The 56,841-nt window shown below is 54.6% G+C and carries 55 protein-coding genes (2 of these 55 cut by a window edge); 20 read left to right on the top strand and 35 right to left on the bottom strand.

Annotation, left to right across the window (positions count from 1 at the left end; genetic code table 11):
* Positions 1–202, top strand: the 3' portion of a protein-coding gene (locus OLTU_RS01275) for a hypothetical protein (protein ID WP_141730950.1). Its footprint begins 86 nt before the window's first position; the window shows 202 of its 288 coding nt (coding positions 87–288); the start codon falls outside the window, past its left edge; its stop codon occupies positions 200–202.
* A gap of 53 nt (positions 203–255) precedes the next feature.
* Here the strand turns inward: OLTU_RS01275 and OLTU_RS01270 are convergent, their stop codons facing one another.
* Positions 256–2,460: a response regulator gene (locus OLTU_RS01270; RefSeq protein ID WP_141730949.1), complete on the bottom strand. Its 2,205-nt coding sequence runs from the start codon at positions 2,458–2,460 to the stop codon at positions 256–258.
* A 173-nt stretch (positions 2,461–2,633) separates the two neighbouring features.
* Between OLTU_RS01270 and OLTU_RS01265 the strand changes: the two genes are divergently transcribed.
* The 3 genes from OLTU_RS01265 to OLTU_RS01255 all read left to right on the top strand — a co-directional run bounded on the left by OLTU_RS01265 (position 2,634) and on the right by OLTU_RS01255 (position 5,806).
* On the top strand, positions 2,634–3,644 hold the full coding sequence (locus tag OLTU_RS01265; protein ID WP_218109773.1) for a lysylphosphatidylglycerol synthase transmembrane domain-containing protein: 1,011 nt from the start codon (positions 2,634–2,636) through the stop codon (positions 3,642–3,644).
* A gap of 72 nt (positions 3,645–3,716) precedes the next feature.
* Positions 3,717–4,952 carry a tetratricopeptide repeat protein gene (locus tag OLTU_RS01260; protein ID WP_141730947.1) on the top strand — a complete coding sequence of 412 codons (1,236 nt, stop codon included), beginning with the start codon at positions 3,717–3,719 and terminating at the stop codon, positions 4,950–4,952.
* A 59-nt stretch (positions 4,953–5,011) separates the two neighbouring features.
* Positions 5,012–5,806, top strand: coding sequence for an alpha/beta fold hydrolase (locus OLTU_RS01255; RefSeq protein WP_141730946.1), 795 nt, complete (start codon positions 5,012–5,014; stop codon positions 5,804–5,806).
* Here OLTU_RS01255 and OLTU_RS01250 read toward each other — a convergent pair.
* From OLTU_RS01250 to OLTU_RS01180, 15 genes are read right to left on the bottom strand one after another with little or no spacing between them, the layout of a single operon-like run.
* Positions 5,803–6,399 carry a hypothetical protein gene (locus OLTU_RS01250; RefSeq protein ID WP_141730945.1) on the bottom strand — a complete coding sequence of 199 codons (597 nt, stop codon included), beginning with the start codon at positions 6,397–6,399 and terminating at the stop codon, positions 5,803–5,805. The two genes, OLTU_RS01255 and OLTU_RS01250, sit on opposite strands and share 4 nt — an antisense overlap.
* A gap of 23 nt (positions 6,400–6,422) precedes the next feature.
* Complete coding sequence (locus OLTU_RS01245) at positions 6,423–6,845, bottom strand: PilZ domain-containing protein (protein WP_141730944.1); 423 nt, start codon at positions 6,843–6,845, stop codon at positions 6,423–6,425.
* Between the two features lie 33 nt (positions 6,846–6,878).
* Positions 6,879–7,289 carry a chemotaxis response regulator CheY gene (locus OLTU_RS01240; protein WP_141730943.1) on the bottom strand — a complete coding sequence of 137 codons (411 nt, stop codon included), beginning with the start codon at positions 7,287–7,289 and terminating at the stop codon, positions 6,879–6,881.
* 12 nt (positions 7,290–7,301) lie between these two features.
* Complete coding sequence (locus OLTU_RS01235; RefSeq protein WP_218109772.1) at positions 7,302–8,060, bottom strand: FliA/WhiG family RNA polymerase sigma factor; 759 nt, start codon at positions 8,058–8,060, stop codon at positions 7,302–7,304.
* 28 nt (positions 8,061–8,088) lie between these two features.
* A complete protein-coding gene (locus tag OLTU_RS01230) occupies positions 8,089–8,958 on the bottom strand; it encodes a MinD/ParA family protein (protein ID WP_141730942.1) in 870 nt (289 codons plus the stop codon).
* Positions 8,955–10,130 carry a flagellar biosynthesis protein FlhF gene (locus OLTU_RS01225; protein WP_141730941.1) on the bottom strand — a complete coding sequence of 392 codons (1,176 nt, stop codon included), beginning with the start codon at positions 10,128–10,130 and terminating at the stop codon, positions 8,955–8,957. Before OLTU_RS01225 ends, OLTU_RS01230 begins: the two co-directional genes overlap by 4 nt.
* A gap of 21 nt (positions 10,131–10,151) precedes the next feature.
* A complete protein-coding gene (flhA, locus tag OLTU_RS01220; protein WP_141730940.1) occupies positions 10,152–12,251 on the bottom strand; it encodes a flagellar biosynthesis protein FlhA in 2,100 nt (699 codons plus the stop codon).
* Between the two features lie 10 nt (positions 12,252–12,261).
* Positions 12,262–13,341 carry an EscU/YscU/HrcU family type III secretion system export apparatus switch protein gene (locus OLTU_RS01215; RefSeq protein WP_141730939.1) on the bottom strand — a complete coding sequence of 360 codons (1,080 nt, stop codon included), beginning with the start codon at positions 13,339–13,341 and terminating at the stop codon, positions 12,262–12,264.
* 8 nt (positions 13,342–13,349) lie between these two features.
* A complete protein-coding gene (gene fliR / locus OLTU_RS01210; RefSeq protein WP_141730938.1) occupies positions 13,350–14,132 on the bottom strand; it encodes a flagellar biosynthetic protein FliR in 783 nt (260 codons plus the stop codon).
* Positions 14,133–14,140: 8 nt separating this feature from the next.
* Entirely contained in the window at positions 14,141–14,410 is a 270-nt protein-coding gene (gene fliQ / locus OLTU_RS01205) for a flagellar biosynthesis protein FliQ (RefSeq protein ID WP_141730937.1), read from the bottom strand.
* Positions 14,411–14,422: 12 nt separating this feature from the next.
* Positions 14,423–15,187 carry a flagellar type III secretion system pore protein FliP gene (gene fliP / locus OLTU_RS01200; RefSeq protein WP_176736233.1) on the bottom strand — a complete coding sequence of 255 codons (765 nt, stop codon included), beginning with the start codon at positions 15,185–15,187 and terminating at the stop codon, positions 14,423–14,425.
* A 12-nt stretch (positions 15,188–15,199) separates the two neighbouring features.
* On the bottom strand, positions 15,200–16,357 hold the full coding sequence (locus OLTU_RS01195; RefSeq protein WP_176736232.1) for a FliO/MopB family protein: 1,158 nt from the start codon (positions 16,355–16,357) through the stop codon (positions 15,200–15,202).
* A 17-nt stretch (positions 16,358–16,374) separates the two neighbouring features.
* Complete coding sequence (gene fliN, locus OLTU_RS01190; protein ID WP_141730935.1) at positions 16,375–16,803, bottom strand: flagellar motor switch protein FliN; 429 nt, start codon at positions 16,801–16,803, stop codon at positions 16,375–16,377.
* An 11-nt stretch (positions 16,804–16,814) separates the two neighbouring features.
* Positions 16,815–17,798 (bottom strand): flagellar motor switch protein FliM, encoded by a 984-nt coding sequence (gene fliM, locus OLTU_RS01185; RefSeq protein WP_141730934.1) that lies wholly within the window; start codon positions 17,796–17,798, stop codon positions 16,815–16,817.
* Positions 17,799–17,811: 13 nt separating this feature from the next.
* Complete coding sequence (locus tag OLTU_RS01180; protein WP_141730933.1) at positions 17,812–18,561, bottom strand: flagellar basal body-associated FliL family protein; 750 nt, start codon at positions 18,559–18,561, stop codon at positions 17,812–17,814.
* Positions 18,562–18,788: 227 nt separating this feature from the next.
* On the opposite strand from OLTU_RS01180, the gene OLTU_RS01175 reads away from it, so the two are divergent.
* Both OLTU_RS01175 and OLTU_RS01170 read left to right on the top strand, forming a co-directional pair.
* Positions 18,789–20,030 carry a hypothetical protein gene (locus OLTU_RS01175; protein ID WP_218109771.1) on the top strand — a complete coding sequence of 414 codons (1,242 nt, stop codon included), beginning with the start codon at positions 18,789–18,791 and terminating at the stop codon, positions 20,028–20,030.
* A 132-nt stretch (positions 20,031–20,162) separates the two neighbouring features.
* Entirely contained in the window at positions 20,163–20,657 is a 495-nt protein-coding gene (locus tag OLTU_RS01170; protein ID WP_176736231.1) for a c-type cytochrome, read from the top strand.
* 66 nt (positions 20,658–20,723) lie between these two features.
* Here the strand turns inward: OLTU_RS01170 and OLTU_RS01165 are convergent, their stop codons facing one another.
* A complete protein-coding gene (locus OLTU_RS01165) occupies positions 20,724–21,983 on the bottom strand; it encodes an aspartate kinase (protein ID WP_176736230.1) in 1,260 nt (419 codons plus the stop codon).
* Between the two features lie 120 nt (positions 21,984–22,103).
* On the opposite strand from OLTU_RS01165, the gene rfaD reads away from it, so the two are divergent.
* The 3 genes from rfaD to OLTU_RS01150 are packed head-to-tail and all read left to right on the top strand — an operon-like array spanning position 22,104 to position 24,748.
* On the top strand, positions 22,104–23,084 hold the full coding sequence (gene rfaD / locus OLTU_RS01160) for an ADP-glyceromanno-heptose 6-epimerase (protein WP_141730929.1): 981 nt from the start codon (positions 22,104–22,106) through the stop codon (positions 23,082–23,084).
* Entirely contained in the window at positions 23,068–24,384 is a 1,317-nt protein-coding gene (locus OLTU_RS01155; protein ID WP_141730928.1) for a BamA/TamA family outer membrane protein, read from the top strand. Before rfaD ends, OLTU_RS01155 begins: the two co-directional genes overlap by 17 nt.
* Before the next feature lie 13 nt (positions 24,385–24,397).
* Positions 24,398–24,748: a hypothetical protein gene (locus OLTU_RS01150; RefSeq protein ID WP_141730927.1), complete on the top strand. Its 351-nt coding sequence runs from the start codon at positions 24,398–24,400 to the stop codon at positions 24,746–24,748.
* A gap of 176 nt (positions 24,749–24,924) precedes the next feature.
* Here OLTU_RS01150 and OLTU_RS01145 read toward each other — a convergent pair whose 3' ends face one another.
* The 3 genes from OLTU_RS01145 to OLTU_RS01135 all read right to left on the bottom strand — a co-directional run bounded on the left by OLTU_RS01145 (position 24,925) and on the right by OLTU_RS01135 (position 30,974).
* Positions 24,925–25,758, bottom strand: a complete 834-nt coding sequence (locus OLTU_RS01145) for an SDR family oxidoreductase (protein WP_176736229.1) — start codon at positions 25,756–25,758, stop codon at positions 24,925–24,927.
* An 11-nt stretch (positions 25,759–25,769) separates the two neighbouring features.
* A complete protein-coding gene (smc, locus tag OLTU_RS01140) occupies positions 25,770–29,393 on the bottom strand; it encodes a chromosome segregation protein SMC (protein WP_141730925.1) in 3,624 nt (1,207 codons plus the stop codon).
* A 69-nt stretch (positions 29,394–29,462) separates the two neighbouring features.
* The gene (locus tag OLTU_RS01135; RefSeq protein WP_141730924.1) at positions 29,463–30,974 is read right to left on the bottom strand and encodes a hypothetical protein; all 1,512 of its coding nucleotides are present in this window, start codon (positions 30,972–30,974) and stop codon (positions 29,463–29,465) included.
* Positions 30,975–31,174: 200 nt separating this feature from the next.
* On the opposite strand from OLTU_RS01135, the gene OLTU_RS01130 reads away from it, so the two are divergent.
* Entirely contained in the window at positions 31,175–31,633 is a 459-nt protein-coding gene (locus OLTU_RS01130) for a single-stranded DNA-binding protein (RefSeq protein WP_141730923.1), read from the top strand.
* Between the two features lie 132 nt (positions 31,634–31,765).
* On the opposite strand, the gene OLTU_RS01125 is transcribed toward OLTU_RS01130, so the two are convergent.
* Positions 31,766–33,301, bottom strand: a complete 1,536-nt coding sequence (locus OLTU_RS01125) for a vWA domain-containing protein (RefSeq protein WP_141730922.1) — start codon at positions 33,299–33,301, stop codon at positions 31,766–31,768.
* Between the two features lie 252 nt (positions 33,302–33,553).
* Between OLTU_RS01125 and OLTU_RS01120 the strand changes: the two genes are divergently transcribed.
* Together OLTU_RS01120 and OLTU_RS01115 are read left to right on the top strand one after the other, a co-directional pair.
* Positions 33,554–34,141: a nucleotidyltransferase domain-containing protein gene (locus OLTU_RS01120; RefSeq protein ID WP_218109770.1), complete on the top strand. Its 588-nt coding sequence runs from the start codon at positions 33,554–33,556 to the stop codon at positions 34,139–34,141.
* A complete protein-coding gene (locus OLTU_RS01115) occupies positions 34,128–34,514 on the top strand; it encodes a HepT-like ribonuclease domain-containing protein (protein ID WP_141730920.1) in 387 nt (128 codons plus the stop codon). Before OLTU_RS01120 ends, OLTU_RS01115 begins: the two co-directional genes overlap by 14 nt.
* A gap of 146 nt (positions 34,515–34,660) precedes the next feature.
* Here the strand turns inward: OLTU_RS01115 and OLTU_RS32215 are convergent, their stop codons facing one another.
* The 10 genes from OLTU_RS32215 to rpmH all read right to left on the bottom strand — a co-directional run bounded on the left by OLTU_RS32215 (position 34,661) and on the right by rpmH (position 44,495).
* Positions 34,661–34,921 (bottom strand): hypothetical protein, encoded by a 261-nt coding sequence (locus OLTU_RS32215; protein WP_218109769.1) that lies wholly within the window; start codon positions 34,919–34,921, stop codon positions 34,661–34,663.
* A gap of 173 nt (positions 34,922–35,094) precedes the next feature.
* Positions 35,095–35,967: a hypothetical protein gene (locus tag OLTU_RS01110; RefSeq protein ID WP_141730919.1), complete on the bottom strand. Its 873-nt coding sequence runs from the start codon at positions 35,965–35,967 to the stop codon at positions 35,095–35,097.
* A gap of 234 nt (positions 35,968–36,201) precedes the next feature.
* Positions 36,202–37,980, bottom strand: a complete 1,779-nt coding sequence (locus tag OLTU_RS01105) for a phospho-sugar mutase (RefSeq protein ID WP_176736228.1) — start codon at positions 37,978–37,980, stop codon at positions 36,202–36,204.
* An 81-nt stretch (positions 37,981–38,061) separates the two neighbouring features.
* Complete coding sequence (locus tag OLTU_RS01100) at positions 38,062–39,651, bottom strand: aldehyde dehydrogenase family protein (RefSeq protein ID WP_218109768.1); 1,590 nt, start codon at positions 39,649–39,651, stop codon at positions 38,062–38,064.
* Positions 39,652–39,770: 119 nt separating this feature from the next.
* Positions 39,771–41,198 carry a tRNA uridine-5-carboxymethylaminomethyl(34) synthesis GTPase MnmE gene (gene mnmE, locus OLTU_RS01095; protein WP_176736227.1) on the bottom strand — a complete coding sequence of 476 codons (1,428 nt, stop codon included), beginning with the start codon at positions 41,196–41,198 and terminating at the stop codon, positions 39,771–39,773.
* A complete protein-coding gene (locus tag OLTU_RS01090; RefSeq protein WP_141730915.1) occupies positions 41,188–41,937 on the bottom strand; it encodes a R3H domain-containing nucleic acid-binding protein in 750 nt (249 codons plus the stop codon). Before OLTU_RS01090 ends, mnmE begins: the two co-directional genes overlap by 11 nt.
* 70 nt (positions 41,938–42,007) lie before the next feature.
* The gene (gene yidC / locus OLTU_RS01085; protein WP_141730914.1) at positions 42,008–43,675 is read right to left on the bottom strand and encodes a membrane protein insertase YidC; all 1,668 of its coding nucleotides are present in this window, start codon (positions 43,673–43,675) and stop codon (positions 42,008–42,010) included.
* Complete coding sequence (gene yidD / locus OLTU_RS33060) at positions 43,672–43,881, bottom strand: membrane protein insertion efficiency factor YidD (protein WP_141730913.1); 210 nt, start codon at positions 43,879–43,881, stop codon at positions 43,672–43,674. Before yidD ends, yidC begins: the two co-directional genes overlap by 4 nt.
* A gap of 50 nt (positions 43,882–43,931) precedes the next feature.
* Positions 43,932–44,324 (bottom strand): ribonuclease P protein component, encoded by a 393-nt coding sequence (rnpA, locus tag OLTU_RS01075; protein WP_141730912.1) that lies wholly within the window; start codon positions 44,322–44,324, stop codon positions 43,932–43,934.
* 21 nt (positions 44,325–44,345) lie between these two features.
* A complete protein-coding gene (gene rpmH, locus OLTU_RS01070; protein ID WP_141730911.1) occupies positions 44,346–44,495 on the bottom strand; it encodes a 50S ribosomal protein L34 in 150 nt (49 codons plus the stop codon).
* 218 nt (positions 44,496–44,713) lie between these two features.
* Here rpmH and OLTU_RS01065 point away from each other — a divergent pair, with 218 nt between their 5' ends.
* From OLTU_RS01065 to OLTU_RS01055, 3 genes are read left to right on the top strand one after another with little or no spacing between them, the layout of a single operon-like run.
* Entirely contained in the window at positions 44,714–45,901 is a 1,188-nt protein-coding gene (locus OLTU_RS01065; RefSeq protein WP_141730910.1) for a hypothetical protein, read from the top strand.
* A 15-nt stretch (positions 45,902–45,916) separates the two neighbouring features.
* Positions 45,917–47,041, top strand: a complete 1,125-nt coding sequence (alr, locus tag OLTU_RS01060; RefSeq protein ID WP_141730909.1) for an alanine racemase — start codon at positions 45,917–45,919, stop codon at positions 47,039–47,041.
* Positions 47,038–47,430 (top strand): VOC family protein, encoded by a 393-nt coding sequence (locus OLTU_RS01055; RefSeq protein ID WP_141730908.1) that lies wholly within the window; start codon positions 47,038–47,040, stop codon positions 47,428–47,430. Before alr ends, OLTU_RS01055 begins: the two co-directional genes overlap by 4 nt.
* On the opposite strand, the gene OLTU_RS01050 is transcribed toward OLTU_RS01055, so the two are convergent.
* On the bottom strand, positions 47,431–48,177 hold the full coding sequence (locus tag OLTU_RS01050) for a HEAT repeat domain-containing protein (RefSeq protein ID WP_141730907.1): 747 nt from the start codon (positions 48,175–48,177) through the stop codon (positions 47,431–47,433).
* Between the two features lie 30 nt (positions 48,178–48,207).
* A complete protein-coding gene (locus tag OLTU_RS01045; RefSeq protein WP_141730906.1) occupies positions 48,208–48,633 on the bottom strand; it encodes a NifU family protein in 426 nt (141 codons plus the stop codon).
* A 165-nt stretch (positions 48,634–48,798) separates the two neighbouring features.
* Here OLTU_RS01045 and OLTU_RS01040 point away from each other — a divergent pair, with 165 nt between their 5' ends.
* The 5 genes from OLTU_RS01040 to OLTU_RS01020 all read left to right on the top strand — a co-directional run bounded on the left by OLTU_RS01040 (position 48,799) and on the right by OLTU_RS01020 (position 55,377).
* Positions 48,799–49,836: an NTP transferase domain-containing protein gene (locus OLTU_RS01040; RefSeq protein ID WP_141730905.1), complete on the top strand. Its 1,038-nt coding sequence runs from the start codon at positions 48,799–48,801 to the stop codon at positions 49,834–49,836.
* Positions 49,837–49,858: 22 nt separating this feature from the next.
* A complete protein-coding gene (gene glmS / locus OLTU_RS01035; RefSeq protein ID WP_141730904.1) occupies positions 49,859–51,691 on the top strand; it encodes a glutamine--fructose-6-phosphate transaminase (isomerizing) in 1,833 nt (610 codons plus the stop codon).
* Positions 51,692–51,695: 4 nt separating this feature from the next.
* On the top strand, positions 51,696–53,843 hold the full coding sequence (locus tag OLTU_RS01030) for an ATP-dependent helicase (protein ID WP_141730903.1): 2,148 nt from the start codon (positions 51,696–51,698) through the stop codon (positions 53,841–53,843).
* Positions 53,844–53,915: 72 nt separating this feature from the next.
* A complete protein-coding gene (locus OLTU_RS01025; RefSeq protein WP_141730902.1) occupies positions 53,916–54,182 on the top strand; it encodes an FtsB family cell division protein in 267 nt (88 codons plus the stop codon).
* A 13-nt stretch (positions 54,183–54,195) separates the two neighbouring features.
* Entirely contained in the window at positions 54,196–55,377 is a 1,182-nt protein-coding gene (locus tag OLTU_RS01020; protein ID WP_141730901.1) for an outer membrane protein assembly factor BamD, read from the top strand.
* A 105-nt stretch (positions 55,378–55,482) separates the two neighbouring features.
* Here the strand turns inward: OLTU_RS01020 and OLTU_RS01015 are convergent, their stop codons facing one another.
* Positions 55,483–55,908, bottom strand: a complete 426-nt coding sequence (locus OLTU_RS01015; RefSeq protein WP_141730900.1) for a TraR/DksA family transcriptional regulator — start codon at positions 55,906–55,908, stop codon at positions 55,483–55,485.
* A gap of 100 nt (positions 55,909–56,008) precedes the next feature.
* On the bottom strand, positions 56,009–56,841 hold the 3' portion of the coding sequence (gene mutS, locus OLTU_RS01010; RefSeq protein ID WP_141730899.1) for a DNA mismatch repair protein MutS. It continues 1,873 nt past the right edge of the window; the window shows 833 of its 2,706 coding nt (coding positions 1,874–2,706); its start codon lies off the right edge, out of view; its stop codon occupies positions 56,009–56,011.

The raw sequence follows: 56,841 nt of genomic DNA, 5'->3' as shown, positions 1-56,841 counted from the left end.
ATGTGCCGAGCATATCATTTTGAATTCGATGGAATTTCAGCGTCTGATCCACCAGGTCATGACCAAAGGTGAATTGATCATTCACGGTGAAAGCATGCGCGTGGAAATTTTGGATCTTGATGAGCAGGTGATTGAAATGTGGTCCCTTGAGAATGAGGAGCGCAGCGTGATCTGGTATGTTGAGATTCGGGATTGGGATTGAAAAGACCCCGCGCCGGACGCCGGGGTGTGATTATTTTTTGAACAGAAAGACCATCAGCCGCCGGTGGCAACCATCCGATCCGCACCCATGGATTCCGCTCGTTCGATCGCCTTCCGTGGGTTGAAGCGCAACTGACCTTCCAGCATTTTGCTGACTCTGGCATTCGGCGTCGAACTTTTGAAAACCATGTGACAGCCCATTTCGCCTGGCTTGGAATCCACCACCGCCAGCACGCGATTCTTCGCGGCTTCCTTGGCTTCCTCCTGGGTCTTATCCCGGGGAGCGGGAGACTGGGAAGCTCCGCCGGACGGCTGCGCCTGCAGATCCCCGACCGTGCGATTCAGAGCATGATCATTGCGGGCGATTGTAAGTTGCGAGCCCTTGTCGATGGCCTGGTTGACCCGCTTGAGCAGCGCTTCCGCACGCGACAGGACCTTGGTCGTTGGATATTGGACAGCCTGCTCCAATTCGGCTTTGGCCTCGGCAAGCTTGGTCGAACGGATATAGGCGAAGGCGATGTTATAGTGCACGATGCCTTTGATATCCGGCCGCTCATCAGGAATGGCTTCCAGCGTTTTTTTGTAGCCTTCAATGCCGTCATCGATCATGCCGCAGCGGGCCAGCGCCACAGAGCGGTTGTTCATATAGGCTACCACATTTTCCATGGCCTTGAGCTGGGCCATGATCTTCTTCGCGACACCTGTTTCCCCGCCGTTGATCGCAGCCTTGGCTTCCGCCTCCTTCACTCTTTGACTGTCGGGATCGATATCCTTGGCCTCTTCCAGAATTTCATTGGCCTTCTTCGTATCACCAAGTTCGGAATGGATTTCTGCGATCTGACACAGACGTTCGAGATTCAAAGGCGCCAGGGTTTGCGCCTTTTGAAAGCATTTCAAAGCGGTTTCAAATTCCCGAAGGTTGATCATAGCCTTGCCGAGCAGGTTCAAAATAAAGATCGACTCACCGGCATGCTTGATGGCTTCAATTCCAAAGTCTCGGGCCTTTTCGTTGTCACCAAATGCATAGGCGAATTCCGCCTCGATCAATTCCTTCGAGCCCACACTGATGGTGGCATCGGAGATATAGCGCTCCTTGATTTTGGCCGCCTCTTCGAACTGTCGCTCAGCCAGCAGCTGACGCATTTTGCGTTCCATGCTGCCCTGCTCGGTCGGCTGGCGATCCTGCTGAATGGTCCAGATAATGGACTGCACCAGTTCCTTGCGTTGAAATGGTTTTTGCAGTGTGTTAGCCACACCCATCTCGCGCACGAAAGGAATGTCCTCTTTCTGCACAAGGGAACTGACCAGGATCACCGGAGTGGTTTTGGCGCCTTCCTCCTGAGCCCTTTGGAGAAACAGAGGACCGGTCAGCTTCGGCACGCGCCATTCCTGAAGAATGATATCCGGATTGTTATGCTGCTTGATATGCTCATGCGCGCTGAGGCCATCCTCGAAGGCATGAATGCTTTCCACACCCATTTCGTGCAGAGTGGTCTGAATTTCCGAACGTATGGAGGTGTCGCTATCGAGAATGATGGCCGTCTTCAAGCCGAGCATGTTCATACCGCTGCCACTGGACTGGGAGATGTCCTCACCGGCCAGATAGGTTGTGCAGATCTGTTTGATGGCACCACCGAGCGATGCATCAATCTTTCTCACCTGGGAAAGAATGGCTTTTGCTTCATCCTCCTTGCCGGTTTTGGCCAGAGGAACGGCAAGATTCAGATACTGATGTAGATCACCGGGCGAATATTTCAATAGGTGACGTTCAAAGGTCAGCAGTTCTTCAAAGAGTCCCAGAGCCATCAGGTTCTGCCGCAGATAGGATCCCGCCATCTGACTGGATCGCCAGCCGGATTTTTCATAACGCTGCAGGAAATCCTTCAATTCATTGATCAGGGAATCCTTGGTAAAGGGCTTTTTATGATAGGACAGCAGACCGCGCTCAAAGCAGGCCGGGAGGATATCCATTTCGGTTTCTTCGACGAGAGCGGAGACACGCAGCTGGCGCAATTCGGGAACGGTGGTATAGAGATTGAGAACCTGCAGGAGGTTCTCATGCTGATCGACAAAGAGCGGTGTAATCAGCCAGCGAACCCTTTCCACCTCCATGATACTGAGAGCATCCTTGAGGCTGGGCACACCGTGCACATCGGCAAAACCGAGACCGCGAATCACTTCGGAGAGAAGGGTACGGGAGGCCCCTGATGGGTCCACCACCAGAACCTTCACATCCCTGTCTCTAAAAAAAACATCCATGGCCACCACCGCTTATCGTTGAAAGGAGGCGTCGCATATTTATCGACAATCCTGGCGAAGGAATGAGTCGGCCCAGGCTGGGGTGTTATTAACCCGCGACAAATCCAGGCGTTTTATTTACAATCAAAGCCCCATAGGGATGAACCAAACGGAGGAGCATTTTCGTGCTTCGAATGAAACCCTTACTCATCACGGTCTTAAAGCTGGCCCTGGCGGCGGCCCTCATCGCCTGGCTGGTGGGATCAGGCAAGGTCGACCTCTCTCAAATACGCCGATTTGCCACTGAGTATGACCTCCTGGCCGCTGCCATCGGCTATTGGATGATCGCTGCCTGCGGGATGGGAACCTGGCGCTGGAAAACCCTTCTTGAAGGTGCGGGCTATAAAATTACCTGGAAACGCGCGCTGCAGCTGCAGGTCACCGGTTTCTTTTTCAACACCGTGATGCCGGGCGCCGTGGGTGGCGACATCATTAAGCTGGCGTATGTGATTCGTGACAACAAGGATAAATCCAAAACCCAGGCGATGATGACGGTTTTGCTGGATCGCATTGTGGGTCTCAGCGGTCTTTTTCTGATCGGCTGGCTCTTCATGCTCGGCAGCCTGTCCACCCTCATGCAGGATCCCCGCCTTGTGCCGCTCGTCACCCTGATGGGCGGTGTGAGCGGTGGTTTTGTGGTGTTTTATACCGCAGCCCTTTACCACTATCGCGGGCGTGACCCCTTTCTGCGTTTCCTCTCCTTGCCGATTCCGGGCGTTGGCCTGTTTTACAAGCTCTATAATGCCCTGCGCACCTATCGCTATGCGCGTGGCGCCATCGCCCGTAGCCTCATCCTTTCGCTGATCATTCAGGGGCTCAGCCTCTGCTTTTTCTATCTCATCACGGTGAAAATTCTCGGTGACGCTCCCGACTTCAGCCGCATCGCTTCCATCTTTCCAGTCGGTGTCTTGACCACAGCGATTCCCATCACTCCGGGCGGGCTCGGTGTGGGTCACGTGGCCTTCGATCGGCTCTTCAACATGATCGGCCTGCAACATGGTGCGACCGTCTTCAATCTTTTCGTTATTTCCCAGCTTTTATTGAATATTCTGGGCGTGATCCCCTATCTCAGCCTGCGTCGCCATCAGCCGCTGCCCTCGGGGGGCGCGGATGTGGACAGTTCCGCTGTGATTTCAGCCTATTGATCGGCTGTCCATAAAGTCCCTGAGCCACCTGCCGATGGACCTTCGGGTTTATCTCGTGACAATGGTGTGCTCATGGCAATTGAACGTTTCCTGATTCTGGATGACAACACAGGCAACACGCTCTTTTTTGAGATGTTGCTGAAGGAACTCGGCTTTTCCAATATCACCATTTCCCCCACCGGTGATGACGCTCTGATTCAGGCTGACAAGAATCACATCCAGTTCTATATCGTGGCCTGGGAACTGCGCGGCATGCCCGGCACAATTTTTGTACAGAAAGCCCGTTCGAAAAAGAAACGCCGCTTTGTGCCCTGTATCATCTATTCCAAGCGCATGGCGCCTGATGATGTGAAGTTGACCAAGGATCTTGGCTTTACCAATATCCTGTCCCTGCCCTTTGATCGGCAGCAGGTCAAGGAGATGATCACCAGCATCGTCAACTTTGAATCCAATATCGATCCCCGCGAAAACCAGCTTCGCAAGATTGAAATGTATGTCTGGGATGGTTCGCCCGGGGAAGCCTATAAAATGTTCACCGATGACCTGTTCAAGCCTGGCCCTTACCAGACCCGCGCCCTGCTCGCGGCCACCGAAGTCTTTATGGGTCTCGCCAAGATCGAGAAGGCGGAAAAATGTGTCAATGACGCCTTGCGCAATGCCCCGGATAACAACCGTGCCGTGCAGCTGAAGGCCCGCATTCTCTCGCGCCGAGGCCATCATGATGAGGCGATCACGATCCTTGAAAAACTGGTGCAGGCTTCGCCGAAGAACATTTCCAACAAGATCAACCTCGGCAGTGCCTATATCGAGGCCGATCGCCATGATGAGGCCCGCCGCGTCTTTAGCGATGTGATGGGCGAGGATCCCAACAACCAGGATTGCAAGGATCAGCTGGCGACGCTCGCCTTCAAGGAAGGGGATTTTTCTCTTGCCGAGCAACTGATCGCGGAAACGGAAAACGGCAACGAGCTGGCGCGTGCCTTCAATAACCTGGCCATCTCCCAGGTGGCCAAGGGTGATTTTGATAAGGGTATCATCACCTATAACAATGCCATGCGAATGCTGGCGGACAAGGCGCGCCTTTACCTTCTTCAGTACAACCTCGGCCTCGCCTATCGCAAAAAAGGCGCGTTGGAAAAGAGCCTCCATGAGCTGGCCAGCAGCTACACCTCCGAGCCGACCTTTGAAAAGGCCTACGTCGCCATCGCCAGGGTGGTGCAGGAACTCAAGGCCAAGGGCGTGAAACCCGAGCCGAAATTGATACGCGACGTGAAACAGGCCCGTGAGCTCGCCAAAAAATCAGCTTAATTTCCCGGCCGGGTTCGCTTATCCTGCCCAACGGATTGACCGTATGGGAAGGAAACCTTATGCCCTTCATGGTGCGCGACAACGCTGAAATTTTTTATGAAATCCTTGGAACGGAAGGCCCTTGGCTGACACTGGTCAATGGTCACACGCGCAGCAGCCGCGATTTTCGCCTGCTGGCCGGCAACCTTTCCAGGCAGGGTGTCCGCTGTCTGCTCTTTGACAACCGTGGTTCCGGTGACACCAAAAACAGTCCCGACTTTACGCTTGATGATATAGCCGACGACATCATTCATCTTTGGGATCAACTCGGCATCGATCGCTCTCTGGTCATGGGTCTTTCGATGGGTGGACTCGTCAGTCAAATCCTGACCCACAAGGTGCCTGATCGGGTCCAGGGGCTGATTCTGGTGTCGACCGGCAGCTCCGAGGCCTCGCTGTCTTCGGCCGCGTTTGTGCCCTGGGGCACGACCGAGGAAAGCGTATTTCAGAAACTGCAGGCGTATTTTACCGAGGGCTTTTTACAGAGAAACCGGCTGCTGGTCCAGGCGATGGCCAAACAGATTCTGCAGGGCATCAACTCGGATCACTTCGAGGAACGCTCCAACCAGCAAAGAACGGCCATGAACGGGGTGGATACGCGGCCGTTCCTGGGTCGATTCCGCTGCCCGACGCTCATCATCCACGGGCAGGATGATCGCATCATTCCCTTTGCGGCTGGCGTGGAACTGGAGCGTTTGATTCCAGGCGCCCGTCTCAAGGCTCTGCCGGATGTGGGACATCTGGTTTTGGCGGAATACAGCAAGAATCTTGCTCAGGATGTGCTGGACTTTATCCGGGAGAACGGCTGGCTTTAGGCCATCGAGGCGATCAGATTCACATCCGATTCCGGCAGACCGAGTTCAGCGGCCACCTGAGCGGCGGAAAGACCTTTGGAAAGCAGAAAGCGGGCATCGACATACTTTTTATCTTCGATCTCGGCCAGCACTTCCTGATAGGGAATTTTCTTGTCGAAAAAGCGGGCCAGTTGCTCGGCACGGGAGATCGCCTTTTGCAGAATCTGCCGTTCCTCACGGCTTTTCTGAATGACGGCGCTCAAGGTGGTGCGTTGCTTCTCAGCCTTGGTCAGGGGTTCCTGAATCTGCCGCGTGACATCAGCCACCACGGAGGCCACTTCCTGAGCCAGGATACTGCCGCTGGACTTCAGACCAATTTCCGTTTCGGTGGCCATGGTCGCGACTTTTTCATAGAGATTTTTCATGTCGGCGTGCCGGGTGACGAGTTCGTCGCGTACCGAATCGCGCAGCTCCTTGAGCAGGCGCTGCTCTTCATGAATTTCCCGCAGGAGTTCAATGGGCTCCGACTGATTCCGGCGGCGGAAGGCCATCATCACGGCTCCGACCAGAATCAAATCCATCACAATCAGGATGACGAGCAGAATGGTGATCATGCGGAGGCTCCCAGCGCACCCGATCAGCCTTCCTGGAGGAAAGCCTTCAGGACCTGTTCATCGATCTCGTCCATATTCACTGTGCGGGCCAGGACGATTTTCTTCTTGCCGCGTTTGCCCACATCCTCGGTCGAGACCACCTTGGCGAGTATCTTGAAATTGGATGGGGTATCGATTCGGCTGTAGTCGACAAAACGCTGCTTGCGTTCCCAGTAGTCAGGCATGTTGATATGAATCTTGAGGAGCTGCCCTTCCTCATACTCTTCCGTCACACGGAACTGGATCCCGTAGGGACTGATATGCACCGTCAGAGCCTCTTCAGGCCCCATCTCAGCATTGATCCCATAGCGAGCCACATTCAGGCTCAGGCGCCGGTTGGAACGTGGATACTTTTTGACAAGATCTTCGTTGAAAGACAAAGGGTTTTCTTCATTGTCCTGGCTCATCCATCACCCTCCCTGGGATCAATTGACCGAGGATCACTTGGCTTTTTGCTTCTTCAGCATCTGGTCTATCTTTTCCAGCTTATCTTTCAAAGCCTGTCCTGTAAAGGGCTTCACAATATAATTGCTCACCCCGGCTTTGACGGCTTCGATAATATTTTCCTTTTCCGCTTCCGCTGTCACCATAAGGAAGGGCAGATGCTTGAATTTGGGATCAGCTCGCACGGTTTTCAGGAATTCCAGACCGGTCATGTTCGGCATGTTCCAGTCGGAGACGATCAATTCGAAGTCACCATGTTCATTGAGAGCGCGATAACCCTGCTCACCGTCCTCGGCTTCGGTGAAATTATTGAAGCCGTTTTGCTTCAAAAGGGTTTTGACGATCCGCCTCATCGTGGGAAAATCGTCCACCACCAAAATCTTCAGATCAGGTTTTAGAATCGTCATATCACAACTCCATTAGTCCGTTAACAAAGGCTTGAGCCGCGACCGCAGTTTTTCCACGGCCTGGGTATGCAGCTGGCTGACGCGGGATTCTGTCACTTCCAGGATCTTGCCGATCTCCTTCAGGTTCAGATCCTCATAGTAGTAAAGCGAAAGCACCAGCTTCTGCTTCTCAGGCAATTCCTCGATATGCTTGACCAGGAGTTCCCGAATGCCTTTGCTTTTCAGCTGCGTGAAGGGGTTTTTCGAACTGACGTTTTCCAGGCATTCCAAAAGACTCTTGCGATCCTGCTGGTTCGGGCCGGACAGTTCATCGATGGACAGGAGGGTGACCGCTTTCACCTTGGCAATCATATCGTAGTATTCGTCCAGCTCGATCCCGAGGGCCTTGGAAAGTTCCTTGTCCGAGACGGCCCGGCCGAATTTCTGCTCGAGCTCGGCATAGGTCTTTTCAATTTTCTTGGCCTTGTCGCGCACCGAACGCGGCACCCAGTCCTGCGAACGGAGCTCATCAAGGATGGCGCCGCGGATCCGGAATTCGGCATAGGTTTTGAATTTGTTGTCCCGCGAGGGATCATACTTCTCGATCGCATCCATCAGACCGATCACACCGGCGCTGATCAGATCGTCTATATCGATATTCGACGGCAGACGTGCTGCAATTCTCTGTGCCACAAAGCGAATCAGTGGCGCATAGTCCATGATCAGCTGGTCCCGGAGTTTGCCATCAACGCCCTTGGTATCCTGCTTGTAGCGTTTGACAAGTCCCTTCACTGGATTGCCCCCCTTCGTAATCTCAAGGCTAGATGGCGTTTACGCTGCGCAACGTAGGTTGCGGAAACATCAGATCCTGCCAGCCGCGCTTTCCGGATGGATCGCGATATTCCGTAAGTCTTTCAAGAATTTTGCGCGTGATTTCATTCCAAGCCTGTCCTGAACGCGTATGGGTTATATGCTCGTCCGCAGCCCTCTGCATCATGACTGAACGTTCAACCAAGGCGTCTTTGGGTACAGTTCCCGCCAGCAGTAAATCGATTTCCAGAAATCTTCTGGCTACATCGGCCACGCGTTGATAAATCTTGAGTCCTTGGGCCTCTGATATCGCCTGGTTCACGATTATATTAAAGTTCTTGCGGGCATAGTTTTCGTTCATGACTTTTAAAAATGCGTAGGCATCCGTCAAAGCATGGGGTTCAGGGGTGGTCACAACCATGATTTCGTCGGCTATGGAGTTCAAGTGCAGAACATTGCTGGAGATTCCGGCGCCGCTATCGATCAGGAGTAACTGGTAAGGCTGGGAAATTTCAGCGATTTTATCCAGAAGTTGCACGCGCTGGACCAGTTTCAGATCGGCCAGCTGAGCCAGACCGGAGCCGGAGGGAATGATGCGCACACCCAGGGGGCCTTCCAGAATGATGTCCTTCAGTTCACAGCGTGACTCGAGAACATCACCGAGGTTGTAGCGGGCACGCATGCCCATGACGACATCGACATTGGCCAGACCAAAGTCACCATCGAGAATCATGGTACTGAGTCCGAGACGACGAGCCGCGAGAGCCATGTTCACCGTCGTGAGCGTTTTGCCGACTCCACCTTTGCCACTGGCAATGCTAATGATCCAAGGTCGGTCGGCTGGCTTTCCTTCGAGGTTCAATTCCCTGTCCTTTCTCATAATCCGAATATTCTTTCCACAACGCGTTCCCGACTGGCGCGCTCCAAATCTTCGGGAACGGATCGCCCCACACCAAAGAAACTAATGGGAAGACTCCAGCGCAGGCTGAGATTGAAAATCTCACCATAGCTCCAGGACTCATCCAAACGATTGAAGATCAAACTCTGCAGACCCAGATGGGAAAAGCCGCGGATCATGCGATCCATCTGCACTTCCTTCTCCGTCATGGCCAGCGTCAGGTGAAAACTCACCGGCAGGTCCACATCCCGGAAGTCGAGCAGATCGCCCAGATCCTCCTTCGCGCGCGGGCATTCCGCAGCACTGTCGACCACCACGAGATCCCAGTCCTTTTTCCTGTCGAGGATTTCCAAAAGATCGCGAGGCCGCTCGATCGATTCATAGGCCATACCCAGAACCTTGGCCGTCACCCGCAGCTGCTCCCGGGCGGCGATGCGCTTATTGTCAAAGGCGACCAGAAGAACCCGTTGCTTGTGATCCGTCTTGTAATGATGGGCGATCTTCGCCGCAGCCGACGTCTTGCCGCTCCCCGCGGAGCCCACCAGAACATGCACCGCTCGTTCACCCATGACCGGATTCCAGGGAGGTGCGACCTTGATGCGTTTCATCATCCAGCGGATGGCCTGGGTCTGATACTGCTGAAAAAGTTGATCCGGATCGGCTTTTTTCTCGAACGGAAGGGCTTTCAAAAAATCGGCCAGCTTGCTCATCTCGGAGTCATCCAGACCCATCAGTTTCAGGCGCTGAAAAATTTTGGATAGCCCTGGATTCATCCCTTCCAAAAGCGAACCCTTGGATCGGGACAGCTCGTCGTAAACCACCGTCCGCAGTTCATGAAGGCCGGCGTCCAGGCGGAACAGGTCCTGACGCCGGGCCATGTCGTCACCGAGCGCTTTGATGGACCGTTCAAGCGTCTTGAAGTACTCCACCAACTCCACGAGGTTGTCCCGGAGGTGATGACCGTCCTGAGCGCGGCTGGCTCCTGCGATCGAGGCCTGGCTGTTTTTGGCCGCCGTGACCTCGTATAATTTGCCCTTGGCCCCTTCGATTTTCTTCTCGCGGGTATTGAGGATCACAGCGTCATTGCCAAAATGGGATTTGACTGCCTTGAGTGCATCACGCATCGAAAAGGCTTCAAAGGTTTTGACGTCCACGTTTCCTCCTTTCCTTCAGGCTTAAATGCTGACGATGCCGATCGATCGAGTCTGCGTTCCTGGGGGAATTTCATCAAATGCCAGGACCACGACGCCGGGTATAAAGCGATTCACGAGCTGGCGAATATCCCAACGAATAAGTGAACCGCAGAGGATCACAGGCTGAGTGCCTGTCGTCTGAAAGGCCTCAAGGGTTTCCGCGATTCCGTTGAGGATTCGCTGGGCCATTTCCGGTTCCAGTTGAAGGGAGGTTGAGCCATCTTCCCGATGCTGCAGTCCTGCCACAATCAGGTCTTCGATGGCGCGATCCAGAGTGATCACAACCAGTCTATCGTCGGGTGTCATGTACTTCTTAATAATACCACGGCCCAGGGCTTTGCGTACATAACGGGTGAGCATATCCGGGTTCTTGATGGAACGACAATAATCGGCCAGCGTTTCGAAAATGGTGCGAAGATCACGCACACTCACCCGTTCCGCCAGGAGATTTTGCAGCACACGTACCACTTCACCAAGGCTCAGGCGATCGCCACCGATCACTTCCTCCACCACCTTCGGTGCCTCCTCTTTAAGCCCCTCGATCAGGTTCTGGGCCTCCTGACGGCCGAGCAGTTCCGCGGCATGTTCCTCGATCAGTTTCGTCAAATGCGTGACGATCACGGTCGCGCAGTTGACCACGGTATAACCACGGAAACTCGCTTCCTCTTTCTGTGTTGGTTTGATCCAGACAGCTTCCAGACCATAAGCCGGCTCGCGACCCGGGATGCCATCGATCGGCTCGACGATATCACCCGGATCCATGGCCAGATAATAGTCCGCCATCAGGCTGCCACGGCCGATGCAGTTGCCCTTCAGAAGGATCTGATAATCCCCTGGTTTCAGCTGAATATTGTCCTTCACCATCACCATGGGCACGACGATACCCATGTCCTGCGCGAACTGCTTCCGGGAGGATACGATACGCTCCAGAACCTCACCGTCCTGCTGGGAATCCACCAGAGGGATCAGTCCCACACCCACCTCGAGGGAAAGAAATTCAATATGCAGGAGCGATTCGATGGAATCCTTGCGTGGATCCTTCTGGGCTTCCTGTTCCTTGGCATCCTCCTCAACCTTTTTCTCAAGCGCGACTTTGATGGAATATCGACCGAGGAAGAAGGAGCCGATCGCCAGAAGTCCAAAGGGAACGGTCGGCATGCCCGGGACCAGAGCCATCACAAAGAGCAGGCCCGAACAGATAAAGATGGCCCGCGGATAATTCATCAACTGATCGTTGACGGTTTGCGAAAGACCATCCTCATGGTTGCCCGTTCGGGTGACCACAATACCGGCTGCGGTGGAAATGATCAGGGCCGGAATCTGACTGATCAGACCGTCACCGACGGTCAGCAGAGTATAGATCTGGGCGGCATCCTGAAAGCTCATGTCATGGACGCCGACGCCGAGAATGAGGCCGACGATGATATTCACGGCCGTGATGATGATACCCGCAATGGCATCACCACGAACGAACTTCGAGGCACCGTCCATGGCACCGTAAAAGTCGGCCTGCAGTTCAATCTTCTGCCGTCGTTCCCGTGCTTCCTTGCGATCGATCAGGCCGGCGTTCAGTTCGGCGTCAATGGCCATCTGTTTCCCTGGCATCGCGTCCAAGGTAAAGCGGGCGCCCACTTCCGCCACGCGGCCGGCACCCTTGGTGATCACGATAAAGTTGATAACAACCAGGATGATAAAGAGCACAAAACCGACGAAGTAGTTGCCGCCGATCACAAAGTTACCAAAGGAACTGATCACCGAGCTGGCGTGCCCCGTATGGGCCTCCAGGAGAATACTCCGCGTTGTGGCCACGTTCAGACCGAGACGGAAAAGTGTGGTCACGAGCAGAACGGTGGGAAACGTGGAGAATTCCATCGTGTCACGCACATAGACCGAGGTCATCAGAATCATAAGAGATGAGGCCACGGATGTGGCCAGCAGGAGGTCCAGCAGCCACATCGGCAAGGGCAGGATCATGGTGAAGATGATCGCGACCAGCGCCAGGGCGAACTGCACGTCCGGCGACTTTAAATACTTGAGGACCGAATTGGTCCCTTCCGTCTTTTCGAGTGCGGCTCCGGCCATGGTTCAGCTCCTACGGTTTCCGACTGAGTTTTTTGCCTTTGAGCAGGAACACATAACGGATGACTTCGGATACAGCTTTGTAGAGCGATTCAGGAATTTCCTGCCCGACCTTGCAAATCTTATAGAGGGTCCGGGCCAGGGGCTTGTTTTCAATGATGGGAATATCCGATTCCTTGGCCCCTTCCTTCATCTGTTTGGCCAGGAGGTCCTTCCCTTTGGCCACCACCACGGGCGCTCCCATGCCGAGTTCATAAAAGATCGCCACCGCAAAGTGAGTCGGGTTGGTGATGACGGCGGTCGCGGTGCGGGTGGCCTGAATGGTTTTGGCACTGGACATTTCCCGCTGCATGCGCTTCATCCGGGCTTTGACGTGGGGATCCAGTTCCCGCTTTTTATATTCATCCTTCACTTCCTGCTTGGTCATCTTCATCTTCTTTTCCAGGCTGAAGAAGTTGTAGATGAAGTCGGCGGCACCCAGAAAGAGAAGGAGGCCCACAACTGACCAGATCAGCGTCTTGGTGATAGCTGTCCAGTAGGCCCAGGCCTGCAGATAGCTCATGTGCAGAAGGCCCGGCACCTTCACCCACTCGCCACGCAGGATCGTGTACGTCATGCTTCCCACAATCACCATCTTGCCGACGCTTTTCAGGAGCTCCATAACGGAGTCCATACTAAAGATCTTCGCGATGCCCTTGAGCGGATTCATGCGGCTGAAGTCGGGCTCCAGCTTTTTCCAGGACCAGTTCAGGCGTGTCTGAGCAAAGGTCACAGCCATGGAGGCCACCGTGGTCACCACAAAAATGGGGGTGATCATGATCAGAAGTTCACGGCCGATTTCGCCACTGTAGGCCGTAATGGACTTGGTTGTGACAAGCTTGGTTTCCAGATGCTGAAAGTGCGCAATCAGAAAATGTTGCAGACGATGCATGAGCCACATCAAATAGTAGCCGAAGGATCCGACCACGGCGGCCAGAATCAGCACGGACGTTACCTCGCGGGAAACGGCTATCTGGCCACGCTCACGGAATTCGTCGCGTCGCTCGGGGCTCGCTTCCTCACTTCGGTCCTGGCCTTCGTCTTCAGCCGCCATCGATCACCTTACGGGGCTATGCCCTTGAGAGTCAGAAGTATCTGCTCCTGGGACGTGTTGAAATGCTCAGCCGCCCACCCTGGAAAGAAGGGCAGGCAGGCCATATAAACGGCAAGTCCCACAAAGAAACCCACCGGAAAACTCAGGGTGAATACATTGAGCTGCGGCACCGTGCGCGCGATCAAACCAAGGGCCGTGTTGGTGAACATAAGAGCCACCAGCACCGGCGCCGCGAGCTGCATCGAGACGCGAAAGATGCCCCCGGTCAGCTCAATCAGAAAGTTTCCCATTTCCATCTGCGGGGCAATGCCACCGGCTGGAATCATGGAAAAGGTTCGAATCATGGCATCCAGATAAATATGATGCAGATTCAGCCCAAGAAAGATCATCAGCATCAAAATCCGATGAAAGGCTGTGAAGGCATTCATTTGCACATCGGCATCGGGCATGAAAAGGTCGGCAACACCAAAACCCATCTGATAGCCCAGAAGGCTCGCCGCCATGATAATCGAATCGAAGGCGATCCGGGCCACAAAGCCTATGAAGAGACCTATGCAAATTTCCTTGATCACCAGCAGAAAATAGACCAAGGGGTCCTGGGGAAACGCGGTCAACCAGTTCGGAGGGACGAGGCCGTGAATGGTAAACGTCAGAGCCACGGCCAGAAGAATGCGAACCCGAACCGGCGTTGGCTGATCTCCGATAAACGGCAGCGCGAATAAAATCCCACCGACTCTGATAAAAATCAAAGCGGCCGTGAGAATTGATTCAACGGTAATGCCGTAAATCATGCCGACCTTTAGCGCGTGAGGTTCGGAATATCACGAATCAGGTTGATCGTAAAATTCATCATTATGCGCAGCACCCAGGGACCGCAGATAATCATCGCCGCTGCCATGGCGAGAATCTTCGGAATGAACGAAAGCGTCTGTTCGTTGATCTGGGTCGCGGCCTGGAAGATGGAAACGATCAGACCCATCACCAGGGTGGCGAGCAGCGCCGGTGACGAGACCTTGATCATGACCCAGATTGTATTCCAGCCAATATCCAGTACAGTCTGTTGCGTCATAGGTGGGCTCCTTTATCCAAGGGAAAAGCTGCGAACCAGGGAATCCACGATCAGTCCCCAGCCATCCACCAGTACGAAGAGCACCAGTTTAAACGGCAGCGACACCACCGTGGGCGGAAGCATCATCATACCCATGCCCATCAGGACCGAAGACACCACCATGTCGATGACCAGGAAAGGGATATAGATGAGAAAACCAATCTGAAAGGCTGTCTTCAATTCCGACACGACAAAGGATGGGATCAGCACCCGCATGGGCACGTCCTCCATGCTGTTGGGCTTCGGCAGATGGGCGATATTGAAAAAAGCCTGAAGGTCCGACTCCTTCACTTCGCGCAGCATGAATTTACGGAGCGGAGCCACGGTTTCATTGACCGCCTGCTCCTGGGTGATGGCCTTTTCGAGGTAAGGCGTCAGAGCCCGCTCGTGAATCACGTCGATCACCGGACCCATGGTAAAAAAGGTCAGAAAGAGGGAAAGACCCAGCACCACCTGGTTGGGCGGCATGGTCTGGGTGCCCAGGGCCTGGCGCACAAAACTCAGCACCACCACAATCCGGGTGAACGAGGTCATCATCAGAAGAATGGCCGGCGCCACACCCAGAATGGTGAGGAGGGCGATAATCTTCAGGGCAGGCACAAAGGCGTCCGGATCATCCACTTCATAGATATTGAAGTTCAGCCCTGGGATTTTGGTTTCCGCATACGCCTGGCCGCTGCTAAGGAGCAGGGCCAGCATGGTCCACAAGAAGCCTTTTTTTACTGCTGAAACGCTCATGCCAATCCCTGGTTAAACTTTGGGAAGATCACGCAGTTTTTTGCGAATCATGCGGGTCACATCATCGACGCTGCTGGGCTCATCCGAGGCCCGCGAGGCTTTCATGTTCTTGATGCCCTGATCCCCGATGCCATAGGCGATGGCGCTGCCAGGCTCCGGCAGTTCACTGCGCGGCGTCGTGCGCGCGCGAGGCGCGGGACGGGGCGTCGCCTCATCGAGCACAGGGCCGGAACGACGGACGGGAGCTTCCTTCGGCAGAGCCTGCTTTTGATAGAGAGCCGGGTCGATGGCCACCCGGGCCTGCGGTTCCCCGGGTTTTTTCAGCGAGGTCAGAAAATTGATATTGTCAGGGGAAACGCCGATCAGAATCTGCTCCTGCCCCACCTGCACAACGGTCAATTTCTGCTTGGGACCGACGGCATGCGTAGCCAGCGTTTTCAGCGAAAAGTCCTCCACGGGAGCGCCGGGCCATTTTTTGGTCATCACGCGGCGCCAGCTCTTCATGCCGATCAAAAGAACGAGCATGACAGCCAGGAAAACGGTCACCATCACCAGTTTACTCTCAAGACCCTCGCTCCAGGCTGGTGGCTGGGGAGCCGCAGGTTCGGCTTTTGCGGCCACCGCCGCGGCCTTGGGAGCGACCTGAGTTTTGGCTGGATCGGGGACATCGCTGCGCACTTCCGTTTTCTGCACCACTTCCTCGGCCGTGGGTCCACCCGTGACCGGCACACCATCGAAGTGCGCGAGCAGTTGCTGCTCCGCCTCGGCATGATCCATCACGATCACCACGCGGTTTTCCAGAATGTCGGTGGTCACAGCATCCACAAGGTGGCTGGCCTCCTTGGTGACGAAAAGTCGCAGAGCAGCGGTCTGCTCATCCAATTGAAAGGCTGCGAATTTGCGAATGTACGGGCTGTTGGCTTCCACAAACTGCCCGGGCCTTGGCACCATGGTATTGGGCAGGGTCACTTGAATGAAGCTGCCCATGGCCTCCACCTTGGGTTTGGCGAAACCTGGCTTGCTATCATAACGCACCGTGATGATGGATGCTTTCTGATCCGATTCCCCATCGATCGGACCCATCATCATCAGCGTGGGGCTCGCTGGAGTTTCCTGAGCGAATCCACGAGCGCCGAACATAAACAGAATCAATGCAAACAGCCGCAACATGCCAAAGTCCTCTCTCATCACGCGTTATGACTCATATCACCCAGACCAAACTGCGAAACAACGTCGGTCAAACGCACACCGAATTTTTCGTTCACCACCACGACCTCGCCCATGGCGACGAGCTTGTCGTTGATCAAAATCTCCATGGGCTCACCGGCGATCTTGTCCAATTCAATCACCGAACCCTGACCGAGCTGCAAAAGATCGTTGACCAGCATCTTGGTGCGTCCAAGCTCGACCGAAACCTTCAGCGGCACATCGAGGATCATTTTGAGTTTGGAAAAGTCGGTGCGGGCGAGGCGCGAGTCCTCGGGTGTCATGACGATGTTTTCGTCCTTGTCACCGCCGCCTTTGCCGCCGCCATCATCCCCACCGGCCGCAGCCGCAAGGGCATCATCCAACTCTCCACCCAGACCAAAATCTTCCGGATTTAAATCATCAGCCATGGCGCAACTCCTCAGCTTTCAAACATGGATTCGGTGATACGTATCGCGCGATTGCCGCGCAAAAGACCAGGGATGCCTTTAAACTTGGGAATGCCTTCCACCATCACGTTGAGTGGCATGGTGGCATCCGTATCGAGCTGGATAATGTCGCCGACCTCGAGGTTCATCAGGTCACGCACCTGAATGTTGGCTTCGCCGAGCTTCACCACCATGTTGGCTGTGGTTTGCATGATCTGCTCTTTCACCCGGTTGATCCAGATGAAGTCGACTTCCAGCTGCTCACTCTGGAAACCGACCGAAAGTTTGGATTTGATCGGTTCGAGGGTGGAGTAGGGAATCACGATCTTGATCGTGCCCGAAACCTTTTCGAGTTCGACGTCAAAGGTCGTGGCAATCACGACGTCGGAAGGCGGCACGACAGCCACGAACTGCGGGTTGATCTCGGTCCGGCTGTAACCGATTTTCAAGGGATAAACCGGTTCCCAGGCTTTTTCCAGATCATCAATGGCCGAAAGAACCACCCGCCGTGCGATTTTGATTTCGATCTGGGTAAAGTCCTTGCCCTCGATCTTGGTATACGGCACATCGTTGCCACCGAAGAAGCTGTCGACGAGCGCATAGAGCAGTTTCGATTCGATCACCATCACCGCAGCGCCACGCAGGGGGTCGAGCCGCAGGATATTCAAACAGGACGGCAGGGGCAGCGAGTTCATGAACTCGGAAAACTTCAGCGGACCCGTGGAGTTCACGCTGAGGTTGGCCATTTTCCGCAGGGCATTCGACAGCGTCACCCGGAAAAGACGGATGAAACGGTCATGGATAATGTCGAGCGTGGGCATACGACCACGGATGATCCTGTCCTGGTTGGCAAGATCATACTGGACAACTCCACTCTGGAGTCCCTCGGGGCCGCCGTCATCGTCGGAATCCACGCGGTTATCGGAGACCGCGGACAGGAGGGCATCGACTTCGCTCTGGGATAGCACCTGACTCATCAGCGACTCCTCGTCATTCGATCAGCATGTCGGTAATATAAACGGCTTCAATTTTGGTCTTCATATAGCGATTGATCCGGGTGAGGATCTCCTTGCGGAGCGCTTCCTTGCCATCCGGTGCCAGCAGAAATTCCCGGGTTTTACGCTGCAGAATACCGATGATGGCGTCGCGCAGCTGGGGCATCCGCTTTTCGATTTCCTGTTTGGTCCCATCGCCGCCCTTGTATTCCAGCGAAATTTCGATGCGCACATAGCGGTTTTCGAGAGCGTTGCCGAGGTTGATGTTAAAGGTCGCCATCTTATAGGTATCACCGAAGTCGATGTCGAGCTGTGGCTTCATGTCCTTCTTATCGGCCGCGGTGCCATCGGCTTTTTTCCCGCCTTCCGCATTCCCCGCAGCGGCCTTGTCACCGTCCTTCGCCGCACCGGCCGCATCAGCCTTGGCTCCCTCGTGGCCGCCTTCCGCTTTAGGATCAGCGCCCTTGCCTTCCTCGTGCCCGCCTTCCGCTTTAGGATCAGCGCCGTGCTCACCGGCTTTTTCGGCAACGCCCTTGGCGGTGATCTCCTGGTCCGTTCCAGCTTTCTTGCCACCACTTAAAAAGAAGAATGCGCCCGCGCCGCCGCCACCAATCAGCAGCACGCCGAGGATGGCGAAGATCAGAAGCTTTTTCTTGTTCTTCTTCGCTTCCTGTTCAGGATTTTCCTCGGCAGAGGCTTCCCCTTCTTTTTTCTCTTTCTCGTCTTTTTTGCCTTCTTCTGCCATAAATACTCCTGTTGAGCCAGGGTCATGATTACAAGAGATGTGCCAAGGGTTCGACGCGCCGGATTTTTAACAGAACCCGAAAAACGCGCCGCCAACGGCATGAAAGCAAGCGCTTGCACAGCCCTCGCGATAGTCATAGGATAAAGTCGATGCTTTTGGGAAAGGAACCAAAGCCAGGCGTCAGCGAGCTGACGACAGGAGTCAAGAGCGTGACGGGGAGTCAAAAATTGTACTCATCATTTGTCAGAAGACTGACGCGTGGAGTCATGCTCGTGACAGCCATGCTGATACCCGCAGCGGATGCCGCGGGACAGGACGTCTCCCGAATGCGTGGCTGGTTTCTGGAAGGCGATGTCACCTGTGGGCGCGAATGCCCACGGTTGAATCATTTTCAGTTGGGACTGCGCACCGCCCTGCGGGACCGTCTGTCTCTGCAGGTCGCCTGGGATCCAGGACATGTGGAGAAGCCCACCTGGGAAGATACTTATGATCTTTTGGGGCAGAGACTTCCACCACGCCGAACCTGGTTTGATCATTACGCCCTGCGTCTCAGGGCCAGCGATGCGATTGAATTGAGTCTGGAAAACTGGGCCACCGCCACACTCCTGCCGGATGCCAGTGGTTTAAGTTTTGCGCATGCCCTCCAGGATAGCGGCTGGAATCAAACCGCACTGCGCATGAGCGTGATTGACCCTGAGTATCCGATTCATTCATGGAGTGTTGTGCTGGGCCTGGGGGAAGGGGAACGCTATCAGGACGACGATCATAAGCCCTACCTGGCCTTCATGCTGCGGCGTGAGGTGAGCGAAGGTTTGGAATGGCAAGGCGCCTGGTCCCTCGATGCCGACAGCCTGGAGCCCGAACATTTTTATTGGCTTTCGGATGCGGAACGCGAGGCGGCCCGTTCGGGCTTCAAGACGGAACGCCAGGCCTTGTCTCTAATTTTAACAGGCCAGCATCGCAAAGCCCGCGGTCTGCGCGCCTCGATGGGTATTCAACGCAACCTGATTCGTGGCCCCAGGACACCTGCGGCAGTGACTCCCGTGAGCCCGGACCAGGGTCCTTTTGATTTAACGGAAATTCTCGCCGAGAACTGGGGCATGCGGAGCGATCTGGAACGTCGCACGGTGGCATTCAGTGCCTCCTATTTGATTCTCGCCGAATATCTTCTGGCCTTGCATCATCAGCAGCTCGATGTCCGTCTCGGGGCCGACGCCCACGTCCGGGCCTGCCCGGCCCTGGATACGGAAGGCCGCTGCCTGGAAGCGGCGACCGAACATACGCAGCTGCGCCTGCGGGAACAGACCTATGGCATCGGCCGCATCAGCGAGGATGGCTGGAGTCTCTTTCTGGAAAATTTTTCAGTAGAATATGACCGGCTCTATGAACTTTACCACTTCGCCCCGGGTCAGAATAAGCGACAACGCTCTCATTCCTTCACGCAATTGCGTCTCACCTGGAGCTGGTGAGAGCGGACGTCCCCAGTCACCAAAGACCTTGAAAACAGGCCCCTCGAAGTGAATTTCGATCCGTATTTTTCTTTGGTGCCCCGGTTGAATATGCTATACATGGCTCCCTGGACCGCATCAAAAGGAGAAAGCATGAAAATCAGACGCACCCTATTGGCTCTTTCATCCCTTGCCGTTGGGATGGTCTTGAGCGCTTGTAAATCCTGTACCGCCCAGCATGACCCGCGGCCCGCACAGGAGCGCTTCAAACAGGAAGAGGCCAATGCCAATCAGGCTATCGAGACACTGAATCCGGATGGATCAGTGCCCGCACCAAAAGCTGTGGCCAGCAGCGGTGGAGCCGGTGGTGGCGGGGCTGGAGTGGAAAAATACAATTCATTTTGCGTGCCCTGTCATGATGCCGACGGTACGGCGTCAAGCCCAGCGGCTGCGGCCATGAACCCGCGCCCACGGAACTTTACAGATGCCAAGTGGCAGGCTTCCGTGGATGACGCCCGGATCGCCAAGGTGATCAAGGAAGGCGGCGCTTCCGTTGGCCTGAGTGCAACGATGGCTCCTTGGGGTGCGACTTTGAGTGATGCGGAAATCACGGAAATCGTGAAGCATATTCGTACGTTCAAAAAGTGAGCGTCTGCTCCATAAAAAGAGCGGCACCTCCTCCGGGAGCGTGCCGCTTTTTTTATGAGCATGGGATCAGACCTTATCGTCCTCGATAAAGGCCCGATGCAGAGCCTGCGCCGCGCGATCGCCATCGACTTCCGCCACCACGCAGGAGATCTTGATTTCCGAAGTCGAAATCATCTGAATCGCGATGCCCGCGTCTTCGAGCACGGAAAAGACCTTGCTGGCCACACCCGGATGACTTTGCATGCCAAGCCCCACAACCGAAACCTTGGCCAGACCGCGTTCCGCTTCCAGATGCACGCCCGAACCCTGCTCCTCGCTCCACCGCCGCAGCATATCTTGCGTGCGCAGAAGATCAGCCGCTCCAATGGTGAATCCCACGCGCAGGGCATCGGTGCTTTCCGCTTTATTATGCACGATGATATCAACGTTCACGCCCGTGGCCGCGATTTTTTCAAACAAAGTGGCGATCACACCATAACGAACCGGAAGTTGACTGAGGCTGAGACGGACTACATTGCGATCCAGGGTCACACCGGAAACCACAGGGGCTTCCAGTTTCCGTTGGGCGTTAAAGCTCATGATGATCGTCCTTGGATGGTCGTTGGGTTTGAATGTGTTGCGAACCACGATCGGCATTTGGAATTTGGCGCCGAGTTCCACACAGCGGGTATGCAGAACCTTGCTGCCGAGCGAGGCCATTTCCAGGGCCACTTCAAAATCCATTTCCTGGACCAGGTGAGCCGTCGGCACCACACGCGGATCCGCAGTGAATACGCCGTCCACATCGGTGTTGATTTCACAGAAAGCGGCATCCAGAGCTACGGCCAGAGCCACGGCACTGGTATCACTGCCGCCACGTCCGAGCGTGGTGATTTCCAAATCCTCGGTCACGCCTTGAAAACCGGCGACCACGGGAATGATGCCCTGCTCCCAGCACTGATGCAGCTTCTTGCAGTCGATATCGTGAATGCGCGCTTTGGAATGCAGACTGCTCGTCATGATTCCCAGCTGATAGGCCAGGAATCCGTGCGAAGGCACACCGGCTTTTTCCAAAGCTGCGGCCATCAAAGCTACGGCCACCTGCTCGCCGGCTGAGACAGCCATATCATAGTTGCGAAGCGAAGTATGAGGATTGGTGGCCGTGACCAGGTCGACAAGTTTATTGGTTTCTCCCGACATCGCACTGACGACGATGGCAACTTTCTTCAGTCCCTTTCGATATTGATCGGCGACGCGTGCGGCCACATTCTGGATGCGTTCGACAGATCCGACCGAGGTCCCACCGTATTTCTGCACGACAGGCCTGCCATCAGCGAGATGATACATGGTTGCCTTCCCTGAAAGGGGTTTCGATTTCCGGACAGGGCAGGTATATACTAGATCATTTAGGCTTGCAATCGTGAGCTGGGATGCTGGCAACGGCTTTGTAGGAAAGGGTTTCAGAGGATGATACTGATCACCGGCGGCGCTGGCTTCATTGGCAGCGCCTTGGTCTGGGCACTGAATGAAAAAGGTCATCATCAAATCATCGTCGCTGACCACCTGGGATTGGGCGACAAGTGGAAAAATCTCGCAAAACGCCGTATTGACTATGTCGTGCCCAAGGATCAGCTTTTCAGCTGGCTCGATGAAGCCGGACATCCTCTCTTTGAAGCGGTCTTTCACCTCGGCGCCTGCTCGTCGACCACCGAACGCGACGCCGATTACCTTATGAACAACAATGTTCTCTTCACCAAAAAACTATGGGACTACTGCGCGCAGCGGGACATCCCCTTTCTCTACGCATCCTCCGCCGCCACCTATGGCGCTGAGGAAAAAACCTTCCTCGATGCGCATGACCGCATTCCGGAGCTGCGTCCCATTAATAAATACGGCTGGAGCAAGCAGCTCTTTGATGTCTGGGCTCTGAAGCAAAAAACAACGCCGCCTTTTTGGTATGGGTTTAAATACTTCAATGTGTATGGCCCTCAGGAATATCACAAGGGACCCCAGGCCAGCGTTGTGTATCATGCCTTTCCCCAGGTTCGTGACAAGGGCAGCCTGCGTCTTTTCAAATCCCATCGCCCCGATATTGAACACGGCGAGCAGCAGCGCGACTTTGTTTATGTGAAGGATGTGGTGAAGGTGATGCTACACTTTTGGAAGGAGCATCGCCGGATTCCATCGGGACTTTACAATCTCGGGACCGGCCAGGCCCGAACGTTTGCCGATCTCGGTCGCGCGGTGTTCGGAGCTCTGGATAAAAAACCCAAGTTTGAATGGATTGAAATGCCCCCGAGCCTGCAAAAACAGTATCAATATTTTACGGAAGCCGATTTGAACAAACTGCGGACAGTGGCAGGCTATCAGGAGGCTTTTTACAGTCTGGAAGACGGGGTCAATGACTATGTCAGACATTATCTGAATCAGGGTGATCCCTATCTTTGATCTATTCCACATCCGCTGGTTGATCCTCCTCCTGATCGGTGGGACGCGTCTGGCCCTGGCGCAGGACGCCACCTACCGCATTCAGCAGATCGAGATCAAGGGTCTTGGCCGCACCAATGTCAACTGGCTGATGGAATATGCAGGCCTGGAGTGTCCCTGCGAACTCACAGGGGCGGACATTGATGCGCTGAAAACCCGCCTGCTCACCACTCAGGTTTTTCAGGACGTCGCCGTTCAGATCAAGGAATCCGACCAGGGACCCGACGCCTGGCGACTCGAAATCGAGGCGCGGGAAAAATGGACCGTGATCCCTGTCATTCGCGGGGCCTTTGGTGGCGGCACGCCTCTGGTGGTCGCCGGCATTTATGACACCCACGTCTTCGGCAGCCTTTGGACCATGGGGGCTGAAGCGCGAACCTACGGCTCGGCGCCGACCGGCGGCGTGATATGGATCCGTGCCCCGCGCTGGCAGAGTGGTCGTCATTACTTAAATCTTGAACTCTGGCGGGACAACCGGATTCGTAGCGTATACGATAGGGAGGATCAGGAAGTTGCTCAGATTTATGGCAGGGCAACAGCCGTGATCGCGGAAGCGTTGGTGCCCTTGAGCGAGGATCCACAGAGCCCGTGGCAGGCGGGGGTACGGGTGAACCTTCGGCAGCAGCATGAGCTGGAATGGCAAATGCAGAAATCCGCAGCCGCCCGTGGAGTTTTTAATTTGCAACCGGTAAACCAGAAACGGCTCTTGGCCAGGCTGGTTTATGATGATATGGCTGTCTTGCAGCAGAATTTGCAAGGTCTGCGCGTCCTGCTGAATGCCGGACCCACCTGGACCAGGGAAAAAAACCAGGCGAGTCTGGAACAGGAGCTTTTTTGGTATGGGCTTTGGGAGGGGGATTGGAATCTCGCCTTTCATGAATGGCTGGGATTGAGCGATGATCGTTCCTATCAGAGCCTCTTTTTTTTGGGTGGCTTCGATTCAGTACGTGGTTTACCCGATGGTGTTATGTACGGAAATAAGGCGGTCTATGGCAACCTGGAGCTGCGAAAAATATTTCATCGCTCCCGTTACGTCTGGTGGCAGGCAGCCACTTATATCGATTATGGTGCGGCTGGGTATGCGCTCAAGGACTGGACAACCAACGATCGGGCCAGCGCAGGTCTCGGCCTCAGGCTGGCCGTTCCGCAGGTCAATCGCCTGGTTTTCCGCGTGGATTACGCCTGGAGCCTGGGTGAACCCAGCACGAGCAGCATATCGATAGGTATGAACCAATTCGTAGACCCCTATCGTCCCTTGTAAAGGAGAAGTAAGCATGGATGCACAGGTTCAAGTTCGCGAGAGTCTCCGTTGGTTGGATGGATTGGAAGCCGGTACGCTGCCAACCAACGATCTATTTTTTCTGGCTGAGAAACTCGATCCCGTGCTGATCAGCCTTATGATCCGGTATCTTCGCAAGAAATATCCCAGCGCCAAACCCGAAGCGGCTGGCGTGCTCGCGCGCATGCTGGAGCTGACCAGCACCTATCCGCAGCTCGTGAAAAAAACTCGCGAAGCCGAGCAGGATCCTGTCAGCGAATGGTTCCTCGAAACCTATTCCTTCGCTGAGTTTTACAGTAAACCCAACGAACTGATTCAGGTGATCGTCGATAAGCTGGAAGGTTGAAGAACTGTCAAGATCAGTTTGTTCCTGTGCGCTCCACCATGATAAGAGACCCGCGCCAGCGGGTCTTTATGCATGCGCCAGGATCCAGCTTCCTGATTCCCGACACCCATTTCCCATGGTTCATCCTCTCATTGCACCCGTCAGGGTTCGACGAATAGGGGCGGCGCGCCTGGTTTTCAAGAGGTGAGCTCCTCGCTTAGCTTCCAGAGTCGTTCCTGATCCTCCTCCACCAGCGCGGCAGCGGCAGGTTTTTTCACACGGGAGCTTTCAAAATAGGCCCCATTGTGTGCGGCAAGTCCGGGTTCACTGGCGACATAAATCGAGCAGCGGGCACCTTTTTCCGGCGTCACCAAAAAGGCCTTGAGCAGCTTCATCAGCCAGGCAGGATAATCTCGTGCGAGGTCGGTGGCCACCACACCCGGATGCAGGGCAAACGCGCTGGCGGAAGTACCCTTAAGACGTCGCGCGAGGGCTTGGGTCATCAGGACATTGGCGAGCTTCGATTGATTGTAGGCTTCCCAGCCCTTGTAGGGACGTGAGCGGTAATGAAGATCATCCCACTGCATATGACCCCTATAGTGCAGGGTCGAGGATAGCGTGACAATCCGTCCTTCGGGTGCGGCCTTGATCAAAGGCAGAAGGGCCTGAGTGAGAGCGAAGGTTCCAAGATGGTTGACTCCAAAGGTCATTTCAAAACCATCCCGCGTTTCCTTGCGGGCCAGGCTCATCACACCGGCGTTATTGATGAGGATATCAAGCCTGGGAAAGCGCCGTTTCAGAACCTCGGCGGCGCTCCTGATGTTCATGATATTGGCGAGATCCAAGGCCAGAACCTCGACCTTTCCCTCGGGAAAATCGTTCTGGATGGCCGCTTGAGCCTCCTCCGCCTTCTGCAGATTGCGGCAGCCGAGAACCACCTGGGCGCCCCGGGCGACGAGGCCACGGGCTGTGGCCAGTCCGATGCCACCGTTGGCGCCGGTGATCAAAGCGGTCCTGCCATTGAGGTCCATAACGACTCCCATCAGGTGCCGGTGGCGGCCGCCTCTTCAGGTTTCTTGAAGGACTTCTGCAGATGTGCCGGCAGATCCTTTTTCATATCCACGCCCACGACGGTGGAAACACCACCTTCCTGCATGGTCACGCCGTAGAGCTGATCCAGAACTTCCATCGTCCGACGGTTGTGGGTGATGACTACAAACTGGAAGCGATTGGACAGCGCATCGAGAACCTTGTTATAGCGACCGACGTTCGCTTCATCCAAAGGCGCATCGACCTCATCCAGGAAACAGAAGGGGGTCGGTTTGGTTTTGAGGAGCGCAAAGATCAGCGAGATCGCTGTCAGAGCCTTCTCACCACCGGAGTAAAGCGTCATGCTCCGCGGTTTTTTACCGGGCATCCGCACCATGATTTCCACACCGGCGGTCAGGGCATCCTCGCTGGTCAGCTCAAGACGCGCCTCGCCACCCGGGAAGAGAATTGGGAAGAGATCGATAAAGTTCTGATTCACCACTTCAAAGGTGCTCAGGAATTTTTCCTTCGACGTCTCCTCGATTTCATCGATCGCTTCCTGAAGGAGGAGGATACTGCCCAGCACTTCCTCCTTCTGCGCATCGATAAACTCGTGGCGTTTTGAAATGCGCTCATACTCCTCGACGGCGACCATGTTCACACCACCCATGGTTTCCAGCTGGTTTCTGGCCTTGCTGATCTCACGGTTGGTCTTGTCGGCATCGAAGTTCGGATCCTCAACAAACTCATAGGTCATCAGATCGATCTGATATTTTTCCTTGGCCTGATCCAGGATCCCACGACTCACCTGCTTCAAACGTTCCAGTTCGACGCTTTTCTTTGATTTGCTGCGTTGAATCTCCATCTGCATATCGCGGGCTTCGCGCAGACGGCTTTCCACCACACGCAGCTCTTCCAGGACGCCGGCACTGAGTTCACGGCGGTCCGCCAGCTGCCCTTCGAGTTCCTCGCGGCGCCGGATGTAGACCTCGATCTCCTGGGTGGCATGAGCCTGGTTGGTCTCAGCCTGCTCCAGTTCGGCTTCGAGGCGATTTCTTTCCTCGTAGCGTTTGGTGATATTCGACTGAAGTTTTTGCAGCTGCTGCCGGCTTTGCTCCAGGTTCTCACGGTTTGACTGCGAACGCGTCTCGAATTTTGCCAGTTCGAGCTGCCGTTGCTGATGCACGCGCATCACCTCGTCCTTGCGCTCGGCGATGCTGGCGGATTCGTCCTGCAGGGATTCCAGTTCGCCCTGCTGATGCTCCTTTTCCTGACCCAGGGAAATCCGGGTTTCACCGAGCTGCTCCAGCTCCCGCATCAGATCATTCTCACGCTGATCCAGCTCCTGGATGCGATGCACGTTCTGCTCGATGATTTCCTTCTGATGATTTTCCTGGTTCAAAAGGTTTTGCATCTCAGACATCGCCGCCAAGGCTTCCTGATTCTGGCCGCCCAGGCGATCGGTCAGTTCCTTGAGGCGGGCGCGCGCTTCGGCCTGCTGCTGTTCCATCACATCGAGGCGACTCTGCGCGGCCGCGAGTTTGCCTTCGCTTTCCTTCAGCTGCCGGGCGAGGCCTTCGATTTCATTTTTGCGGCTGAGGCTGCCCTTGGCCTGGGTGCCGCTCAGCAAAAGATCATCGCGCGAATGCACGAGGACACCCTGCGCGGTGAAAAGAATCAGACCATAAGGGAGACTCCGCAGTTCGTCCTCATTGAGAGAGACCGAAGGCAGATAATAGAGTCGCTGCAGGAGCACATTCAGCATGTCCCGGTGGGGGTCCTGAATCTTCAGGACATCCAGAACCGGGACCGCATCATAACGTGCCGCCCAATCACGGATCGGGGCCAGGTCATCCGCATTCCAAAGCGAAGCCAAGCTCAGGGGCAGCGAACCCAGCTGTTCCTGATTCACATAGCGGATCAGCTCATTCAGAGCGGCACCGGATGGAATGATCAGGCGTTCCGACCAGCGTTCAAAGGCATGCACCGCACGTGGGGCCCATTCCTCGATGCCACGGTCAAAGGCAATAAAATCTGTGAGCACGCCGTAAACAAGCTGCCTGGTGTCCGGATGCTTTTGATAAAGCTGCTGAAGGCTCGATTTCAGGTCACCGCTGCTGGCTTCCAGTTCCTCGAGTGTTCCAAGGCGGGCGCGGGCATGCAGGTACGTTTCCTTATGGGCATCGCGTTCCCGTGCCCCTTCGCGTATCTGCTCCTCACGCTTCTGCACTTCCGCTTCCAGGTCCTGCTTGAGCTGCAGCTCCTGATCCAGGCCGGCCTGTCGCTCGTTGAGCACGGCACGGGCGGCTTCCAGTTTATCGGCGATCACCTTCAGCGATTGATGCAGGGATTCCTGGCGAGCCTGATAATTTTGATGCTCGATCAGAATGCGCTTCCGATCCCGTTCGATGCTTTCGCAGCGCAAACGGTTGCTTTCGAGCAAAAGTTCCAGATTCTTGATTTCGTCTTCCAGCTCCTGCGCCCGGTTTTCAAAAACCTGCGCCGCTTCCTCGACCTGATCCACTTCATCCTGAAACGAGGCGATCAGATCCTGCAGACGCTCCACCTCCGCCTGCATCCGCACATAATCGGCCTCCTTGCTCGCCACCATATTTTCCAGGGAGCTCAGGCTTTCCTGATCCTCCTGAATATTGGCCTGCAGTTCCGCAAGGCGCTTTTGCCCCTGGTCGGTGGTCCGCATGGCGGCGGTGATGGTGCCTTCGGCGCGTACAATCTGTTCACGCAGGTTGGAAATTTCCTCGCGCAGCTGATCCAGTTCAGGATCCGATTCCGCGAGCTGGCTCTGCAGTTCCTCGACCCGGGCTTCCAGACCGGACAGATCCGCCATGGCCTTCACTTCGCTGTCGGTATCCGTATCAAGCTGATGCGCGATCTCAAGAAGCCTGGTCGAAAAATGGCGGAAGTTATGCGAGAAAAGCTTGAGCTCAGCCTCACGCAGAGTGCTGCTCAACTGCTTCCAGGCCGCCACCTTTTCCACCTGTTCCTTCAGGTTTTCGAGCTGTTTGGCGAGTTCGCTGAGAATGTCATCGATACGTTTGAGGTTATCCTGCGTGCCTTCCAGTTTCTTCATGGCCGCCTGGCGACGCGCCTTGAATATCAACGTACCCGCGGCCTCTTCAAGGATCTCACGGACGTCCTCGGGCTTGGCGTTCAGGATACGATCGACCTGCCCCTGCTGGATCATCGAATAGCTGCGACCGCCGAGACCGGTGGTGGCGAAAAAACCGACGATATCCTTCAGACGGCAGGGTTTTTTATTGATGAAGTATTCGCGCTCCCCATCGATATAGAGACGACGAGTCAGAGCGATTTCAGATTCATGACGGTATTCCGGTGGACAGAAATGACTTTGATCCTTGTTATCAAAGACCAGCGTAACTTCCGCCATGCCGAGCGGTTTCCGCTTTTCAGAACCGGCGAAGATGATGTCGGTGGCGACATCACCCCGCAGATGCTTGGCGTTCTGCTCGCCCATCACCCAACGCACGGCATCAATCACATTGGACTTGCCCGAGCCGTTGGGCCCGACGATGCCTGTGATCCCGTCATCGAAGTTCAGTGTGACCTTGTCGGCAAACGACTTGAAACCGGAGATGATCAACTTTTTAAGATGCATGCATGACCCTCATCCCGCGGGATCCCTTGAGGTGGGACTCCACGCAGGACATGCCAAAGATACGGCGTCTCATTCGATCCGAATCGGTGTTTGATCCCTCATACTAGTACGGGGACGCACATCAAACAAGTAAAGGGAGTGTCCGTAGAACGAGCAGGTCAGAAGCTTGCCTGTTTTGGAAACCGCCAGCTGATAAAACGAGGCTTCAAAAGCCGTTGAATCATAACTCGAGGCTTGCTGCAGCGAGTACGGTGGGTTCAAAAACTTGCGGGTGATGCTGTAAAACGGAGCATTACTGAAATTGATCAGATCCCGGAAATGGTTGACCAGCAGCATGGGTTCGCCTTCGATTTCCGTCACCACAAAGGCCCCTGGATAGCGGGCTATGCTGTCCCGGTCATTGGCAAAGCCATAGACACGTTGCACTTGGAAGATATCGGTAAATTTCGAGCTGTCGGCTGCCGCCAGGGCTGTTGGATTGATTTCCACCTTCAGGACGTTATTGCTTGTGGAGCCATAGCTATTGCCGCGTTGCGAGAGGTAAAAGACCTCAGCTGCTGCGCCGGGAGCACTGCGGGCGGTCCAAAAGTTGGTGCGATAGATGCGGCTGTCGACGTCGACTGTGCCTTCACCGGAAGCCGGGGTCCCATCGAGTTCCCGCAGCACGTAGTACACATACCGCATTTCCTTGTTCACCTGATTGGGTTTCGCAAAGGTTCCCGTTTCCAGGTAGCGGAAATGCGCCTCTCCTATATTCGGATCCGCTGCGGAAGCGGCTTCCTCGCCTGTAACATTGTAAATAAACATCTGATAAGGGTAACCGTTGCCCGGGCGACGTCGGGCCTGGGGCGTATTCTGGAAAAGATCGGGGACCTCATCCGCCACGTCTTCCACCATTTTATCCGCGACGTGATCGTAGCTGTCCTTGTCCACGGTCGGAAAATCGTCAACATCCGGGAAATCAAGATCGGAAGGAAAGCCGAGCAGCCAGGTGCCTGCGGTGCTTTCGTAAAAATAGAGAGCCCGATGCGCGAAACCGTAACTCCGTACCAGATCCAGGGTCGAGGCCGCGAGATTGCTCCGGTCCAGGTGTCCCATGAAAACATTACCGTTGAGGCAGGACACCACAAAATACGGCTGTGAAGGGGCAAGGATGCCGTTGACCGGTGAGCATTCGATGTTCCACGTCGTGATCAGTGTGGGATTGGTTTCGTTCTCAAGATTCCAGAGATCAATCCGACGATAAAGTTCTTCGCCTTCCGCATCGTAGGTCACGAGCATAAGATTTTGAGCGACATCCAGGGAACGGCCGAGACGCGGAATGGGAATTGTGGCGACCTTTTTTGGTGTCTCGGCTTCGGGATCGATCACCATGATCGAGCCTTCGTTGTAGCGACGTTCAAAATCGGAATTCAGGACATAGAAGTGGTTGCCGCTCGGTGCCGTGGCCACATCCACCGGACCGGCTATCCGTTCACCAAGCGCGGGCAACTTTTCCTCGGTTTTGCAGGCCCAAAACAGGGTCATGCCAAGCAAAACCAGACTGCTGCCGAGCCAGACTCGGGTCTTATTCACGATCATATTCGAAAAGCTCCTCAGACTAGGGCTGTTTTCCACGACGGGGAAAATGTCGTCCGCTGACTTAAATCCAGCCCGGTAATTTCTCCTTGTGACAGAGTCACGAGCTTAGTTATAACCACTGCAGGGCTTGGCGTCCAATCCCAAGATCTGGGCCGGATTGGTGGCGCTTTTGAAAGCCGAAGACAAAAAGAGGGAAGACGATGGCATCCGTCAATAAAGTGATTTTAGTCGGCAACTTAGGCAAGGACCCCGAACTGCGTTACACTCAAAGTGGCGTGCCGTTCTGTTCATTCAGCCTGGCAACAACCGACAACTGGACTGACCAAAGTGGACAGCGCCAGGAAAAGACAGAATGGCATCGTATCACTGTCTGGAAGAAACAGGCAGAGAACTGTGCAAAATATCTGCGCAAGGGCAGCTCGGCATACGTCGAGGGACGCTTGCAGACACGATCCTGGGATGATCAATCGGGTCAAAAGCGATATTCCACGGAAATCGTCGCCGACAACGTGAAATTCTTGGGCAGTGCCGGCGCCAGCCGCGGTGAAGCCAGCTACGACAATGCTTCGTCGGGCTTCAATCCACCACCAGTCGAGCCGCCTTCGGATAGCGTGTTCGGCAGTCATAACTCGGCGAGTTTGGATGATATTCCGTTCTAATTGAGAACGGAATACTGAATTCAAGATAGGAAAATTTCTTGAAAAATCAACACCTCCACTTTCTGTAAAGAAGTGTGAGGTGTTTTTTTCGGAGCTCTGAGCACTGTCGACCAATGAAACAGTATAAAAAATTCAGTATCCCATCAGGATCGGCGCTATAAGGATGCTCCTACCGAGAGCCTTCTCGAAGACGGACTCGAGGCTCACACCCCCGGGCGAAGGGTTTTTAAACGTGGCATCGCTGATGAGGACGATTAGCCTAAGATCAGCGCTGCTTCGCCAGTCAAGCTCCTCAATGGCCATCGTTACGCCATCCAGGTGAGCTTCAGGAAAATCCCCGCCACCCAACAATTTCACGTCCCGGATTCTGGCTTGGTACACCGCAGAGTCAGCTTCCAAAGGTGATTCAACCTTGCTGATATAAGGATCGACAATATCGCTGAATACCACAAGACCTAGCCGTGAATCGGTTGAGGATTTCTCCTGACTCAGCCGTGTAGCGATGTCGATAGCCTTTTCCTTGATATAATCCATCTCATTGAACATGGAGCCGGAAACATCCAGCACGAGAGCAACGTCCAGCGAGAGAGATTCCCCGTTAGAGATCGCCTTCGCTGCATTGATGATACAGGTTTGAAGATCATCGGGGTTGTCACATTCGATGGTTTGTGTCGCGTAGCGTTCGCTGATCTTCGAAAAATCTTTCCTCGCTGAGTTTGGGAATATGGATCCGAGTTCGCTCAGAATCGGCGACTCCGTCGCCATGGCAAGACTATCATCAGGGCATAAGAGGTTAAGTTTGGGCACGGTCATGGCGCTCGCCAGCTCCGAACCGTAATCAATTTCTCCTTTGAAATCTCCCAAAGTCGCATCCCCCGTTACGGAGAATAGAGCCTTTCCTGTTAAGCCGAAGGCAGCCAAGGATGGCTGGATGTTCCAGCTGTCGAGACTGAGAATCTGGCCTTTGCTTTCCCAACTCCCCTGTCCGCCATTGACCTTGAAATCCAGATTTGGCTTGGCCACAAAGCTGATCAACGTCTGTCTTTCCGTAGCTTCTGAGATACTGACTTGTCTGCCATCAGTTTCAGATGCCGCTTCGAATTCCACTTCTATCTCGATGGAAGATAGAGCATCCGTGAGCGATTTCGTGAAAATCGAGCTGCTCGTGACATACGGATTGGGCGTATTCCCATTGAAACCGATAAGATGAGCCAGAACACCCCGGCTTTGGTAAGCGATGGAAATAACATCCCCGCTGACAGCAGTAATTGTCGGTTCCACAAGGAAGTTCGAAAGGTCAAACAGGTCAGTCGTTATTTGCGTCCCTGTTTCTTCAAAGAAGCGGACTCGCAAGGTAAAGCTTCGATCGCCTTTGGTTGAAAAACTATAAACGCCACTGTCATGCGTCCACCCCGAGGCAATTGTCACCGTCCCGGTTCCTTCCTTGAGCCCTTTCCCAATCCCTGAGGTGACGGCCTCAACGAGATTTTTGACGGTCGTCCCGATCTCTCCTTGCGTTCGAGTCAATTTAAGCATTTCAGTCGTAAGACCGGCCGAATCGTTGATGACCTCATCACTGAGTTCTGCAAAGCAACCTCCCGACGGCCTGCTAGAGCCTTTCGAACACGAAAGCAGCATCATGCATAGCAAGCCTGCAGCCAATCTCATATGATCTCCATGAATTCAATCTTTGCGATATGTTCAGTCGAGCTGGAACTATCAGTGTCGAAAATTCAAAGGGTGGTCCAGCACGTCTTGGACTTCAAGAATGCACTTATAACAAAAGCTTCCCGCAAATTGTGCTCCCTATACCTGCTTTTGAAGAATTAAGGGTTATTATACCCTATAGGGATAATAGATGCTTGCGTGCCTCAAGGAAAAATATTATTATACCGAATAGGGATAATAATGGGTGTCTTGATGAGCTCAAGCGAAGAAAATCCAATAAATTCAACGCCAACCTTTCCTCGCCTGGGTAAGGCCAAAACCCATCTCGGTGCGATTATTAAGGAAAAACGAAAAGAGGCCGGCCTTACTCAGAAGGCCATGGGCGAGCTTGCCGGAGTCTCTTTGAAAGCAATTAGGCAAGTTGAACAGGGCGAGGAGGATCACGTCAACGTCGGTTCGCTCAAGCGAATCCTGGCCTATTTTGCCCTTGCACTTTCGACTGTGGAAAACACCTCCATCTCCTCGTACAGCGACAGAATTATTCCAAGGGATGAGCTTATGGAAAAGCTCAAATCAATTCGGGCCGCAATATCGAAACCCTATGGAATTCAGCGCATGATGCTTTTTGGGTCCTATGCGCGTGGGGAGGCCAGGGAGGATTCCGATGTTGATATCCTTCTCACCCCTTCCCGTTCTCTAACTTTCAAGGAAATTGTTCGGATCGAGAAAATATTCGAGGAGGTCCTCGGCAATAAAAAAACCGATATCGTTATGGAAAATGAAATAGCACCAGAGATCCGGGCATCGGCCGAGGAGGATTTCATTGATGTTGAAGGCTAAAAGTTCGCATCCACACCTAGTGAAAATGGTTCAACACATGGTGCGCATCTCTCACTATTTATCTGAGACATCACAGAAAGAGTTTTTTGAAAAGCGTCTAAATTACGATGCCATCATGAAACAAATAGACCTCCTAGGCGAGACGGTGTCGCAGCTTGTTAATGACGATCAGGATAACATAACGAAAAAATTCATCGATATACCATGGGCAGAGGTCCGAGCCATCCGGAACCGCTCATCGCATAACTATTTTTCAATAGACCCGAACATCATCTGGAAATATATCAACGACGAACTGCCCGATATCGAGGCGGGCATAAGAAATATACTGGCGAAGCGATACCGAACGACTGAGATTAAAGACTACGGATAATCAGAGAGCAGCGAGTCCGTCCGCTAAATCTGTCTTGAAAGTTTTGAGGCAGCAAGAGGGGAGCCGGGAATTTCCTCAGGATGGCCGCCATCAGATTTGCTGTCAGGAGCTCGCATGAGCCGTATTCAGACAGGAATATGAGATGATCAATCGAAGCGAATAAAAGTAACAAACGCACCGCCAGCCGAATCGGCAGTGACAACATAATAACCAGCAGTCCGGCCACCGAGCACACAGAGATCCACACCACCAAGGCTTGCGCAGGAACTTTTCTGAATACTCATCACGTCTGCCGTGAGCCGACATGAGCCTCCGGATTTCTTCGCAACTGCGGAAACCACGCGATTCACAAGTTGCACCGCATTGTATCGGACATCATGCGATGAATTTAAGGGTCTCGCCTTCATTCAGAAAAGGCTTTGTTCGATCCCCCGCGAAAGAGGGACCGTTCAGGCTGCTGAGAATAAGGCTTATTAAGTAGAAATATTTCATGATTTCCGCCACTTAAGATAAGTTAATCCTTATCGAAAGCAGCTATCATAGTGAGGCATGCAGGAACCGCAAGACAAATCAGACAATCTCAGAACCGAAAACCAATCCCACCATAAAGCGCAAAAAGGTTCTCAAACCCCTGGTCCGTCGCCAGCAAGGTCATATTCCGCACATAAACCTTGAAGTGAAACATGCGGCCAAAGTGAAACTTCTGACCCAGACCAAGATTCAAAAGCGGGTTGCTGTCGTTACGCACAGCCGGGCGGCCCGCCTTCCCATAAAACTGCGGGGTATCAGGCAGGGCCCCAATCTTGTTATTATTTGCCGACGCCTGAGCCGGATCATTGTTGGGATCCGTGGGATCAATATACACACCACGCGGCAGGTTGCCGTTTTTCAGCACTTCCTGCTTCTTAAAAAACTGGGATTGAGCCAGACCCACACCCAGTTCCAAAAACAAATCAAAGTAACTCGTCGTCCCCCCGAGGCTGAACAGCTGCTTGCCGTATACCGGCGTCCAGATCGCATTGGCAATCAGCATCTGCTGAATCTCGCGGATGGGAACATAGGCAGGCCCAAAACGCGGAAACTGATCGTTATTTTTATCCGCCGCCTTCAGGTTATCATTCCCGCAGGCCACGCCCACTTCATTGCTGGGATCATAATAAAAGTTTTCAATACAAGTGCGCTCCGCCTTGTCCTCGTTCACACCCTGGTTAATCACAAAAGAAAAACCAAGGGTTTCATTCAGGAAATAGGAGACATCAGCGCCCAGAAGGAAGGTATTCACATAGGATTGGTTCATGACGAAACCAACCGCGGGCAGCCCGAGTTCGAAGCGTTCGGACTTGGGATAAAGCTTGTTCATCACCACGTCCCGGCCTTCGGTGGCTTTTCGATAATCGGCCCATGCGTTCGGCGCGGCACATACCAGACCAATCAAAAGCACAAGTTTCTTCATGGAAGCCTTCCTTGTCAGGGACGCAAAGCCGCGAAGGCTGAGCCCTATTTCTGTCAGCACGCAAAACCACGCAGGCTGGGCGCTATCAATCGCTTATTACCTGCTATTGTACCATGGCTGGCGCGGACAAAGGATAGGGCTCGCCTGGAACCGCAAACGGGCTCCGGGCTTTCGATTGTGGCCTATCGGAAAAAAACCGAAAAAACTTGAGCCTCGCCGTATAAGTCCGCTTCCTCAGGACCTGGCCATCGCGTTGAACGCCGCTTCAAGCTCCGTCAACCGTTTGGCACAGCGGCCCTTGGCTGATGATAACTCAGCCGGGGAAGCCGTCTTGCTTAGGCTTTCATGCACCGAAAAATAGAATTTGATTTTGGGTTCCGTTCCCGAGGGGCGGGCACTGACCTTCGATCCATCCGCCAGCACGAACTGCAGGACGTTGGAACGCGGTAAATCATAGGGTTTGGTCGTGGCCTTGCCTTTATCAAAGCTTGTTTCCGTTTGCGCATCCACATCACGCAAAATACGGACCTCCGAGCCGGCGATTTCCCGCGGCGGATCGGAACGCAGGTGTTCCATCATCTGGCGGATGCGATCCGCCCCTTCCTTGCCAGGCAACGTGAGGGTGGCCAGCGACTCCAGATAAACGCCGTGGCGCAAATAAAGCTCATCGAGCACCATGCTCAGCGTTTTGCCCTGGGCCTTGTAATAAGCCACCATCTCGGCCGCGATACAGCAGGCGCTCACGGCATCCTTATCCCGCACAAACGTGCCAGCAAGGAATCCATAGCTCTCCTCGCCACCGCATACATACTGGCGATAGGGTTTGCTGCGACCTTTCTCGATATCATCCACGAGCTGACAGATCCACTTGAAGCCGGTCAGCGTTTCCTCGCAGGTGGCTCCATAGAAACGAGCGATATCATCCTGCTGATCCGTCGTCACGATCGTTTTGATAACCAAAGGATTGGCCGGCATGCGCCCGGCATCCTTGAGACCTGAGAGATAAAAATCCACGAGGAGCGAGCCGATCTGATTGCCGTTGAAGACGCGGTACTCATCCCCTTCCCGCACGACGATCCCGATACGATCGGTATCCGGATCGGTGCCAAGCACAAGGTCGGCCTTGACCTTGCGGCCGAGGTCGATCGCCATCTTCATGGCTTCCGGTTCCTCGGGATTCGGGTATTTCACAGTCGGGAAATTGCCGTCCGGCTTGGCCTGCTCCGGTACCACCATCACATCCTTGAAACCCCAGCGTTTCAGGGCTTCTGTCACCGGATAGGCGCCTGTACCATGCAGAGGGGAATAAACGATCTTGAAGCCTTCCCGGCCTTCCTTGCGAACGGAAAGCTTGTCGACTTCCTTGAAATATATCTCATCGAACTCGGCTCCCACTTCATGAATCAAACCTTTTTTCACGCCTTCCGCAAAGGACATGAAACGGATCGATTCATAGTCGGTGAGGGCCGCATAACGCCGGATCACCGCCTCATCATGGGGGGGCACGATCTGCCCGCCGGTTTCCCAATAAACCTTGTAGCCGTTGTATTCAGGCGGATTGTGGCTGGCCGTCACGCAAACGCCACCCTTGCACTGATAGTGGCGAACCATGAACGACAGCATGGGCGTCGGGCGCAGTTCCCTGGTGATATAGGCGCGAATGCCGTTGGCCGCCATCACACCGGCCGTGGCTTCCGCAAAGTCGCGGGAAAAATGCCGGGAGTCATAGGAGATCGCGACCCTCTTCTCTTCAGGCCCTTTGAAAAACGCATTCAGCTCATCCGCAAAAGCCTGGCTGGCTTTCCGCACATTATAGATGTTCATGCGAGCCGAGCCGGCCCCGAGGATGCCGCGCATCCCTCCGGTCCCAAACTCGAGATCCCGATAGAACCGTTCGGTGAGTTCCTTTTCATTATTGCTGCTGAGAAGCCCGGCGATTTCCGCGCGGGTCTTTTCATCGAAAACCTGGGACGTCGACCAATATTGAGCGAGCTTGCGGATATTGTCTTGCAAGGGGGCACCTCTTTTAGCTTCGTTGGAACGGGTGCTCAACGCACACAAAGCCATAGAAGCACAAAAGGATGCCCGGCTCAATCAGTCTAATTGCGGCCAGGCGGCAAATTCTGACAGCTCGCGTGAACTGGACTGGCAAGCCTGAGGATAGGCCAGCAAATAAGCGATGCCCAGGCCATTGAGACGGTAATCACCGCAAAGCTTGCGCCCGGCGACCGGAAGATTGACGTCCATCCCCACCGTTGGGAGGTTCAGCAGCACATTGGGAGCCCGCAGCTGACTGACCCAGGGTTTGGTGCGTTCCACAGGGCCTATGAGTGAAGTCACCAGGGACGCCTCGGTATTATTCGCAGCCTGTATGGCCTGATCCACATCGCGGTAGCTGTACACAGCCACATCCGGACACATCAGCACGTTACTTTGGTAGGAACTGCTGGAATCCATATCCGCAAAGAAATGCACACCGGGCGTTACAAAATAACCTGCAGTCCCCGCGTTATGGACCTTGCCCCAAACCCAGGTATCCGAAGCCTCACGCTTGGCCATGGTCTGATAGCGCAGAAACTTCTCCACAGCCTTCTGAGCGTAAAGCGGACCGAGATGAGGATTGTCAGTACCATCGGTAGGACCGATCCTGAGCGCCCGCACCACGCGGATCATTTCCTTTTTGAAATCCTCGATCTGGGATTCATGAATATAAACCCGACTGGTCGAGGTATTGAGTTGACCCGCATTTTTGATAACGCCATACATCACGCAGCGAACTGACTCCTTGATATCCGCCTCGCTGTCGATAATCGCAGCGTTCTTGCCACCGGATTGCAGAAGCAGGGCCCGCGTGATCTGACCCATGTAATCCCGACGAATCGTATCACAGTGCTCGCGGGATCCGGAGTAGATCACCGCCTGGATACGTTTGTCCTGCAGAGTTTTGACAAAGGTCTGGTAGTTGCCAAACACAAGATTGACGGCACCCTTCGGCAGTTCCAGCTGGTGAACCACACAACCAAAAAGCACACCGGAAAGAACCGCATGAGACGACGGCATGGCCAGCAGCGGCGATCCCGCGATCAAGGCCCCGGCAAAGCTTTGGACAAAGGTGGCCAGCGGCGTGGAGAACGGCAGGAACGCCACCGTGATGCCATTGGACTGCAGATTGAATTCTGTATCCGGCCAGGCGAGCTGCACAGGGCCCAGGAGAGCCTCCCGGATCCGGCCCCTTTCCGCCAACACCGCATCGAGCTGCTGGCAGGCGCTATGAAAGTCCGCCTGAGCCTCCCAACGGGGTTTGCCAGCCTCAATACAGAGGGCATCGATAATCAGGTTACGATAGTCCGTAATCACCTGCCTGAGGCGCGCCAGGTACTCCAGACGCTTTTCCATCGACAGGGCGGCCAATTCCTTTTGGGCCAGGTCGGCCGCGTCCACGGCCGATTCCACAAGTTTCCGGCTGACGAGAACTTTGACGATGGCGTCACCACTGGAGGGATTGAAAGATCCCTGTAATACCTCGGACTTGGAGTCGAGGCACCATTCGCCACCGATGAAATGCCCCGGAAATTCCAGGGGAAATCGTCGTTCCTGGAGCGCCTGAAAGAAAGCTTCAAAGCCCATGGTCTCCCCCTTGTTCTGGCGAATCCGGGCCCCGCATTCGAGAAAGGTCGACTGCACGCGTGCCCGACGCCTTTTACGTTTTCGACTTTTTTGCGGAAAATCTCGACTCTCCTCAATTGTATGAGGAGAGGCCCTTGAAGTCTAAGCTATTTTTGGCCGGAAAGCATGGGGTCGTTTTATTTCCCAACGCAAAAATCGCGGAAGATTTTGTCCAATACGTCTTCGACATCAATCGTGCCAAGGATGCTGCTTAGCGCCCTGGCCGCGTTTTGCAGCTCAAACGCCAGGAGCTCATCGTAGTGACCGGCCGCCTCCGCGTTAAAAAACGCGACAAGATCCGCCTTGGCGGTTTGCAGTGCAGCAAGATGACGAGCAGAACTCACGAAGGGCTCTTCGCTGAGTTTTCCCACAAAACCGTCCACTCTTTTGACAATCTCGGATTCCAGTTGTTCAAGTCCCCGTTCAGCCTGGCAGGAAATGGTCAGCCAGCCCTTGGCCCAGGCCGGAGTTCCAAGATCCGCTTTGGTGAGAACGCGCAGACAGCGCTCAGGGCCGAGCTGTGCCTCCAGACGCTCGGTTTCAGCACGATCCTCAGGCCCGGCATCGGCAGCGTTGAGCAGAAGGATCAGATCCGAGTCCTGAGCCAGCTCAAGAGCGCGGGCAATGCCGACCTTCTCCACCGCGTCCCGGGCCTCCCGGACTCCGGCTGTGTCCACAAGGCGAATCAGGCGACCGCGCACGCGGCAGGGCTCCTCAAGATAGTCGCGGGTGGTGCCCGCATGTTCGGTCACGATCGCTCGCTCCCGGCCGAGCAGCGTATTCATCAGCGTGGACTTGCCCATATTGGGCCGTCCCAGGATAGTCACCATCAAACCCTGCGCGGCGACACGCCCGCTGCCGTAGCTATCCTCAAGTTTCTGAATGCGCTGCATGACCTTTTCCACACGCATCCGCACCATGGAAAGATCGACGTCCTGCGTATCCCCCTCATCCGGAAAATCAATGCGAGCCGCAAGATAAGCCAAGGATTCCACCAGACTTGCCCGCAGCTCTTCAATGGTCCGTGCAAAGCGTCCGGTGGCCAGCTGTCTTGCGGCGAGCCACTGCTGCTCTGTCTGAGCTTCCACCAGTTGCTTGATGCCTTCGGCGGAACTGAGATCCATTTTTCCCTGCAGGAACGCCCGACGCGTGAATTCCCCGGGCTCAGCCGGGCGAAAGCCATGGGCATAGAGAATGTGCAGGATACGGCCTACAATATAAGGCCCGCCGTGACAGTAGAGTTCCGCGGCATCCTCGCCCGTGAAGGAGGCTGGACCATGAAACACGGCCACCATCAGCTCGTCGACCACAGCCTGGTTTTCCGGATCGATAAACTGGGCCATCATCATCACCCGCGGCTGGGCGGGGGCCTGCGTGCGACGACGCAGAAGTTTTTCCAGAAGGGGAAGGCAACCGGCACCGCTCAGACGGATCATGGCCACCGCGGAAGCTCCGGAAGCTGTGGCCAGGGCAGCCATCGGTTCGCCCACAAAGCGAAGCCCGGCAGATGCCGGGCTTGCTGATGGCTCCGATGATGCAGATCGATTGGGATCTTTAACGTTCATCACCATACTCAGGTTCATCTTTTTTGCGAATCGGCAGGATCATCAGCTTGCGATTGGGTCCGGTGCCGATGGATTTGGTATAAACACGGTCGTCCTTATCCAGGGCCATGTGAATGATCTTGCGATCATACGAACTCTTGTAATTCAGAACGATGGGACGCTTGTTCTCGTGCACTTTTTCCGAAAGGTCGCGAGCCAGCTCCACGAGGTCGGTCTCGCGTTTGCGGCGCACGCCCTGCACATCCACGAAGATGCGGAAAGGCAGTTCGCGTTTGATGTGCCGCGGTTTTTTGCGCAGAATGTGTTCCAGCGCTTCGGCCAGCTTGCTGTTCTTCATCATCTGACCGGCAAGATATTCGTCATCACAGTCCAGAATCAGACGGTTGCCTTCAAGTTCCGCTTTCACGGTCACAGGCTTGTTGCTGATGGCACTGCAGATATCCTGACAAAATTTTTGCAGATCGCGCCGCAGGGCATCGACCTCTTCGGGACTCAAGGCCTCGACTTCGCCTTCGCTCTCCTGGCCGTCATCCGTCATAAGCTCGTCGATGTCGAGATCCTTCTTCCAGGCAGCGATCTCTATTTTTTTGGCAAGAAAGGAGAAAAGGCCCCCACTTCCCTGCGATACCACTCTGTAGTCGAGTTGATTCTGATCCACTTGCAAACGAGTCGCGGCCTCGGAAAGAGCCTGGTCCAAGGTTTTGGCAGTCACGCGAACTTCATTGCCCTTATTCTGCATCGAGTACTCCTCTGTGTTGGGCCCTGGGCAATCAGCACCGTTGCTCCAGGCCGCATCCGCCCCTCTCGGCTCAACCAAACTGCTTTGCCAACCTCTTATTGAGCCACTGCTGCTGAATGATCGATACGATGGTATTGGTGATCATATACAGCACCATGCCCGCTGGCATAGACAGCATCATCAGGCCGAAAATTACTGGCATCATTAACATGATCTTTTCTTGATTCTTATCCATACCGGGGTTGGGAGTCAATTTTTGTTGCAAAAACATACCCACGGCCAGCAGGATGGGGGTGATGTAATAAGGATCGCGAGACGCCAGATCCGTTATCCAGCCAAAGAAAGGCGCATGCCGCAGCTCGATCGTCTGTGATAGCAGGTTGTAGAAGGCAATGAAGACCGGAATCTGAGGCAGGATGGGCAGGCAGCCTTTAAATGGGTTCACTTTGTTCTGAGACATGAAAGCCATCAGTTCCCGCTGCTGACGCTGCGGGTCGTCCTTGAACTTTTCACGGATAGCCGTCATCTGCGGTTGCAGCTTCTGCATTTTTTTCATCGACACCGCCGCTGCCTTTGTCAATGGATAAAACAAAAGCTTCAACAAAACAGTGATGACGATAATGGCAAGACCCCAGTTGTGAAGGAGTTTATTCAATTCCTTCAGAACGGCCATAAGCGGATGGGCAAAAAATGAGAACCAGCCGAGCTTAATGCTGTTCGTCAGGATCGGATCGTGAGCGGCGAGGATATCCCGCTGCTTCGGGCCGAAGTAGCCGGTCAGATCCACGGAAACGGTTGCCCCGGCATCCACCAGACCGAACTTCTGCCAGACGAGGATCGTGGTGGGGCAGAAGAGGGCATTGGCATCAGCCGAACGCTGCAGGAGATAATTCATGGGCTGATCCTTGGCCCAAAGGAATGAAAGAAAGTAGTGGCGATCGATGCCCAGGTAGTCGAGCTTTTCACCGGTCAGGTTAAAGCCTGTGGGATCGGCATCTTCACCGCAAAGATCATGGACCAGCATCTCCTCAGTCTCACCGTTCACGCCATAAACATAGCTGGTGGCGCTGGCTGGATTGCCGCCAAACATGTTACCGAAAAAGCTGCCGCCACTGGGAGGCTGCGCGACGTTTTCCTGAACCAGAGCACCACCGGTCAGTTCCTGAGGAACTTCTGCGATGTTTTTGAAGTTCACCTTCACCTGCAAGCCGTAACCATCTTCTGGAACGGTGAAGATCTGTTCCATCGCCCAGTTGTTTTCCGTACGACTGAAGGTGATGGTATTGCCTTCGCGTTTGGCAGCAAAACCTTTCTGCCCCAATTTGTCCTGGATATTGATCGTGCCTTGAACGAGGAGAGGGCTGTCGAGCACTTCCACCTGCAGGCCGGATTTTTGATCCTGTGCATATTCCTTCAGCTGCATGCTGGCGATGGCACCCAGATTCTGATCGAAACGAATCAGACGCGTCTTCGTGTCAAAGGTCAGGTCCTGAGCAGTCAGAGCTGTCACCTGCGCAGGAGCGATGGCAGCAGGAGTGCCGGCATCAGCCGCCGGTGCCTCAGTATTGGGAGCAGGATTTGGTGTCGTCGGCGTTGGAGCCGGGGTTGGCTCCTCCACGACCTCACCGCGATTGCCCGCGTAAAAGTCGGGATATTTGGTCTGCAAATAGGTCATATAACCCATAAACAGAAGGGTACAGATAAACACAGCGACAATAGACTTCTTATCCCAATTCATGGAAGGTCCACTCCTCCTGGGTGCCACGGATGGCACTTAAGTATGCGACAACAGATTTTCTTAATGGCTACGGAAAAAGGGTCCTTTTCCAGGCATGCGACGGCGTAGCGGGAGCAGCTCGGATAAAACCGGCAGCGTGGTCCCAGGAGCGGCGCCAGGCAAATCTGGTAGATTCTGATGGGCACGATGAAGATACGCCCAATCATGCACAACGCTCCCTGATATGGCGTGAACAGATAAAAGCAGGGGGCTGGCATCAAGACAGCGGTTGAACAGGACTGATCGTTTTGCCACCCGAAGCCGGACGCTGCAGTCGACTCTGCAGGCGATCCAATGCCGAATGAAAAGAACGTGCGACCTCGTCAAAGTCAGCCTCTGCCGCCAGACCACGCGCGATCACGACCATGTCGAGACCCTGGGGTTTGTGCAGCCGTGTCCGATAGATTTCGCGGAGGCGTCGCTTCACCAGATTCCTGATGACCGCACTTCCGACCTTCTTCGACACGATAAAGCCGATTTTCGACAAAGCCTCATCGTTGCGTCGACCGATCAAGACCAGATGCGGGGTCACCACTTTGGTGCCAGCATCCATCGTCCTGGTAAACTCGATTCGGCGCAGCAGTCTTTGCTGTTTTGAAAACTCCAGCATGAATTTCTCTGGAGCGTAAGGTTACTTCTGATAGATCGTTGGAACGAGGCGTTTACGACCTTTGGCGCGGCGACGGCGCAGAACTTCACGTCCACCAGGTGATTCCATACGGGCACGGAAACCGTGGGTGCGTTTGCGTTTCAGATTGCTGGGTTGAAAAGTGCGTTTCATTATTTACTCCTTAATAGCAGCTGGCCCACGACTCACATTTTGAATAGTGCCACCTGTAGCTGAACAGCAGGCGCTTCACGTTGAGACAGCCGCGAGACTGTATCAGAACACCTAAGGCATGGCAAGTTCTCTGAAAACCCTGTGCGGCTTCACTTTTCGCTTGAAATAAGTCAGAAAAGCCTCTAAAGATAGCCAAAACGACATTGGAGTGTGCCACTATGGTAAGAGCATTGGCGTATTTTGTGATATTTTTCAGTATCTTACAAACACGCTTCGCGCCCCTCGACGCCGCTCCTTACGCGCTGGAACTCGAGCCGGTCCGCATTCAGGCTGACCTGGATGGACTTGTCAAAGTTGCTTATCTTGAGCCCTGCGGTGCTGAATTTGCAGGTTTTGCCTATCGTCTTGAGGAAGGCAATGAACTCAAAGTGGCGGTTGTCCTGCGTCGCTATCACGCCCGCTGCATGGGACTGCTTGGCATGCAGGAGGTGGTCCTCCCGCTCATTAACGCCAACAACTATGCCGCCATCACCGCGATGGATCCCAATCTGGAACCCTTGATCCTGAAAGCGGCCCCCATTCAAAATCTTCATTTCACGCGCAAGACCAACCAAAATCGCACCGTCGCCACTGGTCATGCCGTTTATACCTCGCAGTGCGGCGAGGCCCGGGGCCTCCTTGTTCTGCCCGAGGCCACCGGCATGCGGTTTGGGATCCTGGAAAGCGGCAGAACCCGTCCTTCAGCCTGCAATCGCAGCACTGAAGTCCTGACCCTGGCCGGGCTCGATACGAGCGCGCTGGACAGTTTCCAGCTGCTGCAAACGCCATCCCCAGAAAAAAGTCCGGACTACATTCTGCGCCGCGTTCCTGTGCAACTCATGACGGCGGATGCCGTCGAACCTTTGACCAAACGCTTCCAGGTTTATTACCTGCGCCGCTGCAACGAGGCCCCCATTGGTCTGGTGCAGCAGAATAACAAAAGGAATCTTCAGGTTTCCATGCTGGTCGCCCATTATCCCGATATGCCCTGCTCGGGTGAGGGTCCCAAAAAAATCTGGACCGCCTTCAAGCCTGGCCTGACTGTCCCCTCGCAAAAAGTGGCTCAGGGCTTGAAACAAAGCCTTCAGGAAGACCTGACTCTGGTGCGTCCGACCAGTTTTCGCTGGAATGAAACGCCGAGCGCCACGGGTCGCGCTCATTTGGAAATTTTTACCCTGAGCACCTGCAACCGCGATCTCGGTCTGGTCAGCCGCAGCAATGATGCCGGATTGGCTGTCGGGATCCTGCAGCTTCAGAGCTCCGAACCGTGCAATTCACCGCTGAAAAAGGTAAGCTACGCGTATGACCTGGAACTTCGTCCTCAGGCCAGTCGCGATGTGAAACCTTTGCAACTGGTTGGGACCTGATGCAAAGGAAAGTCTGTGCGCTGCTGGATCGAACTTAATGCTGCCGCCCTGAAGCACAATGTTGAAGTCTTCCGCAAACTCGCCGGCTCCGCCCTCATGGTGCCGGTGATCAAATCCAACGCTTATGGCCATGGCCTCAAGGAAATTCATGACATTCTCGCGCCACTGCAGCCTGAATGGTTGGGCGTCAACTACCTGAGCGAAGCAGAGTCGCTGCGCAAGCTCGGCTATCAAAATCGTATCCTCGTCGTCGGACCGATTCATCCCAAATCCTGTCCGGATGCCTTTCGCCTTCAGGCCGACATCTTCCTCGGCGAGGAGACGACGCTGCAGGAATGGATCGCCACACCCGCGGAACAAAAGCCCCGGGCTCATCTGAAAATCGACACCGGCATGTCGCGTCAGGGATTTTTACCGGAACAGGCCGCGTCCTTGATTTCCCGGCTGGAAGCGCATAAGGATAAACTGGTCGGCATCTGCAGTCATTTCTCCAACGTCGAGGATGTGCTCGAACAGACCTATGCCAATCAACAGATTGATGCCTTCACCAGCGTCGTGCATCAATTTCGCAGCGCCGGATTTCAATTGCTGTCCCATATCGCGGCCAGCTCCTCGGCTCTTATCATGCAATCGAGCCGCTTTGATCTCGTCCGCGTTGGCATTTCGATTTATGGACTCTGGCCCAGCCGCGCCACGCAGCTTTCCTTTCTGCAAAGCCATGGCAGGCTCGTGGAATTGGAACCGGTTCTGCGCTGGAAGACCGAGGTGGCCATCGTCAAGGGTGTGCACGCCGGTCAATTCATCGGCTACGGCTGTACCTACAAGGCTCTGCGTGACATGACCATCGCGGTGTTGCCGATAGGCTACTACGAAGGCTATCCGCGGCTGGCCAGCAATCGCGGGCATGTGTTGATTCGGGGTCAGCGCTGCCCCATCGTGGGCCGGATCTGTATGAATATGATGATGGTCGACATTTCGCATGTCTCTGAGGTCAAACCCGGCGAGATCGTGACTCTGATCGGCAGTGATGGCAGCGAGCAAATTGAAGCGGGTCATATCGGTGAATGGGCCGATACCATTCACTATGAGATTGTCACACAACTGAATCCAGCCATTCCACGTCGCGTGAGTGCATCATGATTCATCCTCATCGTCTCTGTCAGCTGGAGCTGCATTCGGAAAATATTCAGGCCTCGATCGATTTTTTTACGGAAATTTTCGGCTGGCCGCCGGTTCCGATTGCGATCCATGAATACACCGTGCTGGCCGTTCCGGAGGATTGCACCTTCGGCATCAGCATCGTCGGGCATCTGCCCCAGGAGCATCATCCCTATAGTTCCGGAGTGGTGCCCTACTTCGCAGTGGATGGTCAGCTGACTCAAATTTTGCAAAAGGTCGAGCAGCTCGGCGGCAAACAGGTTTGGGGACCGCGGCCCATGCCGGGTTACGGTCAGCTCTACTGCGTGGAGGATCCGGGAGGCATTCGCATCGGGATCTATTCGCGAGAGGAAAAGGCGGCTCCTGGTTGATCAGGCGCGAACTTCAAGCATGCCCCGGGCGTTCACTCGGACGCCATCGGCGACGTAACCATCCGCAAAGTCCTGGGGATTGTCCACGGTCCAGTTGCGATCCACATAGGCCTGAATCACAGCCTGACGGAGGCGACGGTTCTCAGAGGAATCATCCTTCAGGAATTTGGTGATCATCGGTTTGATCGCATCCGTATTCTGAGCGATCAGGAATTCAGCTGCTGCAAACCGCACGCGCTCATCCGGATCATTCAGAAAGTGAGCGATCTGATCGATCGATTCCGGAACCTGATATTCACGCAGGTAACAGAGGATATCATAGTTCTTATCGACAGCCTGCTGATCGAAGGCCACATCGTTATAGTCGAGCGCAGACTTCAGAGCGTCCACCACCAGCGATTCCTTGCCCAGCGCTTTCAGGCATTTGATGGGCCATGCGATACGGCTGGTTTTCTTCAGCCAGTCCTGCAGAAAGGGAAGACCGGCCTCTCCGAACCGCACGACGCCTTCCTGGGCCAGTTCCTTTTCACGGGTGTCGTTGATGCCATGCTCCAGACTGTATTCAAAACGCGGCAAAAGCAGAGGAATCGCCTGATCGGGTTCCTTCACTTCCTTGGCCAAATACTCCAGGGCGGCCCAGCGATCTTCTCGGATGGCTTTGGCATTGCGTACCAACTTGCCGGCGCGTTCGAGACGCTTGGTTTTACGGTTTGCGAAATATTCCTTAATGCCATCAAAAAGTGCCATGGTTCCTGTCCTTCGTTTTGGATCACCAGCCTAGTCTAATACCGGAAATACATCCAGCAAGACGTCCTCACCAAATTTATCTTGCAGGTCGCGTTTGACGCCATTCATCAAAGTCAGTCTGGACGAGGGACAACCCTCACAGCCACCGCCGAGACGCACGCTGGCGATCCCGTTCTGAAAGGATTCCAACCGGGCATAGCCGGAGTGCAGAGCCAGCATATCGGACACCGGGCCTTCCAAATAAAGGGCGATCTCCTGCGCCAATCCCTCAAAGCGATCGGAGGTGAGCGGTTCCAGGCTACGCCCGGATGGATCCATGCCCAGCAATTCCTTCATGGCCTCCAGGACCTCGTCCTCGCTCGACCCTTCCGTGATACGTCCGGATGGTTCATGCAAGGCGCGCCAATGGCCAGGAGTTTCCTGATCAACTGTTACAGCCGGAAGAGAGGTCGTCATGATTATCCTCGAGCAAAACAAACAGGGCGGCAATCCGCCGTTTTATCATACCTTATCTACACCAGCCATCGACCTGGATCAAGGACACTCTCCAGGATAAAGACTTTTTGAGCCCTGGGCTCTCAAGTATAAAGGATGTTTCAACACTGACCAGGAGTTTGTCCGATGCGTGCTGAATCCCGCCAACTCGCTGCTATTGTTTTGGCCGCAGGCAAAGGGACCCGAATGAAGAGCCAGCTGCCCAAGGTGCTGCATCCTTTGGCTGGCGTACCGATGGTGGGTCGGGTGATCACCACCTTGAATAGCATAGGCATTCAGGAGATTTGTGCTGTGATCGGTGGCGAGCTCGAACAGCTCAGTGGCTGCCTGGAAAATTATCAGCCTCTGACCCTGACGGTGCAAACCGAACGGTTGGGCACAGGCGAGGCGGTGGCCTGCGCCGGTTTTGGCTTTAACAATACGGTCGTGCCGCCTTATGCCAAAGGCTACTGGTGGAGCGGCGCCCATCTGGATTGTACTCATGTTTTGATCTGTGCCGGTGATACGCCCGCCCTCGATGCTCAGGTCCTGCGTTCCTTTCTGGATTTCGGACAGTCCAAGGAAAGCCGGCTGGCCGTCCTTGCCATGCGCCATCCTCAGCCGCGCGGCTATGGGCGCATACTCACCGACGAGCAGGGACAGCTCGTGTCCATCGTCGAGGAAAAGGATGCGACGGCCACTGAGAAAAAAATCGACATCTGCAATTCCGGAGTCATCCTTGCGGAAAAGGGTTTGCTCTTTTCCCTGCTCGGCCAGCTCACGACAGCCAACGCGCAAAAGGAATATTATCTGACGGATTGCTTTGCCATCGCACGCAAGCAGGGTATCGCCGCCGACGTGTGGGTCACCGATCATTACGAGGCCTTTGACGGCGTGAACGATCGCCGCCAACTCGCTGATCTGGAACAAAGAATTTTGCGCCGTATCCGGGAAAACTGGATGCTGCAGGGCGTGACTTTTCAGCTGGCCGACAGCTGCTATATCGAGGAAGGCGTGATCATCGGCGAGGATTCGCGGATCGGTCCTCACTGTAGCCTGCTCGGACGTACGCGGATTGGTAAATCGTGCGAGATCGGTAGCCATGTCTGCTTGAAAGATGTAATCATTCCAGATGGCACGAAGGTTCCTCCCGGAACCATTCAATCCTCCACCACTGCCACCTGACCCTGTTTGAGGAGTTCCTGGAATGTGCGGAATTATCGGTTATATCGGCTCGCGGAGCTGTCTGGACATCGTTTTTGATGGGCTAAAGCGCCTGGAATATCGCGGCTATGATTCCGCCGGTATTGCCGTGTTGCACGATCGCCACATCTCCATCACCAAGGAAGCTGGCAAGATCGACAACCTGAAGCCTTTTCTTTCGCAGCTGCCCGCCGCCGCGCAGATCGGGATAGGCCACACCCGTTGGGCCACTCATGGCACACCCACCAAGGAAAATGCGCATCCGCACATCTCGGATCGCCTGGCCCTGATCCATAACGGGATTATTGAAAACTATCGCGAGCTGAAACAGGAGCTTCAGGATAAGGGTGTGACGTTTCGCTCGGAAACCGATACGGAGGTGATCGCTCACCTTCTGGGTCAGGAACTCAAGGGCGGCACGCATCCTCAGGAAGCCCTGATGCGCGTCATCCAGAGGCTCGAAGGCGCGTTTTCCCTGGCTCTGATCACCGACCAGGATGATCAGCATATTTATCTTGCCAAGCAGGGTTCGCCGCTGGTGATCGGACTCGGGCAAAATGAAAATTTCTTTGGCAGCGATATCACCGCGTTTGTCAGCTACACGCAAAAGGCCGTGTTCCTGCATGATGGGGAATGCGCATCCGTGGGCCGCAATGAAGTGAAGCTCTGGAATCGTGAAGGTCAGGAGCTTCCGCTGAAAACCACGGTCCTGCAATGGTCGCCCGGCAGCGCCGACAAGCAGGGCTATCGCCATTACATGCTCAAGGAAATCCACGAGCAGCCCCGCGTGATTTCCAAAACCACGCAGGCCTTTGCACCTGAGGGCGTGCTGAATCACGAAGCTCTTGGCCTGAACAGCATCCAGCTTGAAAAGGTGAAGAGCATTCACATCGTGGCCTGTGGCACCGCTTACTACGCGGGCATGGTGGCCAAATATTTTATGGAGCCTGCCCTCGGCCTGCCGGTGAACGTGGAACTCGCCAGCGAATTCCGCTACCGCGATCCTTTGCTGATGGGTCAGGGCCAAACCCTGGTCATGGCGATTTCTCAGTCGGGTGAAACCGCGGATACGCTGGCCTCTTTGAAACTGGCCAAGGACAAAGGCTGTCAAATCTTTAGCATCTGCAATGTGGCCTATTCCTCGATTCATCGCGAGAGCCATGGCAGTATTCTGATGCATGCCGGGCCGGAAATCGGTGTGGCGTCGACCAAGGCATTCACTTCGCAGGTTCTCTGCGCTTATTTTTGGAGCATGGCCGCGGCCGAAAAACTGGGCCGTCTGAGCGCCAAGGATAAGGAAGCCCGGCTGCAGGAACTCAAAAGTCTGCCGCTCTATATGGACCAGGCCTTGAATGCTGAGGAACATATCGCCGAGCTGGCCAACAGCCTTTACGAGTATCCGAATTTTCTCTTTGTCGGCCGCGGACCCAACTTCATCATCGCCCTCGAAGGCGCGCTGAAGCTGAAGGAGATTTCCTATATTCACGCCGAAGGCTATGCCGCCGGTGAGTTGAAACACGGACCGATTGCCCTGATCGACAAGCATATGCCGATCGTGGCCATCGCCCCGCATGATGCCTACTATGAAAAGACCCTGAGCAACATCGAGGAAATTCGCGCCCGCGAGGGTTTCGTGATCGGCATCGGGGATGAAAAGGACAGCCGCCTGCGCGACTTGAGTCAGCTCTATATTCCGACTCCTAAAATGAATAATCCGTATTTCCAGGCTATTCTGGCAACCGTTGCCGTTCAGTTCCTGGCCTATTATATTGCGATCAAACGAGGGACCGATGTGGATCAGCCACGCAACCTCGCCAAATCCGTGACCGTTGAGTGAGTGAATGAGTCTTCTTCTCGAGTCCTTGAACCAAGTGCAAAAATCGGCCTGTCTCCATCGGGATGGGCCTTTGGTTGTGTTCGCCGGAGCCGGCAGCGGCAAAACCCGTATCATCACCACGCGGATTGCCTGGCTGATTGAGCAGGGCGTGCTGCCCTGGGAAATTCTGGCCGTGACCTTCACCAACAAGGCCGCCGAGGAGATGAAACACCGGGCCGAGGCTTTGACGCCAGAAGCCCGGCGTTGTCTTGTGACAACCTTTCACTCGGCCTGCGCCCGCTGGCTGCGTGAATTCGCAACCGAGCTGGGCTTTGATTCCAACTTCAGCATTTACGATGACGCCGACAGCAGCAAAGCGCTGAAAAATATTCTGAAGGAAATGGTGCCAAAGGGCGATCTGCCCACGCTGGTGAATGAGATGAAAAGTTTCATTCACTATGCAAAGACCGCCGGTCTTTTCCCGCATGAGGCCGAGCAGCTGGCGATCAACAATCCCACGCTGGTGCCGACCGGGGGCGTGCAGGTCTATCGACGTTATCAGGAGTATTTGCAGCAGAGCAACGCCATGGACTTTGGCGATCTGCTGCTGAACCTGCTTCTCCTTCTGCGCACCAACAAAAGAGTGCGAGGCATTCTGAGCCAGCGCTACCGTTACATCATGGTGGATGAGTTCCAGGACACCAACCGCACGCAGTTCGAGATCATTCAGATTCTGAGTGAGCATCACCGTAACCTCGTGGTGGTGGGCGATGATGATCAGTCCATCTACAGCTGGCGCGGCGCGACGCCGTCCAACATCATCGACTTTCATCAGACCTATCCGGAAGCCAAGCGTGTGGCTCTGGAGCAGAACTATCGCTGCACCGGCAACATTGTGAACGCAGCCAGCAAACTCGTGGCCAACAACAAGCGTCGGGCTCCGAAGACCCTCTTCACCGAAGCGGATGCGGGGGACCCGATCGAGGTCCATCTGGAAGCGGATGGCGAAATGGAAGCCTTCTGGATTGCCGAACGCATTCAGGCCGAACGCCGACAGTTTCCCTATGATGACATCGCCATCTTCTATCGTACCAACAGTCAGTCACGTTCCCTCGAGGAAGCGCTGCGCCGGCACAAGATCCCCTATACGATCTTTGGGGCCGTGGAATTCTATGAGCGTCTTGAAATCAAGGATCTGCTGGCTTATCTGCGTCTTCTGCTGAATGACAATGACAATCTCAGCTTTCTTCGGGTCATCAACGTGCCCACGCGGGGGATCGGGGACAAGGCGGTCGAGCAGATCGAACAGTATGCGCGTGCCAACAATTTAACTCTGATGCAGGCCAGCCGCATGCTGGCGACCGCGCCCAAAATCGGACCCAAGTTGAAATACTTTGGGGATCTGATCGCGGCCCTGCGCATCGACATTCTGCAGGCCCCACTCAAGGATGCCATCAAAATTCTGCTCGAGGCCCTGGAGTATCCGGACTATCTGAAAAAGAAGTATCCCGACCAGTATCTCGACAAGATCGATAACATCCAGGAATTGGCAGCGGCCCTGGCGGAGTTTCAAAAGAAAACTCCGGAGGCCAAACTCGAAGACTGGATGCAGACGATCGCTCTTGTCCGCGACGATCCGGATGAGCAGGAGGTGGTCGGCGTTTCGATGATGACCCTGCATATGGCCAAGGGTTTGGAGTTCCCACGGGTCTACATTGCCGGTCTTGAGGATGGGCTCCTGCCGCATAAGAACAGCGTGGAGGATCACGCCATGATCGAGGAGGAACGACGCCTCCTCTATGTGGGCATCACAAGGGCCAAGGTGAAGCTGTCGCTGAGCTGTGCCAGACGCCGCCGCAGCTATAACACCGAGTCCATGAATCCGCCTTCGCGCTTTTTACAGGAAATTCCAAAAGAGTATGTGAAATTCTCCATGAAGGCCGAGGAAGCGTTCCAGCCTAAGCCAGCGGCCAGCGCCTACTCCTATGATTACGAGGATACGGGTGAACCCATTCTGAAGGGCAGCCGGGTCTACCATCCGACCTATGGGCATGGGGTGGTGGAAGGTTTTGACCAGCATCTGGGCCAGAACAAGGCCATCGTCCGCTTCCGTGAATTTGGCTTCCGCAAAATCCGCCCCAGTCAGCTGCAAAGTCTTGGCGAACAGGACTGATCCGTCGGGGCGTACGCCCCATTCCCCCTTTATGGTACAATAGGCTCATCGCGTGAAATCCTGAGGTGAGTCATGGGCGTTCGTATCGTCTTCTGCCTGACGCTGGCTGTGCTTTTGATCGGCACACTGCGCGGCGAAGTTTCGATCATGGACTACTTCAAGCTTCGAAAAAGTCTCCATGTTCTGGAAGGAACTGTTGAAAAACTCAAAAGCGACAACCAGGACTTGAGCGAGGAAATCCGTAAGATCAAGAGTTCGCCGTCTTACGCGCGGAAGGTCCTGCGCGATAAATATCATGTCACAGAAGCGAACGAGAAAATCATCTTCTTCGCCGATTGAACGGAGGTCCGATATGCAAAGGATTGCGCTCGCACTGGGTTCCGCCTGGCTCTTGACAGCCTGTGGCGGCAGCAACTTAAACTCGTTCTTTGTTACCGAGGAGCAGAAGAAAGCCCAGGATCAGCTGCGCATTCAGGCTCAGTACGAGTACGATCAGGGCAATAACGACAAGGCCCTGGAGATCACCGATGACATTCTGAAGTTGAATCCGTACGAGGAAAAAGCGCTGATCCTGCGTTCCTATGCTTACCTCAGCAAGGCGGGTCTGGATGCCTTCAGCCTGTCCAAAAACCTGATCGAGCAGTCGGAAAACAAGGACAGCAGCACATCGTCGGGTGATGCGACGGCGGACAACCTGAACTCTCTGGCATCCGTCATTGGCCTGAGCACAGCTGATTTCAATGAGCTCGGCGCAGCCAATACCGTCGACGGCGGCTCCACCAGCACCACGGTCTATTATCCCAAGAGCCGTACCGATGCCCGTGTGTCTCTGAGTGAAATCGTGACCAACATCGGCCTCGCCGTGGAAACCCTGTGTCCCATTATCCAGGCGGGTTCCGCCAAGGATCCTGCCAGGGATCCCAGGCATAGCTGCGAGGCCAGCCCCCTCGAACTCCAGGGTCGCGCCCAGTCTCACTTTGCCTGGGCTCTGGCGCATCTCGGTGAGGCGATCGCCTTCTATTCCGTTGTGCTTTATGACGATGGCGCCGTGGGTGCTGATGGCAAGCCGCTCGGGCCCAACCTTCAGCGCGTTTCGGCCAGCCTCAATCCCCAGGGTGATGTGGCCGTATTCCTGTCTGGCCTGACCGCCCTCACCAATGCCATCAACACGATTTTTCCCACGGATGCCACAGCTGCCGCCGATTCCATGCTGAACGCCATGTTCACGGACATGGAGATCACCAGCCTGGCTTTCTCGTCGATGGGCGGAGTGCCGGATTCGGTGACGAAATCGATCGATGATTCGATCACCAACCTGCAGGCGAAGATCGCCAAGATTTCATCCACCACGGACAGCGGCGCCACGTCGGAAGCGGCAAAGCAGAACGCTGCGGTGCGCAATGCTCTGACAACGAAGATGGCGACTGAGCTGGATAAGAAGATTGGGCAACTGCCCGATGATCAGAAAGACCAGGCCTGCGAACTTTTCAAATCGATCAACTCGGATCCGGCCAAGAAGCCTGCTGGGTGCTGATGCAGACGGCTGACAGTTGACGGTCAGCGGGGTGCTGATGCAGACGGCTGACATTAAAACGGCCAGCTCAAACAAGAAAGCCGGGGAAACCCGGCTTTTTTCGTTCTACAATTCGTCCTCGTCGCCCACACCGCGGCCGGTCTTTTTCATTCGCTCCAGCTGCTCTTTGTATTTCACACTGTGACGGCACCAGGGACGGACTTCCAGACGGCGCTTGGGAATGGGTTCACCGGTTCCTTCGCAGAAACCATATTCGCCAGTCTTGATCTTTTCCAGTGCATGATCGATTTCGCCAAGGAGCTTCCGGTCACGATCCAGAAGTTTGAATGTCAAATTCTGTTCGGTGGTGGCGGAAGCCAAATCCACTTCGTCCAGCATTTCATTCTTATCCAGCTCAATATTTCCAGCCTTCACGAGCTGAGCGGATTTCTGCAGGAGTTTGCCTCTCTCTTCCAGCAACAAAGCACGGAAGCGTTCGAGCTCCTCTCGTGACAGGAATTCGTGATTGTCTATTGGGTCGTGCGTGGCCATTCACATCATTCCTTCTTCTGAGCGGTCAAAGTCGATGTCTTCTACCGAAGCCCAAACTAGATAACAAATAGTAATTTCTTTGATTCAGGAATTCAAGACATTAGCATAGGTTCGGCGCTTCCGGGAAGAGCGAACCCTGATCTTTTTGTTCCAGATATCCCTTCAATTCATCGAGTATCGTCAACGCCTGTATTGGCGTGGTCTTAAGGATATTCGTGCGTTCAAGCCGTTCCAGAATACGCTGCAGAGCGATACCATGAACGCCGGAAGGCGGCGCCTTCTCGTGTGCAAAGGCCTGCTCCAACGGCGGCAGAGACGGGGCTTTTGTGTCAGGAAGACGCTTTTTCGGCGCTTCCTTTTCCGTCCATAGCTGGGGTTCCGTCATGAGCTGTCTGGCTCGCGCAATAATACTCGCAGGAATTCCCGCTATTTTCGCTACATCAATACCAAACGAACTGCCGCTGGCGCCATCGATCAAACGATGCGTAAAGCGGATCGCTTCGTCCTCTTCCTGCACTTCCACCTGAGCGATTCTCAGACTGGGGAATTCCGCGGAAAACGGCACCAATTCATGGTAGTGGGTCGCAAACAAAGTATAACAGTGCACTTTTCTTGCGATATGCTCGAGGATCGCGGCCGCAATGGCCAGACCGTCCTGCGTCGAAGTTCCACGACCAACCTCATCCAAAATGACGAGACTGCGATCGGTGGCCTGCCTGAGGATCGTCGCGGCTTCCGACATCTCAACCATGAAGGTTGATTGTCCGCGCGACAAATCATCGGCAGCACCCACCCGGGTGAATATTCTATCAAAGAGCGGTAGACTGGCTTCAGCAGCCGGTACAAAACTGCCGATTTGATGCAAAATCGCTGCCAATGCCGTCTGCCGCATCACAGTCGATTTACCAGCCATATTGGGCCCGGTAATGAGCA

The sequence above is a fragment of the Oligoflexus tunisiensis genome (assembly GCF_001748245.1).
GTDB lineage: Bacteria > Bdellovibrionota_B > Oligoflexia > Oligoflexales > Oligoflexaceae > Oligoflexus > Oligoflexus tunisiensis.
This window is presented reverse-complemented; position numbering and strand designations above follow the sequence as displayed.

Excerpts from the sequence above, each read along its gene's own strand:
- OLTU_RS01270 (WP_141730949.1), bottom strand. The coding sequence starts at position 2,460 with ATGGATGTTTTTTTTAGAGACAGGGATGTGAAGGTTCTGGTGGTGGAC.
- OLTU_RS01265 (WP_218109773.1), top strand. The coding sequence starts at position 2,634 with ATGAAACCCTTACTCATCACGGTCTTAAAGCTGGCCCTGGCGGCGGCC.
- OLTU_RS01260 (WP_141730947.1), top strand. The coding sequence starts at position 3,717 with ATGGCAATTGAACGTTTCCTGATTCTGGATGACAACACAGGCAACACG.
- OLTU_RS01255 (WP_141730946.1), top strand. The coding sequence starts at position 5,012 with ATGCCCTTCATGGTGCGCGACAACGCTGAAATTTTTTATGAAATCCTT.
- OLTU_RS01250 (WP_141730945.1), bottom strand. The coding sequence starts at position 6,399 with ATGATCACCATTCTGCTCGTCATCCTGATTGTGATGGATTTGATTCTG.
- OLTU_RS01245 (WP_141730944.1), bottom strand. The coding sequence starts at position 6,845 with ATGAGCCAGGACAATGAAGAAAACCCTTTGTCTTTCAACGAAGATCTT.
- OLTU_RS01240 (WP_141730943.1), bottom strand. The coding sequence starts at position 7,289 with ATGACGATTCTAAAACCTGATCTGAAGATTTTGGTGGTGGACGATTTT.
- OLTU_RS01230 (WP_141730942.1), bottom strand. The coding sequence starts at position 8,958 with ATGAGAAAGGACAGGGAATTGAACCTCGAAGGAAAGCCAGCCGACCGA.
- flhA (WP_141730940.1), bottom strand. The coding sequence starts at position 12,251 with ATGGCCGGAGCCGCACTCGAAAAGACGGAAGGGACCAATTCGGTCCTC.
- OLTU_RS01215 (WP_141730939.1), bottom strand. The coding sequence starts at position 13,341 with ATGGCGGCTGAAGACGAAGGCCAGGACCGAAGTGAGGAAGCGAGCCCC.
- fliR (WP_141730938.1), bottom strand. The coding sequence starts at position 14,132 with ATGATTTACGGCATTACCGTTGAATCAATTCTCACGGCCGCTTTGATT.
- fliQ (WP_141730937.1), bottom strand. The coding sequence starts at position 14,410 with ATGACGCAACAGACTGTACTGGATATTGGCTGGAATACAATCTGGGTC.
- fliP (WP_176736233.1), bottom strand. The coding sequence starts at position 15,187 with ATGAGCGTTTCAGCAGTAAAAAAAGGCTTCTTGTGGACCATGCTGGCC.
- OLTU_RS01195 (WP_176736232.1), bottom strand. The coding sequence starts at position 16,357 with ATGTTGCGGCTGTTTGCATTGATTCTGTTTATGTTCGGCGCTCGTGGA.
- fliN (WP_141730935.1), bottom strand. The coding sequence starts at position 16,803 with ATGGCTGATGATTTAAATCCGGAAGATTTTGGTCTGGGTGGAGAGTTG.
- fliM (WP_141730934.1), bottom strand. The coding sequence starts at position 17,798 with ATGAGTCAGGTGCTATCCCAGAGCGAAGTCGATGCCCTCCTGTCCGCG.
- OLTU_RS01180 (WP_141730933.1), bottom strand. The coding sequence starts at position 18,561 with ATGGCAGAAGAAGGCAAAAAAGACGAGAAAGAGAAAAAAGAAGGGGAA.
- OLTU_RS01170 (WP_176736231.1), top strand. The coding sequence starts at position 20,163 with ATGAAAATCAGACGCACCCTATTGGCTCTTTCATCCCTTGCCGTTGGG.
- OLTU_RS01165 (WP_176736230.1), bottom strand. The coding sequence starts at position 21,983 with ATGTATCATCTCGCTGATGGCAGGCCTGTCGTGCAGAAATACGGTGGG.
- rfaD (WP_141730929.1), top strand. The coding sequence starts at position 22,104 with ATGATACTGATCACCGGCGGCGCTGGCTTCATTGGCAGCGCCTTGGTC.
- OLTU_RS01150 (WP_141730927.1), top strand. The coding sequence starts at position 24,398 with ATGGATGCACAGGTTCAAGTTCGCGAGAGTCTCCGTTGGTTGGATGGA.
- OLTU_RS01145 (WP_176736229.1), bottom strand. The coding sequence starts at position 25,758 with ATGGACCTCAATGGCAGGACCGCTTTGATCACCGGCGCCAACGGTGGC.
- smc (WP_141730925.1), bottom strand. The coding sequence starts at position 29,393 with ATGCATCTTAAAAAGTTGATCATCTCCGGTTTCAAGTCGTTTGCCGAC.
- OLTU_RS01135 (WP_141730924.1), bottom strand. The coding sequence starts at position 30,974 with ATGATCGTGAATAAGACCCGAGTCTGGCTCGGCAGCAGTCTGGTTTTG.
- OLTU_RS01130 (WP_141730923.1), top strand. The coding sequence starts at position 31,175 with ATGGCATCCGTCAATAAAGTGATTTTAGTCGGCAACTTAGGCAAGGAC.
- OLTU_RS01125 (WP_141730922.1), bottom strand. The coding sequence starts at position 33,301 with ATGAGATTGGCTGCAGGCTTGCTATGCATGATGCTGCTTTCGTGTTCG.
- OLTU_RS01120 (WP_218109770.1), top strand. The coding sequence starts at position 33,554 with ATGAGCTCAAGCGAAGAAAATCCAATAAATTCAACGCCAACCTTTCCT.
- OLTU_RS01115 (WP_141730920.1), top strand. The coding sequence starts at position 34,128 with ATGTTGAAGGCTAAAAGTTCGCATCCACACCTAGTGAAAATGGTTCAA.
- OLTU_RS32215 (WP_218109769.1), bottom strand. The coding sequence starts at position 34,921 with ATGAAGGCGAGACCCTTAAATTCATCGCATGATGTCCGATACAATGCG.
- OLTU_RS01110 (WP_141730919.1), bottom strand. The coding sequence starts at position 35,967 with ATGAAGAAACTTGTGCTTTTGATTGGTCTGGTATGTGCCGCGCCGAAC.
- mnmE (WP_176736227.1), bottom strand. The coding sequence starts at position 41,198 with ATGAACGTTAAAGATCCCAATCGATCTGCATCATCGGAGCCATCAGCA.
- OLTU_RS01090 (WP_141730915.1), bottom strand. The coding sequence starts at position 41,937 with ATGCAGAATAAGGGCAATGAAGTTCGCGTGACTGCCAAAACCTTGGAC.
- yidC (WP_141730914.1), bottom strand. The coding sequence starts at position 43,675 with ATGAATTGGGATAAGAAGTCTATTGTCGCTGTGTTTATCTGTACCCTT.
- yidD (WP_141730913.1), bottom strand. The coding sequence starts at position 43,881 with ATGATTGGGCGTATCTTCATCGTGCCCATCAGAATCTACCAGATTTGC.
- rnpA (WP_141730912.1), bottom strand. The coding sequence starts at position 44,324 with ATGCTGGAGTTTTCAAAACAGCAAAGACTGCTGCGCCGAATCGAGTTT.
- rpmH (WP_141730911.1), bottom strand. The coding sequence starts at position 44,495 with ATGAAACGCACTTTTCAACCCAGCAATCTGAAACGCAAACGCACCCAC.
- OLTU_RS01065 (WP_141730910.1), top strand. The coding sequence starts at position 44,714 with ATGGTAAGAGCATTGGCGTATTTTGTGATATTTTTCAGTATCTTACAA.
- OLTU_RS01055 (WP_141730908.1), top strand. The coding sequence starts at position 47,038 with ATGATTCATCCTCATCGTCTCTGTCAGCTGGAGCTGCATTCGGAAAAT.
- OLTU_RS01050 (WP_141730907.1), bottom strand. The coding sequence starts at position 48,177 with ATGGCACTTTTTGATGGCATTAAGGAATATTTCGCAAACCGTAAAACC.
- OLTU_RS01045 (WP_141730906.1), bottom strand. The coding sequence starts at position 48,633 with ATGACGACCTCTCTTCCGGCTGTAACAGTTGATCAGGAAACTCCTGGC.
- OLTU_RS01040 (WP_141730905.1), top strand. The coding sequence starts at position 48,799 with ATGCGTGCTGAATCCCGCCAACTCGCTGCTATTGTTTTGGCCGCAGGC.
- glmS (WP_141730904.1), top strand. The coding sequence starts at position 49,859 with ATGTGCGGAATTATCGGTTATATCGGCTCGCGGAGCTGTCTGGACATC.
- OLTU_RS01030 (WP_141730903.1), top strand. The coding sequence starts at position 51,696 with ATGAGTCTTCTTCTCGAGTCCTTGAACCAAGTGCAAAAATCGGCCTGT.
- OLTU_RS01025 (WP_141730902.1), top strand. The coding sequence starts at position 53,916 with ATGGGCGTTCGTATCGTCTTCTGCCTGACGCTGGCTGTGCTTTTGATC.
- OLTU_RS01020 (WP_141730901.1), top strand. The coding sequence starts at position 54,196 with ATGCAAAGGATTGCGCTCGCACTGGGTTCCGCCTGGCTCTTGACAGCC.
- OLTU_RS01015 (WP_141730900.1), bottom strand. The coding sequence starts at position 55,908 with ATGGCCACGCACGACCCAATAGACAATCACGAATTCCTGTCACGAGAG.